The organism is Pseudomonas sp. Y3 TE3536 (genome assembly GCF_053629175.1).
In genome coordinates this window covers 4640550-4698220 of record NZ_JBRJHU010000001.1, presented here as the reverse complement: position 1 = coordinate 4698220, position 57671 = coordinate 4640550, and the positions used below count along the sequence as shown (strand labels likewise).

49 protein-coding genes (2 of these 49 cut by a window edge) are annotated in these 57671 nt (G+C 63.8%); 15 read left to right on the top strand and 34 right to left on the bottom strand.

What is annotated here, in order from left to right:
• From AB7M33_RS21245 to AB7M33_RS21230, 4 genes are all read right to left on the bottom strand, one after another.
• Window positions 1-527, bottom strand: the 5' portion of a protein-coding gene (locus AB7M33_RS21245) for a PqiB family protein (protein ID WP_027596415.1). Its footprint begins 1114 nt before the window's first position; the window shows 527 of its 1641 coding nt (coding positions 1-527); its start codon is at window positions 525-527; the stop codon falls past the left edge of the window.
• The gene (locus tag AB7M33_RS21240; protein ID WP_454243543.1) at window positions 511-1155 is read right to left on the bottom strand and encodes a paraquat-inducible protein A; all 645 of its coding nucleotides are present in this window, start codon (window positions 1153-1155) and stop codon (window positions 511-513) included. The genes AB7M33_RS21245 and AB7M33_RS21240 overlap by 17 nt, the downstream gene beginning before the upstream one ends.
• Complete coding sequence (locus tag AB7M33_RS21235) at window positions 1152-1748, bottom strand: paraquat-inducible protein A (RefSeq protein WP_027596413.1); 597 nt, start codon at window positions 1746-1748, stop codon at window positions 1152-1154. The genes AB7M33_RS21240 and AB7M33_RS21235 overlap by 4 nt, the downstream gene beginning before the upstream one ends.
• A gap of 74 nt (window positions 1749-1822) precedes the next feature.
• Window positions 1823-2047 (bottom strand): hypothetical protein, encoded by a 225-nt coding sequence (locus AB7M33_RS21230; RefSeq protein ID WP_027596412.1) that lies wholly within the window; start codon window positions 2045-2047, stop codon window positions 1823-1825.
• Between the two features lie 232 nt (window positions 2048-2279).
• On the opposite strand from AB7M33_RS21230, the gene AB7M33_RS21225 reads away from it, so the two are divergent.
• A complete protein-coding gene (locus AB7M33_RS21225) occupies window positions 2280-2585 on the top strand; it encodes a hypothetical protein (protein ID WP_265968296.1) in 306 nt (101 codons plus the stop codon).
• Between the two features lie 36 nt (window positions 2586-2621).
• Here the strand turns inward: AB7M33_RS21225 and AB7M33_RS21220 are convergent, their stop codons facing one another.
• The 8 genes from AB7M33_RS21220 to AB7M33_RS21185 form a co-directional block, all read right to left on the bottom strand.
• Complete coding sequence (locus tag AB7M33_RS21220) at window positions 2622-4172, bottom strand: sensor histidine kinase (protein ID WP_454243542.1); 1551 nt, start codon at window positions 4170-4172, stop codon at window positions 2622-2624.
• 522 nt (window positions 4173-4694) lie between these two features.
• A complete protein-coding gene (locus tag AB7M33_RS21215; RefSeq protein ID WP_454243541.1) occupies window positions 4695-6632 on the bottom strand; it encodes a response regulator in 1938 nt (645 codons plus the stop codon).
• Window positions 6622-7488, bottom strand: a complete 867-nt coding sequence (locus tag AB7M33_RS21210; protein WP_265968291.1) for a sensor histidine kinase — start codon at window positions 7486-7488, stop codon at window positions 6622-6624. The genes AB7M33_RS21215 and AB7M33_RS21210 overlap by 11 nt, the downstream gene beginning before the upstream one ends.
• Window positions 7481-8497: an ATP-binding protein gene (locus AB7M33_RS21205; protein WP_454243540.1), complete on the bottom strand. Its 1017-nt coding sequence runs from the start codon at window positions 8495-8497 to the stop codon at window positions 7481-7483. Before AB7M33_RS21205 ends, AB7M33_RS21210 begins: the two co-directional genes overlap by 8 nt.
• The gene (locus AB7M33_RS21200; RefSeq protein WP_099429624.1) at window positions 8488-8892 is read right to left on the bottom strand and encodes an anti-sigma regulatory factor; all 405 of its coding nucleotides are present in this window, start codon (window positions 8890-8892) and stop codon (window positions 8488-8490) included. Before AB7M33_RS21200 ends, AB7M33_RS21205 begins: the two co-directional genes overlap by 10 nt.
• On the bottom strand, window positions 8889-9251 hold the full coding sequence (locus AB7M33_RS21195; RefSeq protein ID WP_027596405.1) for an STAS domain-containing protein: 363 nt from the start codon (window positions 9249-9251) through the stop codon (window positions 8889-8891). The genes AB7M33_RS21200 and AB7M33_RS21195 overlap by 4 nt, the downstream gene beginning before the upstream one ends.
• A 4-nt stretch (window positions 9252-9255) precedes the next feature.
• On the bottom strand, window positions 9256-10107 hold the full coding sequence (locus tag AB7M33_RS21190) for an STAS domain-containing protein (RefSeq protein ID WP_238211573.1): 852 nt from the start codon (window positions 10105-10107) through the stop codon (window positions 9256-9258).
• A 175-nt stretch (window positions 10108-10282) separates the two neighbouring features.
• Window positions 10283-10747, bottom strand: a complete 465-nt coding sequence (locus tag AB7M33_RS21185) for an Lrp/AsnC family transcriptional regulator (protein WP_081717555.1) — start codon at window positions 10745-10747, stop codon at window positions 10283-10285.
• Between the two features lie 118 nt (window positions 10748-10865).
• Here AB7M33_RS21185 and AB7M33_RS21180 point away from each other — a divergent pair, with 118 nt between their 5' ends.
• The gene (locus AB7M33_RS21180) at window positions 10866-11456 is read left to right on the top strand and encodes a hypothetical protein (RefSeq protein ID WP_446731403.1); all 591 of its coding nucleotides are present in this window, start codon (window positions 10866-10868) and stop codon (window positions 11454-11456) included.
• Here AB7M33_RS21180 and AB7M33_RS21175 read toward each other — a convergent pair.
• The 7 genes from AB7M33_RS21175 to AB7M33_RS21145 form a co-directional block, all read right to left on the bottom strand.
• Window positions 11442-11984: an AAA family ATPase gene (locus AB7M33_RS21175; protein WP_454243539.1), complete on the bottom strand. Its 543-nt coding sequence runs from the start codon at window positions 11982-11984 to the stop codon at window positions 11442-11444. The two genes, AB7M33_RS21180 and AB7M33_RS21175, sit on opposite strands and share 15 nt — an antisense overlap.
• Before the next feature lie 318 nt (window positions 11985-12302).
• Complete coding sequence (locus tag AB7M33_RS21170) at window positions 12303-13949, bottom strand: fatty acid--CoA ligase (RefSeq protein WP_454243538.1); 1647 nt, start codon at window positions 13947-13949, stop codon at window positions 12303-12305.
• A 45-nt stretch (window positions 13950-13994) separates the two neighbouring features.
• Window positions 13995-16520: an efflux RND transporter permease subunit gene (locus AB7M33_RS21165; protein ID WP_454243537.1), complete on the bottom strand. Its 2526-nt coding sequence runs from the start codon at window positions 16518-16520 to the stop codon at window positions 13995-13997.
• A gap of 29 nt (window positions 16521-16549) precedes the next feature.
• Complete coding sequence (locus tag AB7M33_RS21160) at window positions 16550-17626, bottom strand: WD40/YVTN/BNR-like repeat-containing protein (RefSeq protein ID WP_454243536.1); 1077 nt, start codon at window positions 17624-17626, stop codon at window positions 16550-16552.
• 64 nt (window positions 17627-17690) lie between these two features.
• The gene (locus AB7M33_RS21155; protein WP_027596398.1) at window positions 17691-19049 is read right to left on the bottom strand and encodes a DUF1329 domain-containing protein; all 1359 of its coding nucleotides are present in this window, start codon (window positions 19047-19049) and stop codon (window positions 17691-17693) included.
• A 32-nt stretch (window positions 19050-19081) separates the two neighbouring features.
• A complete protein-coding gene (locus AB7M33_RS21150) occupies window positions 19082-20947 on the bottom strand; it encodes a DUF1302 domain-containing protein (protein ID WP_027596397.1) in 1866 nt (621 codons plus the stop codon).
• Window positions 20948-20978: 31 nt separating this feature from the next.
• A complete protein-coding gene (locus AB7M33_RS21145) occupies window positions 20979-21545 on the bottom strand; it encodes an RBBP9/YdeN family alpha/beta hydrolase (RefSeq protein WP_454243535.1) in 567 nt (188 codons plus the stop codon).
• Between the two features lie 258 nt (window positions 21546-21803).
• Here AB7M33_RS21145 and AB7M33_RS21140 point away from each other — a divergent pair, with 258 nt between their 5' ends.
• Window positions 21804-22859: an AraC family transcriptional regulator gene (locus AB7M33_RS21140; RefSeq protein WP_454243534.1), complete on the top strand. Its 1056-nt coding sequence runs from the start codon at window positions 21804-21806 to the stop codon at window positions 22857-22859.
• 10 nt (window positions 22860-22869) lie between these two features.
• Here AB7M33_RS21140 and AB7M33_RS21135 read toward each other — a convergent pair whose 3' ends face one another.
• The 11 genes from AB7M33_RS21135 to AB7M33_RS21085 all read right to left on the bottom strand — a co-directional run bounded on the left by AB7M33_RS21135 (window position 22870) and on the right by AB7M33_RS21085 (window position 32932).
• Window positions 22870-23880: a YeiH family protein gene (locus AB7M33_RS21135; RefSeq protein WP_027596394.1), complete on the bottom strand. Its 1011-nt coding sequence runs from the start codon at window positions 23878-23880 to the stop codon at window positions 22870-22872.
• Window positions 23877-24203 (bottom strand): Rieske (2Fe-2S) protein, encoded by a 327-nt coding sequence (locus AB7M33_RS21130; RefSeq protein ID WP_265968281.1) that lies wholly within the window; start codon window positions 24201-24203, stop codon window positions 23877-23879. The genes AB7M33_RS21135 and AB7M33_RS21130 overlap by 4 nt, the downstream gene beginning before the upstream one ends.
• A complete protein-coding gene (locus tag AB7M33_RS21125) occupies window positions 24200-24862 on the bottom strand; it encodes a DsbA family oxidoreductase (protein ID WP_454243533.1) in 663 nt (220 codons plus the stop codon). Before AB7M33_RS21125 ends, AB7M33_RS21130 begins: the two co-directional genes overlap by 4 nt.
• Complete coding sequence (locus AB7M33_RS21120) at window positions 24859-26193, bottom strand: MFS transporter (RefSeq protein WP_454243532.1); 1335 nt, start codon at window positions 26191-26193, stop codon at window positions 24859-24861. Before AB7M33_RS21120 ends, AB7M33_RS21125 begins: the two co-directional genes overlap by 4 nt.
• A 296-nt stretch (window positions 26194-26489) precedes the next feature.
• Window positions 26490-27542, bottom strand: a complete 1053-nt coding sequence (locus AB7M33_RS21115) for a BKACE family enzyme (RefSeq protein WP_027596390.1) — start codon at window positions 27540-27542, stop codon at window positions 26490-26492.
• Between the two features lie 29 nt (window positions 27543-27571).
• Entirely contained in the window at window positions 27572-28420 is an 849-nt protein-coding gene (locus AB7M33_RS21110) for a TauD/TfdA dioxygenase family protein (RefSeq protein ID WP_238211540.1), read from the bottom strand.
• A 10-nt stretch (window positions 28421-28430) separates the two neighbouring features.
• The gene (locus AB7M33_RS21105) at window positions 28431-29411 is read right to left on the bottom strand and encodes a quinone oxidoreductase family protein (RefSeq protein WP_099429635.1); all 981 of its coding nucleotides are present in this window, start codon (window positions 29409-29411) and stop codon (window positions 28431-28433) included.
• Window positions 29412-29611: 200 nt separating this feature from the next.
• Complete coding sequence (locus AB7M33_RS21100) at window positions 29612-30790, bottom strand: acyl-CoA dehydrogenase family protein (protein ID WP_454243531.1); 1179 nt, start codon at window positions 30788-30790, stop codon at window positions 29612-29614.
• Window positions 30791-30817: 27 nt separating this feature from the next.
• Window positions 30818-31528, bottom strand: coding sequence for a histidine phosphatase family protein (locus AB7M33_RS21095; protein ID WP_454243530.1), 711 nt, complete (start codon window positions 31526-31528; stop codon window positions 30818-30820).
• Entirely contained in the window at window positions 31521-31886 is a 366-nt protein-coding gene (locus AB7M33_RS21090) for a DUF6285 domain-containing protein (RefSeq protein WP_454243529.1), read from the bottom strand. Before AB7M33_RS21090 ends, AB7M33_RS21095 begins: the two co-directional genes overlap by 8 nt.
• Window positions 31883-32932: a phosphotransferase family protein gene (locus tag AB7M33_RS21085; RefSeq protein WP_454243528.1), complete on the bottom strand. Its 1050-nt coding sequence runs from the start codon at window positions 32930-32932 to the stop codon at window positions 31883-31885. The genes AB7M33_RS21090 and AB7M33_RS21085 overlap by 4 nt, the downstream gene beginning before the upstream one ends.
• 452 nt (window positions 32933-33384) lie before the next feature.
• On the opposite strand from AB7M33_RS21085, the gene AB7M33_RS21080 reads away from it, so the two are divergent.
• From AB7M33_RS21080 to AB7M33_RS21025, 12 genes are all read left to right on the top strand, one after another.
• The gene (locus AB7M33_RS21080; RefSeq protein ID WP_454243527.1) at window positions 33385-36042 is read left to right on the top strand and encodes a LuxR C-terminal-related transcriptional regulator; all 2658 of its coding nucleotides are present in this window, start codon (window positions 33385-33387) and stop codon (window positions 36040-36042) included.
• 112 nt (window positions 36043-36154) lie between these two features.
• A complete protein-coding gene (locus tag AB7M33_RS21075; RefSeq protein WP_454243526.1) occupies window positions 36155-37942 on the top strand; it encodes an acyl-CoA dehydrogenase C-terminal domain-containing protein in 1788 nt (595 codons plus the stop codon).
• A gap of 113 nt (window positions 37943-38055) precedes the next feature.
• On the top strand, window positions 38056-40149 hold the full coding sequence (locus AB7M33_RS21070) for a 3-hydroxyacyl-CoA dehydrogenase NAD-binding domain-containing protein (protein ID WP_454243525.1): 2094 nt from the start codon (window positions 38056-38058) through the stop codon (window positions 40147-40149).
• A gap of 34 nt (window positions 40150-40183) precedes the next feature.
• Complete coding sequence (locus tag AB7M33_RS21065; protein ID WP_274887883.1) at window positions 40184-41368, top strand: acetyl-CoA C-acyltransferase; 1185 nt, start codon at window positions 40184-40186, stop codon at window positions 41366-41368.
• 66 nt (window positions 41369-41434) lie between these two features.
• Window positions 41435-42208, top strand: coding sequence for an SDR family NAD(P)-dependent oxidoreductase (locus AB7M33_RS21060; RefSeq protein WP_454243524.1), 774 nt, complete (start codon window positions 41435-41437; stop codon window positions 42206-42208).
• A gap of 12 nt (window positions 42209-42220) precedes the next feature.
• Window positions 42221-43810 carry a propionate catabolism operon regulatory protein PrpR gene (gene prpR, locus AB7M33_RS21055; RefSeq protein WP_454243523.1) on the top strand — a complete coding sequence of 530 codons (1590 nt, stop codon included), beginning with the start codon at window positions 42221-42223 and terminating at the stop codon, window positions 43808-43810.
• Window positions 43811-43893: 83 nt separating this feature from the next.
• On the top strand, window positions 43894-45396 hold the full coding sequence (gene pdxR, locus AB7M33_RS21050) for a MocR-like pyridoxine biosynthesis transcription factor PdxR (RefSeq protein WP_454243522.1): 1503 nt from the start codon (window positions 43894-43896) through the stop codon (window positions 45394-45396).
• A 113-nt stretch (window positions 45397-45509) separates the two neighbouring features.
• Window positions 45510-46571, top strand: coding sequence for a sugar phosphate isomerase/epimerase family protein (locus AB7M33_RS21045; RefSeq protein WP_027596376.1), 1062 nt, complete (start codon window positions 45510-45512; stop codon window positions 46569-46571).
• 33 nt (window positions 46572-46604) lie between these two features.
• Entirely contained in the window at window positions 46605-47870 is a 1266-nt protein-coding gene (locus tag AB7M33_RS21040) for an MFS transporter (protein ID WP_454243521.1), read from the top strand.
• 157 nt (window positions 47871-48027) lie between these two features.
• Entirely contained in the window at window positions 48028-48927 is a 900-nt protein-coding gene (locus AB7M33_RS21035; RefSeq protein ID WP_454243520.1) for an RHS repeat-associated core domain-containing protein, read from the top strand.
• A 133-nt stretch (window positions 48928-49060) separates the two neighbouring features.
• On the top strand, window positions 49061-50914 hold the full coding sequence (locus tag AB7M33_RS21030) for an ABC transporter ATP-binding protein (protein WP_099453798.1): 1854 nt from the start codon (window positions 49061-49063) through the stop codon (window positions 50912-50914).
• A gap of 119 nt (window positions 50915-51033) precedes the next feature.
• Window positions 51034-51498, top strand: a complete 465-nt coding sequence (locus tag AB7M33_RS21025; protein WP_050580787.1) for a MarR family winged helix-turn-helix transcriptional regulator — start codon at window positions 51034-51036, stop codon at window positions 51496-51498.
• A gap of 18 nt (window positions 51499-51516) precedes the next feature.
• On the opposite strand, the gene AB7M33_RS21020 is transcribed toward AB7M33_RS21025, so the two are convergent.
• The 4 genes from AB7M33_RS21020 to AB7M33_RS21005 all read right to left on the bottom strand — a co-directional run.
• Complete coding sequence (locus AB7M33_RS21020; protein ID WP_265968263.1) at window positions 51517-51783, bottom strand: DUF3077 domain-containing protein; 267 nt, start codon at window positions 51781-51783, stop codon at window positions 51517-51519.
• A 231-nt stretch (window positions 51784-52014) separates the two neighbouring features.
• Window positions 52015-52260 (bottom strand): hypothetical protein, encoded by a 246-nt coding sequence (locus AB7M33_RS21015; protein WP_099429651.1) that lies wholly within the window; start codon window positions 52258-52260, stop codon window positions 52015-52017.
• A gap of 544 nt (window positions 52261-52804) precedes the next feature.
• Window positions 52805-53014: a cold shock domain-containing protein gene (locus AB7M33_RS21010; protein WP_454243519.1), complete on the bottom strand. Its 210-nt coding sequence runs from the start codon at window positions 53012-53014 to the stop codon at window positions 52805-52807.
• Between the two features lie 143 nt (window positions 53015-53157).
• On the bottom strand, window positions 53158-57671 hold the 3' portion of the coding sequence (locus tag AB7M33_RS21005; RefSeq protein ID WP_454243518.1) for an RHS repeat-associated core domain-containing protein. The gene runs 4117 nt beyond the window's last position; the window shows 4514 of its 8631 coding nt (coding positions 4118-8631); its start codon lies beyond the right edge, outside the window; the stop codon is at window positions 53158-53160.

The window sequence follows — 57671 nt, the reverse complement described above, 5'->3', positions numbered from 1 at the left end:
GAGCCGAGGTCATTGGCGCTGAGCACGAAGCGCTTGCCCTTCTCGCCATAGGTTATGGCCGGCGGCGATTCCAGGCCGACGAAGGTCTTCGCGGGCTTTTTCGACTCGCCGGCATCGGCGCCGATGAAACTGCCCGACAGCAAGGTGTCGACCCCGGATATGCCACCGGCGCCAATGCGCGGGCGCACCACCCAGTAGCGGGCGCTTTCGGTGGCAAACGACTCCGCCTCTTTCGACAGCTCCACCTTGGCCACCACGCTCTTGTGGTCTGCCGCCAGCTCCACCGAGGTGACTTCACCAATCACCACGCTGCGGTAGCGCACCTGGGTCTTGTGCGCCACCAGCCCCTCGCCGCTGCGAAAGGAAATCGAGATCACCGGCCCCTGTTCCATCCAATTGCGCACCACCAGCGAGGCGCCCACCAGCAGTGCCAAAATCGGCACGATCCACACCAGCGAGACACTGAAGCGGCGTGTGCGTACCTGCGCCTGGCCGGGCCCAGCAGGGTTCTCAGTCTCCAGCGCCATCGTGGTGCTCCCCGTGGTGTGGTTGGTCGTCCCAGATCAGGCGTGGGTCGAAGCTCATGGCCGAGAGCATGGTCAGTACCACCACCAGGCCGAAGAACAGGATGCCAGGCCGCGGCTCGATGGTGCCCAGCCCGCGCAGTTGCACCAGCGCAGCCACCAACGCCACCACCATGACGTCGAGCATCGACCAGTAGCCGATCAGCTCGACAAAGCGAAACAGTTGCGAACGCTGGCGGCGCGCCCACTGGCTGCGGCGCTGGGCAGTGAACAGCAGCAGGCCAAGGGACACGAACTTGATGCCCGGCACGCCGATACTGGCGATAAAGATGATCAGGGCGATGTCCCAGGCGCCCGCCTCCCAGAACTCCAGCACCCCGCCAACGATGGTGCTGTCGCTGCCCTGGCCGAGCATCTCGGTGCGCATCACCGGCAGCGCATTGGCCGGCACGTAGAAGATCAGCGCGGCAAACAGAAATGCCCAGCCCCGGGCGATCGGGTTGGCCTTGCGCCGGTGCAGTGGCGCGCCACAGCGGTCGCACTGGTGCAGGCCTAGGCGCAGGTCGCAGGCCTGGCCGCAGCCGTGGCACAGGCACAGGTGCAGTTGGTCGGCCAGCGCCGGGGCGCTCATACCTGCACCCACAAGTCGCGAATATCGCGGCCGGCAATGAAGATCATCAACACGCTCAACGCCGCCAGCGCGATCAGCCCAATCCCCGGGATCACCTCGAGTAGCCCCGCCAGCTTGATCACCGCCACCATGGCACCCAGCAAGCACACCTCCAGCATGCTCCAGGGCCGCAACCCCTCCAGCGCCCGCATGCAGGCGGCAAAGCCCGGCGCGCGGCGCCTGCCCAGGGCAAACCCTAGCACCCAGCACAACAGGGCAATCTGCAACACCGGGGCGAAGATGATCGACAGCGCCAATACCAGGGCGATGAAGGTGATGCTGCCGTGGCTGAGGATCTGCACCGAATCCCACAAGGTGGCCGAATTGCTCAAGCCGCTCATGCTGATGGTCATCACCGGGTAGGCGTTGGCGAAGACCAGCAGTACCCCGCCGGTGATGCACAACGCCAGACGCTGCTGCACATTCAGTGGGTTGTGGCGATAAAGCACGCCGCCGCAGCGCTGGCAGCAGGCACTTTGATGACGGTGCAATGGCGTGCGCCGGTACACGGCGTCGCAGTACTCGCAAATGATCACATCATCCGCCTGGGCCATGCGTGCCCCCCGAATTGGCGCTTACCTGGCAGATAGCGTAGACAACGGGTCGGCAATCTGCTCAAGCACCTTGCTCAGGCGAAATTTGCTTGCTGGGGATCTTGGCAGCTATTACGCGCCGCACATTCGAACTCGGCTTCGGCGCGCGTCGAAAAGCTCAGGCTGAGGCGGACTTTTTCTTGCGTATCGTAAAGGTCATAGCCCTCCCCCAAGGCACTGGGAAAACCAATGCGCCGAGGGAAGATCTCTTTATGGCGAGGTACCGCGGGAACCACAACGAAGCGCATGTGCATAATCAGCCCTCTCCGGCAGTTCTTTAGTATTAGTCTGCATATGGGAAAGACTCAAGCTGGCTCATGCAAAGAATGTGGTTAAACATAAAAAGCTCAGGATTATTGGAGCCATAAATACCGGGCCGGCGGTTGTTCAGGCGTTTTGTCAGAATCCCCAACAATAAATGCACCGCCCAAGATTGCCCCGAAGTCACAACTGAACACAGACCTTCCTGTGTGTGAACAGAGGTATGCAGTCATGGCGAACAATCAAGACTGGGGTGCAAACCAAGGCGGCAACGCCAATACCGGTGCCGGCGATGCCGGTCAGAAAGGCGGCCAAGGTGCCGGGGGCGACATGCCCGACAAACAGAAAGGCGGCCAGCAACCAGGACAGAAACCTGAAGACAAGATGAACAAGGACTGGGACCGCTCAACTGACACGGGGCGCCAAGGTGGGCAGCCCGGCACTGACCAAGCCAACCGCCAAGACCCCGCCGACAAGGGCCGCATGGGTGGCCAGGCCGACCAAGGGGATGATCAGCAACGGGATGAAGACCGCTGATGCCTTTGGTCCCGGGGTTGTACTACTGCCCTGGGGCTAAAGTTTGAAACGCACATGGATCGTGCTTTTTGCTTGCGCACGGTCAACCGTAATCGCCTGGTTGCCATAACCCGAATAGCTTTTAACCAAGCGCATACCCAGGCCGGTACCCGTTGGTTTTGGGTAGGACTCCGGAAAACCATCGCCCTCGTCGGTGACGGTGATCAGCGCATGATCCCCTTGGCCACTCACGCTGACTTCCACCGTGCCTTTGCCATACTTCAAGGCGTTGGTGATGAGTTCGGAAATCACCAAACCCAGTGGCGCCATCCGTTCGGCGGGTAGGATGAACGTGTCCGCGTTGAGCAAGATTCTGCGCTCGGCCAAGGCTTTGCCCAGATCACCCAATAACGCCGCAAGGTAATCACAGGCCCGCACGGCTTGGGCCTCAGCGTTCTGGTAAAGCCGCTCATGCACGCTGGCGATGGTCAATACCCGAGTCGCCGCCGTCTCAAGCTGCAGCTTTACCGCTTCATCCTCGGCCATGTTCGCCTGCAGCAACAGCAACGTGTTGACCAGGTGCAAGCTGTTTTTGACCCGGTGATGGATTTCTTCCAGGTACAGGTCGCTTTTGCTCAGCTTGATGTTCTGCGCGTCGATCAACGACAGCAGCTGGGCTTCATGATGACGTCGCTCGGTGATGTCGCGTGAAACAGCGATCATCTTTTGAAAGTCCCCTTGCTCGCCAAAAATCGGCGCAACCGTCACGTCCCACCACTTAGGCTCCTGTTGCTGGGTTGGGCAAAAAGCCTCGAACCGGGTCGACTCGCCGCCTGTGACTTTACTGATCGCTTCCAGCACCAGGTTTCGGGATTCGTCAGGCCAGAGCTGCGACCACGCCACACCGCGAACCTGGGCCAGGTCGCCAATGTGCATCAGGCACATGCCGGCATCGTTCATGAATTCTATGTCGCCGCTCGCGGACAGGATCTTCACGCAATCGGGGCTGGCGTTGAGCACGCTCTCCGAATAAGGGTCGGACGAATGCATCTCCGAGGTTGCAGAAATCCGCTCGACCGCCATGGAGATGACGTTGGAGATGCCCTCCAGGAACACCAGGTCGCTTTCGATGAAGTCTTCACCATTGCTGCTGTCGGCTTCGAGTACGCCGAACGGGGCGGATGGCCCGCGAATGGGTACGTTGATCGCACGCTCGATGCCGTACTTTTTAAGCAATGAAGGGGTTCTGAAGCGTTGCTCCTGCCCCAGGTGGTTCGACAGCACTGGCCGGTAGGTGGAAATGGCATAGCCTGCGGGGCTGGCAATGTCCCCGCCCACCGTGGCATGCCCGATGTCGGCCTCATCCCAACCCACGCCATGGGACAGCAAAAACTCGTCGCTGTCCGCCACCGGCGTGAGCACCTTGGCGAATGGCGTCTCCATGCCCTTGGCCACGACATCGCACGCCAGCGTCAGCAGCGCATCCAGGTTAGACGACTTCAGTGACATGACGCCGTACTCGACGACCAGTTCATGCTGCCGCCGGAGCCTGGCATGCGACTTCTGCAACGCGGCGCGAATGGTTTCGTCGGGAGATTGATGCTGCATGGGGACTATTTCCAGAAACGAGATAAAGATGCACGCTGAAGCGCTTTCGCCAGTGCGTCAGCACTGTGGTTTACACCGCGCATTGCCCTGATGCAACAACGAAATCAGTCTAACCCCGCCGCTCATGCGCGCCGAACACATGGCAGGTCATCTGCTCAACTCACCAAGATGGCCTGATGGTGTTCGATAGAGGGTATGGATACCTCCTCTCGCCGGGCGGCAAGCCACGCCCGCATGCGCTCGGTATCGAAAATCTGCCCCTCCTCCATCATCACTAGAATGAGTGATTGAGACATTCTGTAACACCCGCATTGCGAGCAGCGTCGCTCTTCCCAACCGAGCGGGCATTCGACGGAATCAGCATGTCCAGCGCAAATCAGACAACTCATGAAGCCCCCTTATGCTCTTTTTGGCGTGGGAAGTTGTGTACAGGTCGACAGGATGGGTCGCATAACGGTTAGACATGAGATTTTCATGCCAACTTTACATTCCCTTTAGGTAATGACCGCGCATCCCGTTCTGCTAGCCAAGGCTAAGCCGCACCTTGTCGAGCAGGTCACCGATCTGGAACGGTTTGATCAACAGGTCCATCCCCGTGTCCAGAAACGCCTGCCGATCCAGCGCCGTCTCGGCGTAACCGGTCATGAACAAGACCGGCAGCCCCGGGCGGTAAGTACGCGCCATGTCGGCCAGTTCGCGCCCACTCATGCCCGGCAGCCCGACATCGGTCAGCAACAACTCGATGTCGGCGTCTTCGCGCAGGTGGTCCAGCGCTTGCTCGATGGTTTCGGCCAGGGTGCAGCGATAACCCGCGTCGGCCAGCACTTCTGCCACCGACAGGCGCACAGAGGCCATGTCTTCTACCACCAGCACATGCTCGCCAGCGCCGCGCTGGTCCAATTGTGGCACCTGTGCCTCACAGGTGACCTGGTGGCTGCTGGCCGGCAACATCAACGTCACCTCGGTCCCCTGCCCTGGCACGCTGCAGATCGACACATGCCCACCCGACTGGCGGGCGAAGCCATAGATGGTCGATAGCCCAAGTCCGGTCCCTTGGCCGACCGGCTTGGTGGTGAAGAACGGGTCGAACACCCGCTCCAGCACCTCCGGTTCGATGCCGCCGCCATCATCGCGCACGCTCACCGCCACATAGGGGCCGTCCTGCAGGTAAGGGTTGCCATGCGACCAGCTCGCCGCGGTGTTGACCCAGATATGCCCGCCTTTGGCCAGGGCATCGCGGGCGTTGATCACCAGGTTGAGCACCGCGCTCTCTAGCTGGATCGGGTCGACCAGGGCGATGGTCGGCTCGCTGGATAGCTCCAGTACCAGCACGATCCGTTCGCCGATGGTGCGGGTGATCAGCTCTTCCAGCGAGCGCACGCGCTCGTTGATGTCCACCGGGCGGGTGTCCAATGGCTGCTGGCGCGCAAATGCCAGCAGCCGGTGGGTCAGCGAAGCGGCGCTCATGGCTGAACTGAGCGCGGCGTCCGCGTAACTCGGGATCTTTTCCAGACGGTTCTGCGCCACCCGTTTGCGGATCAGCTCCAGGCTGGTGATGATGCCGGTCAGCAGGTTGTTGAAATCGTGGGCGATCCCCCCTGTCAGGCTGCCCAAGGCGTCCATCTTTTGTAACTGCAGCAGTTGCGCCTCGGTCTGCGCCCGCTGCGCCATTTCTCGCGCCAGCTGGGTGTTGGCGTCATCCAGGCGTGCCAGGTGCGAGCGTTCGCGGTGGCGGTGTTCGGTGACGTCCTCGACGAACACCAGGCAGAACCCTGGCGCTCGGTAGGGCGAAAGCTGCCACTCGGTGTCCCGTGGCTGGCCGTGCACGCTCATGCCCAGCGTGCCACGCCAGCGCTGGCCAGCGGCCAGGTGCTGGCGCAAGGCGGCGATGGCGGTTTGCTGACCGTCGACAAAGCACTCCTGCAGCGCCTTGGGGTTACGGTTGTCTTGGGTCAGCTGGGCGAATGCATGGTTGCACTCATGCACCTTGAGCTCGGCATCGAGCACGGCGATGGGTGCCGAGACATTGGTGAAGATTTCCCGAAAGTTGGCCTCGCTTGCACGCAGCGCCCGCTCGGTATCGCGCACCCGCATCAGGGTCCGCAGGGTCGCCACCAGCACATCCGGGTCCACTGGATGCACCAGGTAAGCGTCGGCACCGGCATCGAGCCCGGTAATGATGTCGCCGGTCTGGATCGAAGCCGCCGACACGTGAATCACCGGCAGCAGTGCAGTCTCAGGGTCCGCGCGCAGCAACCGGACGATATCGAAACCGCTCATGTCCGGCAGGTTGACGTCGAGGATCAGCCCGTCTATCTGCTCGCTGCCGATCATGGCCAGCCCCTCGCCACCGGTGCCCGCCTCCAGCACCTGGTAGCCATGCAGGGCCAGGCGCCGACGCAGCGCATAACGCGTGGCGACGTTGTCGTCGACAATCAGCAGGCGAATGTCAGGGTTCATCAACGCTCTCCTGGGCCAGCGCCAGCGGGATGACGACAAAGAACGACGACCCTTCGCCCGGCACACTGTCCACCCCTACTTCACCGCCCAGCAAGGCCGCGAAGCGCTTGCACAGTGACAAGCCGAGGCCAGTGCCGCGCAGGCGTTTCTGCAGCGGCGAGTCGATTTGGGCGAAGTCTTCGAACAGCCCGCCCAGCAGCTCAGGTGCGATGCCGATGCCCGTGTCGGTCACAGCAAAACGAATCTGGTCGTTGCCCTGCAAGTGCGCCGACACCCGCACTTCGCCACGGGTGGTGAACTTCAGCGCGTTGGAGATGAAGTTGCGCAGGATCTGCGCCAGCTTCTTGTCATCGGTATACATCTTCGGCAGCCCGTGTGGCTCTTCGAAGATGAGGTCTACCGAGCCCATGTCGACGATCGGGCGGAACATCCCGCGCAAGGCAGCGAACAGGTCGAGCATGTCGAACCAGGCCGGCGAGATGGTGATGCGACCGGCTTCGATCTTGGCCAGGTCGAGCAAGTCGTCGACCATGTCGCTGAGTTCGCGCGTGGCGTTGCTGACGAACGCCACCTGCAATTGCTGCTCCTTGCTCAGCGGCCCATCCACTTCGTCGGCCAGCAGGCTGGTGATGCTCAGGATTGAGCCCAGGGGTGTGCGGAACTCGTGGCTCATGTAGGAAAGGAAGCGGCTTTTCAGGTCCGATGCCTGGCGCAACTGTTCGGCCTGGGTATCGAGCTCGGCGTAAAGCGCCAGCACACCCTGGTTGGTTTCTTCCAGCTCTGCGCGCAGGGCTTGGTTTTCGGCCTGCAGGTGTGCCACGCAGGCAGCCTGCTCGGCCTGGTTGTCGTCAGGCATGCACCGTCTCCAAATCGAGGACCAGCACGGTCACATCGTCCCGCCCACGGCAGAAGTCGCGATGCAATACCGCCGCGATCACGGCCGGGTGGCGGAGCACGAGGCCCGGGTAGGCTTGAAGGTTCCAACGGGACTGCAGGCCGTCACTGAACATGATCAACAGGTTTCCCTTCACGTGAGCGTAGTCGAACACTTGCCCTTTGCGGTATTGCCCGCCGACGATGCCGGGGTGCGAGGCCAGGCCCCGCGGGCGTTCGCCGCCGACCAGGGTGGCGCCGATGTTGCCGATACCGATGAACGCGACACTGTCACGCGCGCCCTCGTACTGGGCAATCGCGACGGCCCCGCCGCGCGTGCCGGCCATGGCCTGGTGCAGCTCGCCCAGCAGCTGCTGGGGCGCGCTGAAGGGGCTCTGGGCAAAGGCCTGTGCGCCCGCCTTGGCGGCGCGTTCCGCTTCTTCGCCATGGCCTAGGCCGTCGATCAACAAGGCACTCACGCGCTGCTCGCCGAGGGTCACGTGCCATGTATCGCCACAGGCTGGGTCGTCATGCAATGAATGCTGGCTGACGCCCAGGCGAATGTCCTTGGGCGTGCCGTCTTTTTTATAGACCCGCGCCAGTACCACCGCGCCTTGTGCGTCGGTGTGCACATCGAACACCTGTGCCAGGCGGCTCACAGCGCCCAGGCCGATACCTTGGGTGCCCCCGGTGGAATAGCCATCGACCAGGCAGTTGGCCAGGTCGAAGCCCTGGCCGCGGTCTACCGCCAGCAACTCGATGCCAGGCTGTTCGCCATGGGCAAGCACGCGCAGGTGCAGCTCGCCGCGTGCGGCGTGCTTGAGCACATTGCTGGCAAGTTCGGTGGCGACGAGGGCTGCCCGGCCTGCATCGGCGGCGTCGAAGCCCTGCTGTTCGGCAAGTTTCTGCACCACGCGTCGGGCGTGACCGACCTGGCTGGCATCGTCGAGGCGCAGCACCTGGGTCAGGCTTGCGCTCAGGCTCATATCCATCGGGTGATCATTACCCGGGTACCTTGCCCGGGCGCGGTGTCCAGCTCGAATTCGTCGACCAGGCGTCGTGCGCCGGTCAGGCCAAGGCCCAGGCCGCCGCCCGAGGTCCAGCCATCGGTCAGGGCCAGTTTGATGTCGGCAATACCCGGCCCTTCGTCACGGAACACCAGGCGTACGCCGACACGGCCGGCCTCTTCGATGACCTCCCAGTCCATGTCGCCGCCCCCGCCGTACACCACGGTGTTACGGGCAAGCTCACTGACGGCGGTGACCAGTTTGGTCAAGTCGACCAGGCGCATGCCGCAATCGCTGGCGATCTTGCGCGTCAATTGGCGGGCCAGTACCACGTCCTGCTCGATACGTACCGGCTGGCTGCCACGCTCGCGGGTGCTCATGAGTGGCCTACCCGCTTACGCAACAGGTGCATGCCGCGATCGACATTGAGCGCGGTGCTGACACCCGGCAGGGTCAGCCCTAGCTCCACCAGGGTGATCGCCACCGCCGGCTGCATGCCGACCAGCACAGTCTCGGCATCCATGATGCGCGACAGCCCCGAGATAGTGGCAATCATGCGGCCGATGAACGAGTCGACCATGTCCAGTGCCGAGATGTCGATCAGCACGCCACGGGCCGAGGTGTGTTCGATGCGATCGGTCAGGTCGTCCTGCAGGCGCAGCGCCAGTTGGTCATGCATATCGACCTGGATGGTCACCAGCAGGAACTCGCCCATTTGCAATATGGGGATTCGCTCCATGGGCTCAGCCCCGCTCGCCAGCAGCGGTACCCAGGCGCGCCAGCGCCAGCTTCAGGGCATCGGCGAGGTTGGACTTGGTGGTCAGCGTGCCCAGGTCCAGGCCCAGGTGCACGATGGTTTGCGCAATTTGCGGGCGCACGCCGCTGATAATGCAGTCGGCGCCCATGAGGCGGATGGCGGTCACGGTCTTGAGCAGGTGCTGGGCCACCAGGGTATCGACTGTTGGCACGCCCGTGATGTCGATAATGGCGATCTCGGAGCCTGTGTCGACGATGCGTTGCAACAGCGACTCCATCACGGTCTGGCTGCGATGGGAGTCCAGGGTGCCAATCAGTGGCAACGCCAGGACGCCTTCCCACAACTTGACCACGGGGGTCGACAGCTCCAGCAGCTCTTCCTGCTGACGCTTGATCACGGCTTCGCGATTCTTTTGGTAGGTGCGAATGGTGTGCAGGCCAAAGGCATCGAACAGCGACGAAATCTCCCACAGCTGCTCGGCCAGCAGCGCGGGCTGCTCGCGGTAATGGGCTTGCAGCAAGTTGAACAGCGGGCCCTTCAGCGCAAAGATGAAGAACGCCGTTTGATGGGACTCTTGGCCCACCTGGGCGCGGCTGGCAGACAGCTTCTCGAGGAAGCGGCGTGTCTCTTCCCAGCCTTCGGCAGCGATGTTGGTGCCGCTTTCATTGCGCAAGCCGTCGACCACCAACTGGAGGAATTCACGGGTTTCCTGGCGCAGGTCCTGTTCGCGGATGTTCCGCGTCGCCCCGTTGGCTTCGAGTGCGGCGTGCCACTCACTCAGCAACTGCGCCTGATTGCTGACAATCGCTTCCAACGTACTGTTTTGCAGTGCTGCCATGTCGAGTTAGCTCCGTAAAATGCGTGGCCGGTGCCCCATAATTCGTACCGGCTCCGAGAAGTGACATTTGCCGAGGGAAATAGTTGTGGCGACTGGCAATTAATTGCATTGCGCCATCGCACGTGCCGCTAACTCTAGGCCAAGAATGCCTGGCGCGTTGCGAATCGAAGCCCGCCTACACCGGCAACTCGGTGGTGAGCTTGATTTTCTCCATGGGCACTTCGGTCTTGACGTTTTGCACCACACTCAGGCTGGTCAAGTGAGCGATCTGGAAGCGGCGATAGGCCTCAAGGTCCGCTGCTACCACTCGTAGCAGCAAGTCGCAGTCGCCCGCCATGACGTGGCACTCCACCACTTCGGGCAGCAGCCGCACGGCCTCGACGAACTCATCGGTGGTGTCCTGGTCCTGGCGCTTGAGCCACACCCGCACGAACAAGGTCAGGCCCAGCGCCACTTTGGCCGGGTCCACCAGCGCCACATAGCGCTCGATAACGCCGGCTTCTTCCAGCAGGCGCACCCGCCGCAGGCACGGTGAGGGCGACAACCCCACCTGTTTGGCCAGTTCCTGGTTCTGTAGGCGGCCGTCGCGTTGCAGCGCCCGCAGGATACGTCGATCGATGGCGTCGAGCTTGATTGGCATCGAAGACCTTTGATTGGAATATTTCGGCAGCAGATGCCAAATAATCACGCCAGTAGAGCCACTACGCAACCCGATTTCAGCGATTCATTGGAATAATTTGCCCCCACTGGAGGTGACCATGAATGCCCTTGAATCCGTAGTTGAAGATCCCCCTGCAACGCCAGAACGCGAATGCCCCGCTGCCGCGTCCACCGAGCCACCACCGCAATCGAGCCCGCGCACCGGCGCCACTTCTTCGAGGGGGTGTCAGTGGGTGGCCTGGGTCAGCTTCATCACGCTCGGCGCGTTGATCGGGCCGCTGCTGGGTGACCTGCACCCCTACGGCTTGGACACGGCATTAGCCGCCGTCTTGCTGGTACTGCTCAAGGGCCTGTGGAAAGGGGTGCACGCCGCCCTGCCCTGGCTATTCAGCCTCGTGACTGCAGGGCTGTTCTACCTGCTGATTCCCGGTGGCGGGTACGTGCTGGCGGGCACGCTGGCCGGTCTGGTCAGCGCGTACCTGTGGGCCAAGCCATTCACCCGGGTGCTGAACGCCGCCCCTGGCTGCGTGCTGGTTGCCGTGATCACGCCCGCCTTCGTTTCTGGCCACCCCGCAGACCTCATCGCCCTGGCACTTACCGCTTATGCCGCTTCACGGTTTTCAATCTTGCCAGTGATGCTGTTCGCCCTCGCCGTGACCGCTGCGATGCGTACGCTACTGCCCGCCTGACGCCAGCACGCCGGCAGCCGGCAAGCTGTCGAGAAATGCGCCAATCTGTTTGCTGCCACGCACGTGCACGACAGGCACCTGCGGCCCTTTCGCCAGGCGCTGCGCCTCGATGCCTGGGCGGTAGCCGCGATCGAAGTTCCACACGAAGTTCAGGAAAGTCAGGAACGCCCGGTCAAGTTTCTCTGTGCAACCGGCGGGTAGGTCTGGACGGGGCCGGTTCATGACGCTGCGCAGGATCACCCGGGTGAAACAGGTAAGCCGGGGCGTATCGAGCCAGATGACCAGGTCGGCACGGGGCAGGCGCAGGTCGAATGTGCGCCGGGCGTAGTTGCCTTCACACACCCAGCTGTCCCCTGCTGTCGCCTTGCCGACCCGCTGGCGGAACTGCTCGGCGTCCGGTTCGACCCAGCCGGGCTCCCAGAACAGGGTATCCAGGTGAACCACCGGCACGCCGAGCCGCTTGCCCACGGCACGAGCAAGGGTGGATTTACCACTGCCGGCATTTCCCAGAATCACAATCCGTTGCATGGCGGCTTCCTGTCGCGAAAAAGCCGGCAATTGTGCAGGTTCTGGAGGGGCAGTCCAATCCCTACACAAAAATAGACTTCATTGGCTTAGCCGGCTTCCAACAACAAATCATTCATTGATTTAGCAGGGACCTGGGGGAGCAACTGTCTGCGCAATTTCTAAAAATTAACGCACGTGGGAGCGGGCTTGCCCCGCGAACACCGGCGAAGCCGGTGCCATGCACCGCGTAGCCCCATTCGCGGGACAAGCCCGCTCCCACGTCAAAATTGCGCAAGACAGTTGCTCCCACAGGATTGGGGCTTGCTACAGATTGTTCCCCTACACCCCCATATGCATCTCGCGAATCAGCTTCTTGTTGATCTTGCCGATGCTGGTCTTGGGGATGTCGGTGACGAAGTGCACCTGCCGGGGGATCGCCCACTTGTTGATCTGGCCCCGGTCGACGAACTGCTTGAGGTGCGCCTCGAGCATCGGCTGGTCAAGGCTGTCACCGGGCGCGCGGACCACCAGGGCAATCGGCCGCTCACCCCACTGTTCATCGGGAATGCCGACCACCGCCACGGCGCTGACCGCCTGGTGCTGGCTGATCAGGTTTTCCAGGGTCAGCGAGCTGATCCATTCACCGCCGGTCTTGATCACGTCCTTGATGCGGTCCTTGATCTCCAGCACGCCGTGGCGGTCGATCGAGCCCATGTCACCGGTGTGCAGCCAGCCGTCCTGCCACAGCTCGGCGCCTTTCTGCGGTTCGTGCAGGTAGCCCTGGGTCAACCAGGGCGAGCGCACCACGATTTCCCCCAGCGACTCACCGTCGTGTGGCATGTCGTTGCCTTGCGCATCGACGATACGCAAGTCGACCATCGCCACCGGGGCGCCGGTCCTGATGCGCTGCGCGACCTGCTCGCCCATGGGCAAGGCCAGGTCTTCTTCGCGCAGGTGGGTCAGGGTCAGCAGCGGGCAGGTCTCCGACATGCCGTAGCCACTGTAGATCAGCATGCCCCGCTCGCTGGCCTGACGGGCCAGGCCGTGGGTCAGCGCGCTGCCACCGAGCAGAATCTTCCAGCGGCTGAAATCGGTGTGCCGGCCTTGCTCGCAGTCCAGCATCATCTGCAATAGGGTCGGCACACAGTGCGAGAACGTCACCCCCTCGTCGCGGTACAACCGGACCAGCGTGTTCGGCTCGTAGCGCCCCGGGTACACCTGCTTGACCCCCAGCACCGTGGCCACGTACGGCACACCCCAGGCGTGCACATGGAACATCGGCGTGATCGGCATGTACACGTCGCTCGAACGCAACAGCGGCTGGCCGTCGTAGGCGGCAAAGGTGCCCAGTTCGTTGAGGGTGTGCAGCACCAACTGACGGTGGGAGAAATACACCCCCTTGGGGTTGCCCGTGGTGCCGGTGGTGTAGAACAACGTGGCCACCGAGTGCTCGTCGAAGTCGTCGAACTCGGCCTGGCAACTGGCACTGGCCAGCAGCGCCTCGTACTCGCCCAGCACTGGCAGCGTGGTGGCCGTGGCCTGTTCGTCGGTCAGTTGCAAGTAACCTCGCACCGTGCCCAGCTGGCCCTGAATCTGCTCCAGCAGCGGCACGAAATCGTCGTGCACCAGCACCAGGTCGTCTTGCGCATGGTTCATGGTGTAGGCGACCTGCTCCGGCGATAGCCGCACGTTCACTGTGTGCAGCACGGCGCCCAGCATCGGCACGGCAAAAAAACACTCCAGCGAGCGGTGGCTGTCCCAGTCCAGTAGCGCCACCGTGTCGCCCGCCTGCACCCCGGCAGCACGCAACACATTGGCCAGGCGCCGAACCCGCTGGTCGAGCTCACGGTAGGTGTAGCGCAGCCTGTCGGCGTAGACGATCTCCTGCTCAGGATGCTGCCGTACCCCCGACATCAGCAGGCGCTTGATCAGCAAGGGGTAGGCATAGGCACCGGCTGCCGGCGGCATTATTTTTGTCTTGGCCATGAAGGTAGATTCCAGTTTCCGTGTTCGTTTCAACTAATAGGGCGCTCAAGCGCTCATCCGTGTGTGCGCCCGGGGTTCGCTCACCTGCTCACCCGGCGGCGCGGTAGGCGCGCAGGGTTGGGGCGCAGCGGCGACAAAGCGTTTGTCCGGCAGCAGGAAGTACGACAGCGCGGGGATCAGCACCAGGGCGCCGAGCATGTTCCACAGGAACATGAAGGTCAGCAGGATGCCCATGTCGGCCTGGAACTTGATCGGCGACCACGCCCAGCCGACCACCCCCGCCGCCAGCGTAATGCCGACCAGCCCCACCACCCGGCCGGTGAAGGCCACGGCGTTCTGGTAGGCCTCGCCCAGCGAACGACCTTGGCGTTGGTAATGCAGCTGCACGCTGAGCAGGTACAAGGCGTAATCCACACCAATGCCGACGCCCAGGGCGATAACCGGCAACGTGGCCACTTTCACGCCAATGCCCATCACCACCATCAAGGCCTCGCACAGCACCGAGGTCAGCACCAGCGGCAACAGCGCCACCAGCGTCGCCCGCCAGCTGCGGAAGGTGATCAGGCAGAACAGCGTCACCGCCAGGTAGACGAACAGCAACATGGTGCGGTTGGCTTCACGGACCACAATGTTGGTTGCCGCCTCGATGCCAGCACTGCCGGCCGCGAGCATGAACTGGCGGTCGGGGCTGCTGTTATCGCGGGCAAAGCGGTCGGCGATGGCCACCACGTCGTCCAGGGTCTGGGCCTTGTGGTCTTTGAGGTAGGCGATCACCGGCATCATCGAGCAGTCGGTGTTGAACAGCTCCGGCGCATTGACCGACGCTTGCTGGGCGGCGTAGTTGAGCATGTCCTGGTTGCGTTGCAGGCTGCTCATCTTCGGGTTGCCCTCGAATGAGCCCGCCGTGATCTGGCGCACGGCATTCACCAGCGACACCGTGGTCTGCACGCCCGGGTACTGCTGCAGCTCCCAGGCCAGGCGGTCGGCGAGCATCAGCGTCTGGTAGCTGAGGCAGCCTTCCGGCGGGGTCTTGATCATCACCGCGAACAGGTCGCTGGACAGCGCGTAATGCTGGGTGATGTAAGCGTTGTCGCGGTTGTAGCGGGAATCGGCGCGCAACTCTGGCGCCCCGCTGTCGAGGTCACCGATCTTCAACTGCAGGCTCACCCAGAACCCACCCACGCCCATCAGCGTGGCCACCAGCACGGCGCCCGTGGCCCACTTGCGCGTGGTGAAACGGTCGAGCGCATCCCACAGTTTGCCGAAGCCGCGGTGCTCGGCAGCGCGCTGGTCGATGCGCAGCGCCCGTGCGGCGGCCTTGCGGCCCACGCCGACGTAGGACAACGCCACCGGTATCAACAGCAACGAGGTGAAGATCAGCACCGCGACACCAATACTGGCGGTGATTGCCAGGTCCTTGATCACCGGGATGTCGATCAACATCAGCACGGCAAAGCCCACGGCGTCGGCCAGCAACGCAGTGACCCCGGCCACGAACAGGCGGCGGAAGGTGTAACGCGCGGCGACCTGCCGGTGCGTGCCACGGCCAATGTCCTGCATGATGCCGTTCATCTTCTGCGCCGCATGGGACACGCCGATGGCGAAAATCAGGAACGGCACCAGGATCGAATAAGGGTCGATGGCATAGCCCAGCCAGCCGACGATACCCAGTTGCCACACCACCGCCGTGAGCGAACAGAACACCACCAGCAAGGTACTGCGCACACAGCGGGTGTACAGGAAGATGATCACCAGCGACGTGAGCACCGCCAGGGCGAAGAACATCATCACCTGGACCAGCCCGTCGCTCAGGTCGCCCATCAGCTTGGCAAACCCGATGACCCGCACCTTGTACTTGCCATGGCCTTCTTCGCCGGCCTTGCGCGCCGTGCTGTCCCCGGCGTACTCATACTTGTCGCGCAGCTGCTGCTCGAGCATCTGCGAGAACTGCCGGTAATCGATGCCGCGGCCGGTGGCCAGGTCGTGGTCGAGCAGTGGCACCACCAGCATGCTCGATTTGAAATCGGTCGCCACCAGGCTACCGACAATGCCGGCGCGGTTGATGTTCTGGCGCAGTTGATCGATGTCGGCGGGCTTGCCCTGGTAATCGTCGGGCATCACCGGGCCACCCTGGAAGCCTTCTTCGGTGACTTCGGTCCAGCGCACCCCTGGGCTCCACAACGACTTCATCCAGGCGCGGTCCACGCCCTGGGCCAGAAACAGCTCGTCGTTGATCTGCTTGAGCACGTCCAGGTACTCAGGGTCGTAGATATCGCCCTGGGTGTTCTCCACCACCACCCGCACCGCGTTGCCCAGGCCGCGCAGCGACTTGCGGTTGTCGAGGTAGTTCTGGATGTAGGGCTGGCTCTGCGGGATCATTTTTTCGAAGCTGGGCCGCAGCTCAAGCCGGGTCAGCGCCAGGTACCCCAACACCCCCGTGACCAGCACCATAAACAGCATGAACAGCGGGCGGTAGTTGAAGACCATGCGCTCCAGCACGTTGCCGGAACGCGGGTCGAAATCCCTCAGGTCGCGGATGACCGGCAGGGTGTCTTGCTTGATGTTGGCCATCACTGGGTTCTCTTGGAATGCTTGGAGGCTTATCGGGCGGGCAGCACGCGTACACCGCGCTCGCCTACCAGCACGGTGGCATTTGCGCCGGTCTGCAGGGCGCCGGCCACCGGCGCCAGCGGCACCTGCGGTTGCACGGCAAAGCTCAGGCCGCCGTCGCGGCTGCGCAGCACCTGCCCGCCCTGGCTGAACAGCCAGTAGTCACCGTGGCTGTCGAGGCTGGCAGCGGTGATGCTCTGGGTCACCCCGGTGTCCACCTTGGCCCAGCTATGGCCGCCATCGAGGCTGCGTGCCACATGGCCGCGCAGGCCATAGGCGAGCACCTCGCCAGGCTTGCCGAACACGCCAAACCAGGTACCTGGGTAAGGGCTGGGCAAGGCGACGAAGCGCTGCTGGCCGGCATCCCACTTCAGCAGCAGGCCCTGTTCGCCAACCAGGTACAGCGCATCGCCGACGGCCCGGATCGCATTCAGGTGAAAACCTTGCGGGTTGTCGGTGCGGTCTTGCATCGGCACCCAGGTGCTGCCGCCGTCGTCAGTGCGCAGGATCAGGTTGAACACCCCCACCGCGTAGCCGTGGCGGGCGTCGGCGAACCACACGCCGAGCAACGGCTTGTCGGCGCCCTCCTGCTCCAGGCGCTGGCCCTCGGCGACGAACTGCGCCCATTGCGCGTCCTCGGGATGGGCCTTGGCCAAGGCCTGGTAATGGGCCGCCACCAAAGCGCCAATCTGCCGGCCATCGAGCTGCACCGCCCAGTTGGCGCCGCCGTCACGGCTGTGCAGGATCACCCCATCGTTGCCCACCGCCCAACCTTCCAGGGCTGTGGGGAACGCCAGGGCATTAAGGTCGGCACTGACCGGCACGCTGGCCTGGTGCCAATCCTGGCCCTGGTTGTCGGAATACACGATGTGGCCACGCGGCCCTACCGCGACCAGCCGCTCACCGGCCAGTGCTACATCGCGCAGCGCACTGTGCACCACCAACGCACTGGCTTTGGCCGGCAAGTCCAATACATCGACATAGGCCGCCTGGGCCCCACCGCAAGCGCCGCCCAAGGTGAGCGCGACGGCCAGCGCCCACGGCGTAAACGTGTTCAAAGTAGCCATGCCACATCCTCTGCAAACCCTGCCGGCGGCCACCTGTGGCCAGCCGGCAGGCTGATCGTCGGGGTCAGCGAATACCGGCGCCGGCCAGGGCTTCCGGCGACCACTGCGCCTTGGACAGAGGGGCGATGTACTCGATACCGCCGTGCGGGCCGATCAGGCCATTGACGTTGTAGCTGCCACCCACCAGGTCGTAGACCACATGCGGGTTGTTGTTGGGGATCTGCACGTCGTAGCTCTGCGTGAAGAAGCTGAACGAGCCGCGATACAACTGGCCACGGGCGTCGTACTGGTCGGAGGCCAGGGCGAACCAGCTGTCCTCGTCGAGGTAGAAGCGGCGCTTGGCATAGATGTGCCGCGCATTGCCCTTGAGCGTGCCTTCCACTACCCACACGCGGTGCTTCTCCCAACGCACCTGGTCAGGCGCCAGGTGGTTCGGCGTGGTCAGGGTTTTCGGGTCGTGGATGTAGGTCAGCCGGTAGGTGTTGTACGGCACGTACATCTCGCGCTTGCCTACCAGGTGCCAGTCGTAGCGGTCCAAGGCGCCGTTGAACACGTACACGTCATCGAACGTACCCGAGCCGGCGGTGCCCGGGTTGGGGGTGTCGTAGGCCAGGTTCGGCGCCAGCTTCACTCGGCGCTGCCCCGGCAGGTACTGCCAGGCGCGACGTTCTTGCACCAGCGGGTTGGCGGCATCCTTGAGCATCATCGACTCACCGGCACGGCGCGCCGGGCCTTCGAAGTACAGCTTGGTCTGGAAGTAAATGTCCTTGGCTTCGATGACCTTGTTCAGGTCTTCGTAGATCGGGTAGGCGTTGTAGGCCAGGCCCGTGGTCGCCAGGGCCGCGACACCGGCAGCGTCGACGTTCCAGGAGTCGTACTTGGCCTTCTGCGCCACGCCTTGGTAGCGCAGCAGGTGGTTCCACATGGCCTCGGCACCCGATTGCGGCACCGGGAACGGCACGCCGGGCAGGACATTTTCGATGGCCAAGCCGTCCTGCAGGGACTTGGCATTAGCAGCGTTCTTCAGGGTGTTGTCGAGCAGTGCCTTGGGCAACGCGGCAGTGCGGTGGCTGGGGTAGACGTCGATGTGGAAGGTAGGGAAGCGTTTGGCCAGCTCCACGGTGGTGGCGGTCAGCGCGTCCTTGTACTGGTCGACGTTTTTGCCGTCGATTACCAGCAGCGGCTTTTCAGTGGCAAAGGGGTCGGGGCGCAGGGTATCGCCTTGCTTGAAGCCAGCGGGCGGGGTGTTCAGGCCGCCCTGGTAGGCCGGGATCGAACCGTCGGCGTTGCCCGCCTTGTCAGCACCTACCGCGGTCAGGTCCTTGCCCAGCCGGGCGACATCCTGGGCCGGGGCGGCCGCTTGGGCGCCCCCGGCGATAACGACCGCAAGCGAGGCCGACAGCAGGCTATTGAGATACTTCATCAGGTTTCTCCGCTTGTTGTTGTAATGGAGTTTCAGAAGGTGGTCTTGAACGAGGCAGTGACCATGCCGCGGTCCTTGAGCAGCGGCGCCAGGCCGGCCTGCGACGTGATCTGCCCGGGGATGCACTGGTAGCGCCCGTTGGTGCCTGGGGTGTTGTTGTCGGTACCGCTCGAGCAGGTATCGAACTTGCCGAAGGAGTCGACGTACTTCAGGTCGAACTTGTATTTTTGGTAGACATCGGCGGCGATCCCCACCGAGTAGCTGCCAGAGTCCTCGTTACCGCCCAGCTGGATGGCCGAGTTGCCCTTGAGGCCGACGTTGTAGGACAGCGGCATCGACACATCGACCCCCGGCAGCGCCTGGAACCAGGTCGGGGTGAAGTTGACCGCCAGGGTGTAGGCGTTGGTGGTGACCTTGTCGACGCCGTGGTAGGTGGAGTCGCCCTTGAAGGTCTGCTCACCCTTGTCGACGCTGACCAGGTGGGTCATCGCGCCCTCCACGGCCAACGACGATGCATTCCATAGCGGCGTGGCGCCAAACGACACCAGGCCATTGAGCACCACATGGAAGGTCTTGCCGCGGGCCAGCCCGGTTTCACCGTGGCCTGGCACCTCGCCGATCAGGTTGGTGCCGCCGGCGGTGCCGGCCAAGGCCTCGTACAGCGGCCCGTTGATGGTGCTGAAGTTGCTGATCAGCGGCATGTTCTCGCGGTAGTTGACGTCCAACCCCACGCTGACGGGGCCGACGCTCTTCGCCAGGCTGATGCCGTAGATGTCGATATCGTCGGCGTATGCGGCCATGTAGCTGCTGCCGGCCAGGCTGCCGGTGTGCAGGTTGGGGGCGTTGATCAGCACGGCCGGGGTCGGGTCGGAGGTGTTGCGGTAGTAGAAGCCCAAGGTGCCGTCGAGCCATTCCGGGCTCCACTTGGCCATCAAGCCGAAGTCACCCGTGTTGTGAGGGCGAATGTCATGCCCGCGCGGCGCGCCGTAGAAGGCACCGGCACCGCCGACGGCATTGGGCACCGGCAACCAGAAAATCTCACCGCCGTCGCCCAGCATGTCATAGGCACCCATGTAGGTACCGCCTTCGGGCAGGCGCGAGTTCTCGAACTCGAGGAAGTACTGCGCCGCCAGGGTCAGTTCAGGGTTGACCGTGTAGCTCAGCGACAACTGCTTGCGCGGCAGGAACAGTTCTTTGGTTTCGGTACCCGGCACGTTGTACAGCTTGGCCAGGTCCAGGGCCGACTGGCCATAGTTGATGCCGTTGGCGGCGTTGAACAGGGTCTCGCCCCAGTACACCGAGTGCCAGCCCAGCTTGCCGCTCAGCATCGACTCGTCGCCGATTTCGGTGTTGTAGAACACGAAGGCATCCAGAAACTCGCCCGACGGCCCGTTGTAGTAACGGTCGCTGTAACGGCTCAGGCCATGGTGGCGTGCCGGGCCACCGGCCAGTACGGTACCCGCCGGCAAGCCACCGGCCGGGCGTGCCAGCACCAGGTTGCCAGCGTTACCCGCTTGGCCGGGGAACGGGTTGGAATTGGACCCCACGTCGTCATAGGCATGGTCGTACCAGCTGGCCGCACTGACGCGCATGCCCATGGTGTTCTGATAGACCACATCCAGCTCAGTGAGCAGGTCGAGGCGCTGGGTGACCGCGCTGCCGACACTGAAGTTCTTGTCACCGTCATTGAGGTTGGCGGTGCGGGCGATCTTGGCGTTTTCGCCTTCGACCCGCTGGCCGTAGCTGAGCTTGGCGGTGTTGTCGAAGCGCACGCTCCAGTCGGGGTTGGCGATGTCCAGCTGGAATGCCTGGGCAGCCGGCGCACCGGCGACCAGCAGCAAGGTAGCCATCACGTTACGGCGGGGAAGGCAGAAGAGAACGTTTTTATTGTTGTTCATGCGATGTCTCTGCGTGGGGGTTAGGCGCGGCTCAGCGATCGAGTTGCTGTATCAGGGCCTCGGCTTGGGGCCACGGGCCGTAGCCCGAGGCAGGGTTGAGGTGGCCAACGGCACCAAGCTCGACCAGCGCGCTGCCCCACTGCGTGGCCAGGCCGGCGACTGCGCTCAGGCTGGCCAGGTGGTCGTTGCTGCTGGCGGCTACCAGGCTGGGGAACGGCAGCGGGCCGCCTGGCAATGGCGCCCAACCCTGGGCGCGCAGGGAATCCGGGGTGGGATAGCCTTGCGGCCAATCGCTGTGCAGGTCTGGCGGTGCGGCCAGCAAGGCGCCCTTGATCGGCCGCTGATAGCGCGCCGCCCAATGCGCCACCATCAGCACGCCGGCGCTGTGCGCGACCAGGATCACCGGGCCCTCGATTTGCGCCAGCTCACGCTCGATCGCTTCGACCCGTGCCGTGCAGCTGAGCTTGTCGGTTTCCAGTGGCGGCACCGCACGCACCTTGGCCAGGCGCGCCTGCAACAGGGTCTGCCAGTGTTCAGGTACATGGTCGCGCAGACCGGGAACGATCAGCACGGTGGCGGCGGTTTGCAGTTTTTCCATGTCAGGGCCCTTGCTCTGTTCACTCGGTCGATTGCCGACTGCTTGAGGGCCAGAGTAATGAGTCGGTCCGGCACACGCTTTACATTGCGCGTCACGGATTTTTCAGTTGATGACACGGCCGACGCGGCCGCCCGCAGCCCCCTCGCCACGGGCGACCAACGGCAGGAAAATGGCTTTGCATCTGATGACACAGGCGCTATAAGTGACTACCCGCCAGCGCAGCGGGATGCCCATCAAGAACACGTGGAAAACAACAATATGACCGTGCTCGCCCGAGCGGCTTCGCTCACCAATTACCTGGAAGTTTCCCGCCACCTGGGCCTTAACGGCCATGGCCTGCTGGCCCAGGCTGGCCTCAGTGCGTCCTTGCTCGAAGCGCCTGACCAGCGCATCCCGGTGGCTGCCGCCATCAGCGTACTTGAAGAATCGGCGCGGCTGAGCGGCTGCGAAGCCTTCGGCCTGCGCATGGCCGAACTGCGCCAGTTGTCGGATTTTGGTGAGGTCAGCCTGCTGATCAGCCACCAGCATTCGCTGCGCGATGCGCTGCAGGTGATCGTGCAGTACCGCCATGTGCTCAACAATGCGCTGGCGATCCACATCGAAGAAACCGGCAAGACGGTGATCATCCGCCAGGAGGTCATCACCGAGCAGCCGATACACAGCCGCCAGGCCATCGAGCTGGCCATCGGTGTGATGCACCGCTTCTGCTCAGCGCTGCTGGGCGCCCACTGGCACCCGATCAGCGTCAACTTCACCCATGCCGCCCCTGCCGACGTGGCCATTCACCGGCGTATTTTTGGCTGCAAGCTGGAGTTCAACAGCGACTTCAACGGCATCGTCTGCTCGGCCTCCGACCTGGACACGGCCAACCCGCAGGCCAACGAAGCCATGGCGCGGCTCGCCCAGCGCTACGTCTGTACGCTGCAGGATGACGGCAACCCCTCCCTGGTGCACGAGGTGCGCAAGTCGATCTTTTTGCTGATGCCCATGGGCCGCGCCACCATCGGACACATCGCCCAGACCCAAGGCATGAACGTGCGCACCTTGCAGCGCCGGCTGGAAGAAGAAGGCGCCACCTTCAGCGAGCTGGTCAATGGCGTGCGCCGCGACCTGGTGCTGCGCTACCTGGAAAGCCCCGGCTATTCGCTGGGGCGTATCGCCGACATGCTCGGCTATTCCATGCACAGTTCGTTCACCCGCTGGTTCATCAGCCAGTTCGGCCAGCCACCGGCCACCTGGCGTACTCAGCATGACCTGCCCACGCCACTCAAACGCGCCCGCAGCGCGGCCCAGGGGCCCGTCACCACGCGCTGAGCGCGTGGTGTTACAAGCCGAAGCGCAACAGCACCAGCACCAGCGCCACCAAAAACACCGTCTCGCCGACCATCAGCAAAATCGGCTTGATGCCCACGGCGGCCAGCTCCTTGAGCTGGGTCTTCATGCCCAGGGCACTGATCGACACCACCAGGCACCAGCGCGACAGCTCGTTGACCCCACCCTGCACGGCCAACGGCACCCAACCGGTGCTGTTGATGCAGGCCAGCGCCAGAAACCCCACCGCGAACCAGGGCAGCAATGGCGGGCGCTTGCCTGCGGTGTCGGTACCCTGGCGGCGCGAGATCATGGCCGCGACAACAATCACCGGCACCAGCATGGCGACGCGCATCAGCTTGACCACCGTGGCGGTGTCGCCGGTTTCGGGCGACATGCTGTAGCCCGCCCCCACTACCTGGGCGACATCATGGATCGTCGCGCCAAGAAAGACCCCGGCAGCCTGTGGCGACAGGCCGAGCGCGTTGGCGATCATTGGGTAGAGGATCATCGCCAAGGTCGACAACGCCGACACACCGATCACAGTGAACAGCGTCGCCCGCTCTTTTTGCGGGTGGCTGGGCAGCGCAGCGGCCAGCGCCAACGCCGCCGAGGCGCCGCAGATCGCCGTGGCGCCACCGGTGAGCATGCCGAACAGGCGCTGGAACCCCAGGGCCTTGGCCGCCACCATCGACACGCCGATGGTCACCACCACCAGGATCACCACCAGTGCGACGGCCTTCCAGCCCAGGCCTGCCATCTGCTCCAGGGTGATGCGCATGCCCAGCAATGCCACGCCCAGGCGCAACACCGTGCGTGCGGTGAATTCGATGCCGGCTTTGCATTTGCCATCGCTGGCCAAAAAATTCAGTGCCAGGCCTAGTAGCAGGGCGAACAGCATGACCGGCGCGCCATAATGCTCCGCCAGAAAGCTTGCCGCCCCAGCGGCAATCAGGCTGACGCTAAGCCCCGGCGCCAACTCCCGCGCGCGGTGGTTGACCTGGGCAAGCGCAAGGGTGCTCATGACACCACCTCCTGGCCGGTGATGACGATAAAGACCTGGTTGCCCTCCACCTCCACCGGGTAGCTGGCCACTTTGAGTGCCTTGGAATTGAGCAGGTAGCCGCTGGCAAGGTCAAAGCGCAGGCCATGGGCGCGGCACTGGATCACGGCGCCGTCCAGTTGCCCGGCGCACAACGATGAACCCTGGTGCGGGCAGCTGTCGTCGATGGCCAGCAAACGCCCGTCGACATTGAACAGCGCCAGGCTTTTGCCCCCATGTTCGAACAGCACACGCTCGCCGACGCCGGGCACGCGCTGGGCCGGTACCTCGATACGCCCGTTCACACCTGCACCCCCGCCGAACGCGACAGCGCCAGGTGCATGGCGTCGAGCAGTTGTTCTGCCGGTTGGGCACCGAACACGCGCAGGTGGTCGTCGAAGACGAAACACGGCACGCCCCTGCTGGCGATGTCGGCGTTGGCACTGATGAACGGCCGGCCATCAGCGCTCAGGCTCCCGGCCAGCGCGGCAGGCGTAAAGCCGCACTGTTCGGCGATGCGCAACAGGGTGTCGCGATCGCCCAAGTCTTCGCCCTCGCGGAAATACGCGGCAAACAGCCGCTCCAGCAGCGCCTCGACCTGTTGCTCGCTGCCCAGTTCGACCGCATGCAGCAGCAGGCGATGGGCGTCGGCAGTATTGGGCATGCACGCGATGCGGCTGAAGTCGATCAGCTCGCCCACGGCACGCGCAGCCTCCTGCACTTGCCCCTGGCGTTGCCGCACCGCCTCGTCGCTGCCCAGGCGGCGGCGGTAGAAGTCGGCGAACGGCTGGCCGGTGGCGGGCAGGTCGGGCAACAGCTGCACGCCGTGCCAGGCCAGGGTGACCTCGACCTCGGGCCGGGCTTCGCGCAAGTGCGCCAGCGCGGTTTGCAGTTGCCGCTTGCCGATCAGGCACCACGGGCAGATGAAATCGAAATACACGTCAATCGACAGCGAATGCTTCACGTACGGGCCTCCAGTACAGGCTCGACAGGCGCTTGCGGGCTATTGCCACAGGCCAGGCGCGCCATGTCAGGGTGGTAGTGGCGCTTGGCGTAGAAGAACACCGCCGCGGCGGCGATGCTGATCAACGGCACCAGTTGAAAGGCGGCTTGCAGGCCGATCAGGTCGGACACCTTGCCGGTGATCAACGGGCCTGTGGCCAGGCCGAGCAGGTTGTTGCTCAGGGTCAGGGTCGCGAATGCCGTGCCATGCACCGTGTAGTGGGTCAGGTTGGCGACCATGGCACTGGACGGGCCATTGGTGCCTGCGGCAATCATCATGCCCAGGCAGATCAGGACCAGTTGCGGCAGGCCCGCCGGCATGGCGAAGGCCACTGACAGCAGTACACAGCTGCCCAGGCAGTAGGCGATGGCCAGGCTGATCTTGCGATCAGGGCGATCGCGCCCCATGCGGTCGCACAACATGCCGCACAGCACGATGCCGACGCCGCTGCACAGCACGATGATTGCTGCCACGGCGCCCGCCCGGTCGGTGCTCATGGCGTAGTAGCGGTTCAGGTAGCTGGGGATCCAGACGATCACCGTGCCGCCGACGAACAGCTGCAAGCCGCTGCCGACATAGGCGCTGATCACCGAGCGGCTTGAATAGAGGGTGCGCAGCGGGCGCAATGCCTTCAAGGCGGCCTTGTCGGTGGCGCTTGCCTGATTTTTCGGGGCAATGCGCGCCTCGCGTACGATCAGCGGGTAGAGCAGCGCCAGGGCCAGGCCGAAAAACGCCATGCCGGCGAACGCCCAGCGCCAACCCAGGTGCTGGGCCATCACCCCGCCCAAGGCCATGCCCAGCACCGAGCCGAACATGCCACCGGCCATGAACGCCCCGGCCAAGGTGGCACGCATCTCACGCGGGAACACCGCCACCACCACGGCAATACCGACGCTGCCATAGGCAGCTTCGCCGACACCGACCAGAAAGCGCGCGATGAACATCTGCTGGTAGTTTTCGGCAACTGCGCAGCCTAGCGTGGCCAGGCTCCACATCACCGCCATAAAGGTCAGGCTCTTGATGCGGCCGATGCGGTCGGCGAGCAATGACAGCGGAAAGGTCAACAGCCCGACCATCAGGGCGACGATGCCGCTGAGCAGGCCGAGCTGGCTGTCGCTGAGCTGCCATTCCTGCTTCAACAGGGGGAACACGGCGTTGAGCACCTGCCGCGACATGTAGTCGGAGATCAACAGGCCGAAGGTCAGGGCAAAGACGATCCAGGCATAGCGCCGGGGGATGCCCAGTGATGTATCCGTGCCTGGGTCCGTCGCACCGGTGTGATAGGTGGCCATGCTGCCTCCTCGGGTATCTGGCTTGGGTTGTTTTTGTTGTTATGAACAAATGCCAAAGTCTGTGCTGCGGGTACTGGCCTCATCGCCTCGCGTCAGACGCGCGCCCCTTGTAGGAGCAGCCTTGCGCTGCGAAGAGGCCGGTGAAAGAACTGCAAATTTTCGCAGTAATCACGGGCCTCTTCGCAGCACAAGGCTGCTCCTACAGGCTGCGAAGAGGCAGAACCGCAGATCTTCGCAGTAATCACGGGCCTCTTCGCAGCACAAGGCTGCTCCTACAAGGGAGTGAGGCCGGTGCCTTAGGCGCGCTGTGGCACGCCCTTCTGGCCCGGCCGGCGGTTCGGCGCCATGCCGTTGGCCAGCAAGGTTTCCTCGACGGATGCGTACTGCTCGCCGATCCGGTAGATCGCCCGGGCTTCCTTGCCATTGGCCACTTCACGCCCCAGCTCATGCGCCACGCGCACGGTCTGCTGGATCTGCTGCACCGAGGTGAACGGCTTGCCGTGCTGGTCGATGATGGTGTCTTCGATACCACAGCGCGGGTGCAAGCCCATGGCCAGGGCCATGGTGTTGAACGGCAGCACGTTCTTGAGCAGCGACTCTGCGGTCAGGGTGCAGCCATCCGGCGCACGGTGCACAAAATTGAAGAAGTTGAACGGGTTCGGGCCATCGAAACCGCCACCAATGCCGATCCAGGTCAGGTTCAGCGGGCCTTTGTAAACGCCTTTGCGCACCAGGCGCTCGAGGGTTTCCAGGGCATGCATGCCGGTCAGCTGGAAATGCGGCTGGATATTGCTGGCCTGCAGCCGACGCAGGTGCTCCTCGACCCAGGCCGGCCCGGCGGGCACGGTCATTTCACTATAGGCGGCCTGGATCCCAGGGTTGGCCAGCGATGTACCTTCCAGATATTCGGGGTACAGCAGCTCCATGATGTTCATCTGGGTGGTGTTGATCGCCACCGTCACCTGGTCAGGCTTTGGGGTCAGCTCGGCCAGCATGTGGCGGGTGTCGTCGCTCAGCCACTTGGCCGCTTCACCCTCGCCTTCCGGCGCGAACGAAATCGAGCCGCCGACCTGGATGATCATGTCCGGCACCGCCTCACGCACCCCGGCGATCAGCTCGTTGAACTTGGACAAGCGCTTGGAGCCGGTGCCATCGAGTTCACGCACATGCAGGTGCAGTACAGTGGCGCCGGCTTCGTAGCAATCGACTGCCTTTTGCACCTGCTCGTCCATGGTCACCGGAATGTCCTGGGGGAAATCGTCGGGCATCCACTCGGGGCCATAGGGGGCCACGGTGATGACTACCTTTTCCATGTTTTCCGGGTGCAGCGAGTCGTCGAAGAATTGCATGTCTGATCCTCAGTCTTGTTCTTGTCTGTTCAGAAAGTGCTGTCGCCCATGATCCCGGCCCGCTCCATCTTGCGGTGGCAGGCCGGGTAGTCCATGACGGCGTAGTGCTGCGTGCTGCGGTTGTCCCAGATGGCGATGCTGTTGGGTGACCAGCGCCAGCGCACCTGGTACTCGGGGATGTACACCTGGCTCACCAGGTAGCGCAGCAGGTCGGCGGCGCCGGGGTTGGCGTCCTGGCCGAAGCGCACGCGCTCGGGGGTGTGGTAGTTGGTGAAGTGGGTGGCGAAGGCATTGACGAACAGCACCTTCTCGCCGGTTTCCGGGTGGGTGCGCACCACCGGGTGCTCGGCATCGGGGTAGCGGGCCTTGAGCGCCAGGCGCTTGTCGGTCGGCATGGCGGCGCCGAAGCTGGCCTCGATGCTGTGGCGGGCGCGCAAGCCCTCGATGCGGGCCTTGATCTCGGCCGGCAGGTTGTCGTAGGCCAGCACCATGTTCGCCCACATGGTGTCGCCGCCCACCGGCGGGCATTCCACGCAGCGCAGCACGCAGCCCATTGGCGGGGCTTCGCGCCAGGTGGCGTCGGTGTGCCAGGCGTTTTCGTAACGGTCGGCCGGCTGGTCGGGGCGTTTGTAGATTTGCACCAGGCCCGGGTGCTCCGGGTCGCTGCCAGCGACGGGGTGATCCTCCAGTTCACCGAAGCGACGGGCGAACGCCACGTGCTCGGCGCGGCTAATGGCCTGGTCGCGCAAAAACAGCACCCGGTGCTTGAGCAGCTGGGCGCGAATCTCGGCGAACAGGCCGTCATCGTGAATGGCATCGGCCAGCCTGACGCCGACCAGTTCGGCACCGATGGCGCAGGTCAGTTGTTCGACTTGCATGGCAGTGCCCTCAGATGACGAAGATCGACGAGCCGGTGGTCTTGCGCGACTCCAGGTCACGGTGCGCCTGCACCGCATCCTGCAAGGCGTAGTGCTGGTTGATCTCGATGCGGATGCGGCCGCTGCTGACATGGTCGAACAGCTCGCTGGCCAGGCGGGTCTTCTCTGCCGGGTCGGCGATGTAGTCGGCCAAGGCCGGCCGGGTCATGAACAACGAGCCTTTGATCGCCAGCAACTGCGGGTCGAACGGTTCGATCTTGCCGGACGCGGTGCCCACGCACACCATCAGGCCACGGCGCTTGAGCGAGTCCAGCGAGCCCATGAAGGTGTTGCGCCCGACACTGTCGAACACCACGTTGACGCCTACGCCATCGGTCAGCTCGCGCACGCGCTGGGCGACATCTTCGTGGCTGTAGTTGATGGTGTGGTCGCAGCCATGGGCGCGGGCCACTGCCGCCTTGGCGTCAGTGGAGACGGTGCCGATCACGGTCAGGCCGAGCAGCTTGGCCCACTGCGAAACGATCAGGCCGACGCCACCCGCCGCCGCGTGCAGCAGGATGCTGTCACCAGGCTTGAAGTCGTACAGGCGGCGCATCAGGTACGAGGCCGTCAGGCCGCGCATGGTCATGGCGGCCGCCGTCTCGAAGGAGATGGTTTCCGGCAGTTTGATCAACGGCGCGGCGGGGATCAGGCGCTCGGTGCTGTAGGCGCCGAGGGTGTTGAGGAAGCCGGTGTAGGTCACTCGGTCGCCGACCACCACATGGCTGACGCCCTCACCTACTGCCTGCACCACACCCGACGCTTCCACGCCCATGCCGTTGGCCAGCGGGATCGGGTAGGTGCCATTGCGAAAATAAGTGTCGGCGTAGTTCAGGCCAACCGCCACATGGCGCAAGCGCACCTGCCCAGGGCCGGGCTCGCCGACGTCGACGTCTTCGTAACGCAGGACCTCAGGCCCTCCGGTTTCGTAGAAACGTACCGCTTTGGCCATGCCAATCTCCCTTCTTGTCATTGTTGTTGAGCACACAAAGTGCGTCTTGAAAGGCAATTTAGGCCGTTGCGCCAAGCGCCGCTTATCATCGGACGACAACGGTTTTACAGTTGATGACAGCGCGCCTGGCGCAGTGGCTCAGAACGCCGAAAGGCCGCCGTCGACGGCGATGGCCTTCTGGCCTTGATAGCTGTCGAACTTCATTTGGCGGCCCCCGTGGCCGCGCGGGCGAGGATCTTTTTCGCCAGGCTCATGCGGTGCACTTCGTTGGGGCCGTCATAGATGCGGAAGCTGCGGGCATCGCGGAAGATCCGCTCGACGATCGACTCGCCGGTAACACCCTGCCCGCCCAGCACCTGCACACTGCGGTCGATCACCCGCCAGATCGCCTCCGAGCTGAGCACCTTGGCCATGCTCGACTCGACGTTACCCCGCTCGCCCTGGTCTAACACCCAGGCGCAATGCCAGATCGCCAGGCGCGTGGCATGCAGGTCTATCTCGTTGTCGGCGAGCATGAAGCCCACCCCCTGATGCTCGCCCAGCGGCTTGCCGAACGAGACCCGGCGGTTGGCGTAAGCACAGGCCTCGTCATGGGCGCGGCGGGCCTGGCCCAGCCAGCGCATGCAGTGGGTCAGGCGCGCTGGCGCCAGGCGCACCTGGGCGTAACGGAAGCCTTTGCCCACTTCGCCGAGCACATCGCTGGCCGGCACCCGCAGGTTTTCGAAACGCAACACCGCATGGCCGCCGGCGAAGCAGCTGTCCAGCGAGTCCATCATGCGCTCCAAGATGAAGCCCGGGCGGTCGGTGTCGGTCAGGAACATCGTCGCGCTGCCGTCTTCCATGCGCGCCATGATGATCGCCAGCTGCGCGCCTTCGGCCCCGGTGATGAACCATTTCTGGCCATTGATGATGTAGTCGTCACCGTCACGCACGGCCAAGGTGGTCAGCATCGAGGGGTCGGAGCCGGCGCCCGGGCTGGGTTCGGTCATGGCGAAGCACGAGCGGATATGGCCCTGCACCAGTGGCCGCAGCCAGCGGTCTTTTTGCGCCGGCGTGGCCACCTGCTCCAACAGGTGGATATTGCCCTCGTCCGGGGCGTGGATGTTCAGGGCCACCGGGCCGAGTGGCGAATAGCCCGCTTCTTCGAAAATGATCGCCTTCTCGACATGGCTCAAGCCCAGGCCACCCATTTCACGCGCGGCATGCGGGGTCAGCAGGCCGTGCTCGCGGGCCCGATCGAGCAGCGCCTGGCGCAGTTCGGGCGAGGGGCCGTGGGCGGTCTGGCGGCGGTCGTGCTCCAGGGGGATGACGCTTTCGGCAATGAACTGCCGGGTCTTGGTTTGCAGGGCGAGCAGCTCGGCTGAAAGGGCGAAATGCATGGTGGGGTTCCTTGTAGAGGGAAAGGCTCAGGCGTGCAGGCGGCGCGGGTCGATGGCGGCATGCAGGTGCTCCATCACGGTTTTGTCGATCGAGGCCTTGCCGGGGTCGTATGGGGTGTAGTTGAGGGTGCGGATGAACGCGTACTGTGCTTGCGTGCCGGCCATGTCGATATCGACGATGTTCAGGCAAGCAGGGTCTTGTTCGAAGGCGGCCAGCCCGCCCAGCCCCGCGCCGCTGGCCCAGGCCAGTAGGATGCGGTTGACGGCGTCGTGGCTGACCAGCAGCAACGATGTCCAGCCGGGCTCGGCCAGCAATTGCTGGAAGCTGTCCAGCACCCGTTGCTGGAACGCCACCCAAGGTTCGCCGCGCAAAAAGGCGGCGCCGGGGCAGTCGGCCAGGTGATAGGCCTGGGCCACTTCGCGGTGCAGGCAGCCTGGGGGTATTTCCCGCAGGCGGCCGGCCCGCACCTCGCGCAAGGCGGCGCGCTGCTCCACCGCCAAGGTGCGCGGGCCCAGCAGTTGGTCGAGGGTCTGGCGGGTGCGCGGGTAGTCCGAACACAGCGCCCGGTCGAACCGGGTGTGCGCCAGCACCTGGCCCAACGCCTGGGCCTGGGCTACGCCTTGCGCCGACAGCGGCACATGGCGCGGGTCGAGGGGCCGGCCATCGGCGTCGAAGTAATCGACATGGCCATGCCGAACCAAGTAGCAGCGGCGACGCTGGGCGGGCTGGTCAGTCATGGGCCAGCACCTTCGGGTTGCTGATGCTCAACTGCGCCCGGTTGATCGCCCGCAGCGCCGCCAGTAAACGTGTTGGGTCCTGATCGTAGGCGCCTTGGCGAATGCGCCGCGCCAGCAACGCACGGGCCTGTTCAAGCCCCGTCGCTGCCTGGCCGTGCTGCGTCAGCAAGGCTGCCAGGGCCTGGCGCTCGACCTCGGCACAGTCCGCCGCCTGCGCCAGTTCGCGGCTGGCGATCAACATGGCGCTGGCAACCATCCGGCCTTGATAGTGCAACCCTTTCGGCAACGCCGGCAGTAGATGGGTGAGCAGGGTGTCGCGCGCCGTCACAAGCAGGTCGCGGGCATCGGGCTGGTTCATGCGTGGCCTCCACGGGTGAGCAAGAGGATTTCCTGTTCGAGTTCGCTGACCATCCGCCCGGTCAGCGCCAGCTCCAGCGAGCGTTGCTGGCCAGACACATGGCGTTCGGCCTGCTGCAGGGCGATTACCGCCCAGCGCAGGTGGGCCATGACCTGCCAGAAGCGCAGCGCCTGGCTGTCCAGTTCCAGCGCCGACACGCTGCGGTATCCGACGAGCAAGTCCTGCAGATGGCCGATGCCGCCCGCCTCCAGGTCCGGCCGGCCGAAGCGCCAGCAGCGCGCGGTGAACCAGCCCAGGTCTTCACGCGGGTCACCCCAACCAGCGAACTCCCAATCCAGTACGCCGGTCAGTGCACCGGCCTCGACCATGTAGTTGCCGGTGCGGTAGTCGCGGTGCAGCAGGCACGTGGGCAAGGGCGCAGGCTTGTTCAGCTCACTCCAGCGCAAGCCCCACTCCAGCACCGGGTGGCTGCCTGGCAAGGCATCCAGAAACTGGCGGTACTGGTCGACGCTGGCTTGCACCGTGTCGGGTGCAGCGGCGGGCAGAAACGCCAGCGCCTGCTGCGGCGGGCGTACCTGATGCAGGCGCGCCAGGTTGGCGCCCAACTGCCGGCACAGTGCCGGGTTGCCCTGGGGCGCGTCTTGTGCGGACGTCAGGCGGTGGCCACTGGCAGTGCCGGCCAGCGCCTGCATGATGAAAAAGTCGCGGCCGATGACCTGCGGGTCCTGGCACAGCCAAAGGGGCTTGGGTACGTTGACACCGGCTTGGTGGGCCACGTCGAGCACCGCGAACTCCTGCTCGCGGGTCATGCTGGCGGCTACTGCGGAAGCGGCGTCGGTGCGCAGTACCCAACGCTGTGGTTGGCCTGCGACTTCGGCCTCGAGCAGCCAGTTTTCCTGGATGGCACCGCCTGACAATCGCTCGCTGCGGGTGAGGGTCACGGGGTGTCTGTCGAGTTGGTTTTGTAGGTAGGTAGAGAGCTTTGAATGGGCGTCTGGGATGTCGATGCGAGCGCTGGGGGGGAGCGCGGGATGGGTGATGGGCATGGTGGGTCCAATTGGCTGGTCGTTCGTGGACTAGCCGATTGCAAGATGATTGCCAGGTCGTTTTTTGGTTTTATTATTTGTTATTAATCAATGGTTTATTGCGATTCCTGGGATTGATTCGATGGCAGATTTGAACGGGCGGTTTCAAATTTGAACGGGTTTTTCAGGGCTGATGTGTTCGCCACAACATTTGCAGCGCCTGGGAGATCGAGCGCCGCCCGCGCGGCGCTTCGCAGCACAAGGCTGCTCCCACATCTGTTTCGGGCCAGTGAGGCCTGTGAGATTTGCGCGCGACCGCCTTAGGAATAATTGGCCCGAGAAAAATGTAGGAGCAGCCTTGTGCTGCGAAGCGCCGCGCGGGCGGCGCTCGATCTCCCAGGCGCCAAAAATGTTGTGACAAACACCCACCACCCCCTACGATACCTGGCTGACCCGACGGAGCACTGCTCGCCATGCACCTTCCCGCGCTCAAACCCAACCAGCTGCGCCCACCCGCCGAACCACCCAGGGCCTTACAGCGCACCCGGTTGCTCGACCACCTGGCCAGCGCGCTGGACGACGGCGCTGTCATCCTCCTGCAAGCGCCCTTGGGCTACGGCAAAAGCACCCTGCTCGCCCAGTTCGCCCGCCGCCTCACCTGCCCCTTTGCATGGCTGCGCCTGACCCGCGCCGAAAACCAGCCCCTGGCCCTGCTGCTGCACCTGCACGCCGCCCTTCAGTTGCCGGCGTCACACCGCGAGCTCCCCCAGGCCGAACAGCTGTGGAGCCACATCCTCGCCGACCTCGAAGCCCGCCAGGCCCCGGTAACGTTACTGCTCGACGACCTGCACCTGCTCAACGCCGCCCAGGCCTGGCAGTACCTCGACACCCTGCTGCACGACCCGCCGCCAGCACTGCGCCTGCTCGCCGCCAGCGAAGGCCCGCCGGCGTTACCCCTGGCCCACCTGCGCCGCGACGGCCGGCTGGCCGTGCTAAGCGCGCGTGAACTGGCCCTGGACAGCGAAGAGACCGGCCAGCTGGCACTGGCCCGTGACGTCCGCCTGGGCAGCGACGCGCTGTACCAACTGCGCGCCGGCAGCGAGGGCTGGCCCAGCGGCGTGCTGTTCTGGTTCGAGGCCTACCGCGAAGCGCTGCAGAGCACCGGCCAGCCGCCCGGCGACCTGCGCCCGATCACGCGTCAGGCCTACGCCCATGCCCGGCAGTTTCTGGAAGAAGAACGCCTGCAGCGCTTGCCCACCGCCTTGCGCGGCTTTCTTGAACACACCGCCGTGGCCCAGGTGTTCGATGCGGGGCTGGCCGGTGAATTGGCCACCGATACCGATGTGACGGCGGCGCTGCGCCAATTGCAGCGGCTGGACCTGATCATCGAAATGCCCCAGGCCAGCCACGCCGAATACCGCTACCACCCTGCCCTGCGCAACAGCCTTTACCAACGCCTCGAACAACGCGACCCGCAGCGCCTGCGGCAACTGCACCGACAAGCCGCGAACTGGCTGCTGGCGCAGCGCCGCTTCACCGAGGCGATCTACCAGTACGGCCGGGCCAGGGACCTGGACGCCGTGCTCGGCATCGTCGACCGGCATGGCTTCGAGCTGTTGCGCGAAGGCAAGGTCAACACCCTGGTCGATGTGCTCGACGAGGTGGCCGGCCATGCCGGCAACGACAGCTTCACCCTGGCCGTGACCGAAGCCTCCACGGTGATGGTCACCAACGACATCGCCCAGGCCTGCCAATGCCTGCGCCAGCTGTATGCCCTGCAGCGCCGCCACGCTGTACCGCGCCACCCCGAGCGGGTGCAGCAGACGGTGATGTTCCTGCGTAGCCGCCTGGCCTACCTGGGCGGCAACTTGGCGCACGGCTTGGCCTTGGCTGCGCGTGCATTGCAGCAATTTGGGCAGCATAACGCCGCGCGCTCGGTGCTGTATTTCGACCGGGCCAACTGCCTGGCGGCCTTGGGTGAACTGCAACCGGCCCACGCCGAAGCCAGCCGCGCCCTGGTCGAACTGCAAGGCTTCGGGCTGAGCGGCTATACCAACTTGCTGCAACTGCTGCTGGGCCAGATCGAACTGGCCCAAGGCGCCAGCGAAGCGGCCTGGGAACGCCTGCAAGGCATGGCCGAGCAGCCCGCTGCCGGCAGTTCGGGGCGTTTCTATGAGCTGTTCCGCCACTTGGGCAAAGGCCTGGCCCTGCTGCAAGCCAACCAGCTGAGCCAGGCGCGCCACGCCCTGGCCCAGGCCGAAGTACTGGCGCTGGGCTTCCCGCACAGCGCCGCGCTGCCCTGGGTGTTCCACCACCAGGCCTGCTTGCACTGGGCGCTGGGCGAGACCGCCCAGGCCAAGGCGCGCTGGCAAGAAGTGCGCCGGCTGGCCTTGCAGTTCCGCTTGTTCACCCTGTACCGCCAGGCCGGCGCCTGGCTGGCGCGCCTGGCGCTGCGTGACAACGACACCGACTACCTGCCCGGCTGGCTTGACCAGTGGCACTGGTGCAGCCGCCAGTATGACCAGCAGTTGCTGCCTGAAGAGTGGCTGGCCTATGCCTGGGTGCAGCGCCACCTGGGGCAGCGCGACAAGGCGCGGCAGATCCAGGCGACACTGCACACCCAGGCCGAGGCGAACACCAACCGCCGCCTGTTGCTCGACACCCTGTTGCTCGACGCAGCCCTGCACCAGGACCGGGGCGCCCACGACCAGGCCCTGCACAGCCTCGAACAGGCCTTGCAACTGGCGTGTGAATACGGCTTCGGGCAACTGTTGCAATACGAAGGCGAAGCGTGCCTTGAACCCTTGCGCACATTGCTGCTGCCACAGGTTCGCGAGCGCCTGGCCCTGGCGGCCCCGCCACCGTCACGCGAGCGCCTCAATGCCCTGTTCCGCCCCCTGCTGGCAGGGCGAGACAGCACCGACAGCGCGTTGATCGTGCCGCTGTCGCGTCGTGAACTGGAGGTGCTGCAACGCATGGCACGCGGGCAGAGCAACGGGCAGATTGCCGAGGCGATGTTCATCAGCCTGAGCACGGTCAAGACCCACATCAACAACCTGTTCCGCAAACTCGACGTGGCCGACCGCGACAGCGCCTTGTGCTCAGCGCGCGAATTGCAATTGCTGAACTGATCTCCACCCGCACGCCACGCCGATTCCACCCCCCATTCCACCGGGGGGGTGGACGCGCCGCGCGGGGCCTGCCTGCTACAACATGCCGAATCCACCCAGCCAGGAGTCCGGCATGCCCAGCTACACCGCCCCGTTGCGCGATATCACCTTCGTTGCCCAGGAGCTGCTCGACCTGAGCGGCCACTATCAACAACTGTCTGGCTGCGAAGCCCCCGACGCGGACACCTTCGCCGCCATCGTCGAGGAAGGCGCCAAGTTCGCCGAGCAGGAACTGGCACCGCTCAACGCCGTGGGCGACCAGCACGGGTGCCAATGGCAGGATGGCAAGGTCAGTACCCCGCCGGGCTTCGCCGAGGCCTTCAAGCGCTTCGCCGCCAACGGCTGGCTGGGCCTGGACAAAGACCCAGCCTACGGCGGCCAGGGTTTGCCGCCCTCGCTGGGCTTCGTCAACCACGAGATGATCTGCAGCGCCAACCACGCCTGGGGCATGTACGGCAACCTCACCGGCGGCGCCATCAGCACCCTCAGCGAGCATGCCGACGAGGCCCTGCGCCAGCGTTTTCTGCCGCCAATGATCGCCGGCCGCTGGAGCGGCACCATGTGCCTGACCGAGGCCCATTGCGGCTCGGACCTCGGCCTGCTGCGCACCAGCGCTCGGCCCCAGGCCGACGGCAGCTACCGCATCAACGGCAGCAAGATCTTCATCTCGGCCGGTGAGCACGACCTGACAGAAAACATCGTGCACCTGGTGCTGGCACGCATCGAAGGCGCACCGGCCGGGGTCAAGGGCATTTCGCTGTTTGCCGTGCCAAAGGTCCAGGTCGATGCCGATGGCAGCCTGGGCGCCCCCAACGGCGTCAGCTGCGGGTCTATCGAACACAAGATGGGCATCCACGGCAACGCCACCTGCGTGCTCAACTTCGACGGCGCCACAGGCTACCTGCTGGGCGAAGCCAACCGTGGCCTGAACGCCATGTTCACCTACATCAACGAATCGCGCCTGGCAGTTTCTCAGCAGGCCCAGGCCCACGCCGAAGCCTCGTTCCAGGGGGCCTTGGCCTATGCCCGCGACCGCGTGCAGATGCGTGCCACACCGCGCCTGCGCGCCGACCAGCCCGCCGACCCGATCATCGGCCATGCCGATGTCCGGCGCATGCTGCTGACCCAAAAGGCCTATGCCGAAGGCGGTCGCATGCTCGCCTACACCTGCGCCAAGGGCGTCGACTTGCTGCACCACGGCGCCACCCCAGGTGTGCGCCAGGCCGCGGCACGCCGGCTGGCCTTGCTCACCCCAATTGCCAAGGGCTTTTTGACCGAAACCGGCAACGAAGCTGCGCAGTTGGGCATCCAGGTCTTCGGCGGCCACGGTTTCATCCGCGAATGGGGCATGGAGCAGATCGCCCGCGATGTGCGCATCACCGCGATCTACGAAGGCACCAACACCATCCAGGGTATCGACCTGCTGACCCGCAAAGTGCTGGCCGATGGCGGTGAAGCCCTGGACGAACTGCTCGGCGAAATCGAAGCCTTCATTCAAAAAACCTCGGCCTCGGCCGACCTCGCCCAGGCCTTGCAACAGCGCGTCAGCGCCTGGCGCGACGTCAGCGAATGGCTGCGCGACGCCAGCAGCACCGACGCCAACCTGATCGGCGCCAGCGCCTTCGACTACCTGATGCTCTGCGGCTACACCCTGATCGGCTACCTGTGGCTGCGCGCCGCCTGCGTCGCTGAACAGGCACTGGCGGCCGGCAGCGACGACGTCGCGTTCTACCAGGGCAAGCGCGAGACCGCGCGTTTCTACCTGCAGCGCCTGCTGCCGCGGGCCAGCCTGCACGAGACGCTGATCCGCACGGGCAGTGACAACCTGATGAACATCAGCGACGCCGCCTTCGCCCGCTGACCCTGCCTGGCAGGCTCCGCTGCCGAGTTCCCCAGGGCAGCGGTTTTTTCGGCGGTGGCCAACGCTCCGGGCCGCCGCCTCGTTTTTTTCAGGACACCAACAGGAAGGTTCCCATGCCGCTGATCGACTATCGCCGCGATAACCAACTGGCCTTGATCGGCCTGTGCCACGCCCCCGTCAATGCCCTGGGCCACGACCTGCGCCAGGCACTGCTACAGGCCTGCACCCAGGCCGCCAGCGACCCCGAGGTCAAGGCAGTCATCCTGCATGGGCGCTCACTGCCGTTCAGTGCCGGCGCCGACATCAGCGAGTTCGGCAGCCCACGCACCTGGCAGGCACCCGCCCTGCCCGAATTGCTAGAAACGCTGACCACCCTTGCCAAGCCACTGATCGCCGCCATCGATGGCGTGGCGCTGGGCGGCGGGCTGGAACTGGCCCTGGCCTGCAGCCATCGCGTTGCCAGCGCCACTGCCCGCCTGGGCCTGCCGGAAGTACGCCTGGGCCTGCTGCCCGGTGCCGGCGGTACCCAGCGCCTGCCACGGCTGATCGGCGTGGCGCCCGCGCTCGAGCTGATGCTCGGCGGCGAACCGATCGATGCCCGCCGAGGCCTGGCACTGGGGCTGGTAGACCGCCTGGTCGAACCCGGCCAGGACCTGCTCGACCAAGCCTGTGCCTTTGCCCGCGAGCAGCTCGCCCACCCCGCCCCGCCAAGGGTTACACCCGCGCTCCCAGCCGAGGGCCTGTTCGCCACGCACGAGGCTCAGCTGGCTGCCCGAAAACCTGGCCAACGGGCGCCACTGCGGGTACTGGCAGCCGTGCGCGCGGCCTGCGAACTGCCGTTGGCCGAAGGCCTGGCCCGCGAACAGGCGCTGTTCCGCGAAGCGCTGCAAGACCCCCAGGCCACTGCACTGCGCCATCTGTTTTTTGCTGAGCGCGAGGCGCTGCGCATTCCCGGTATCGACGCGGCCACCGCGCTGCGCCACATCGCCCAGGTTGCCGTGATCGGCGCCGGTACCATGGGCGCCGGCATCGCCATGAACTTCATCAACGCCGGCCTCCCCGTGCGCTTGCTGGAGCTCAAGCCCGAGGCCCTGGACCGCGGCTTGGCGCAGATCCGCAAACACTACGAAAGCGCCATCAAGCGCGGCAAGCTCACCGCCGAGCAACTCGAACAGCGCATGAGCCTGCTGCAAGGCACCCTCGATTACGCCGACCTGGCTGACGCTGACCTGGTGATCGAAGCAGTGTTCGAAGACCTGTCGATCAAACAGTCGGTGTTCCGCACCCTCGACCGGGTGTGCAAGCCCGGCGCGATTCTGGCCAGCAACACCTCGACCCTGGATGTCGACCGCATCGCCGCCTGCACCCGCCGCCCGCAGGACGTGGTCGGCCTGCACTTCTTCAGCCCGGCCCATGTCATGCGCCTGCTCGAAGTGGTGCGCGGCCGGGCCACGGCGCCAGACGTGCTGGCCACCACGCTGAAAATCGCCAAGCGCATCGGCAAACTGCCGGTGGTGTCTGGCGTGTGCTTCGGCTTCATCGGCAACCGCATGCTCGAACCTTATGCCCGCGAGGCCCACCGCCTGGTCCTCGAAGGCGCCTCGCCGGCCCAGGTGGACAAGGTGCTGACCGACCTCGGCCTGGCCATGGGCGTCTTCGCCATGTACGACCTGGCCGGCATCGACGTCGGTTACCTGGTGCGCCAGGCGCGGCGCAGCGAGATCGCCCACGACCCGAGCTACTTCCGCCTGGCCGACGAACTCTACACGCTGGGCCGCCACGGGCAGAAAAGCGGGCGCGGCTTCTACCGCTACGAGGGCCGCGAACGCATCGAAGACCCCGAGGTGGTGCAGCTCGCGGCGCAACTGGCCGCCAAGCTGGGCATCACCCGTCGCACCATCAGCGACGCGGAAATCCACGACCGCTGCCTGTTCATGCTGATTAACGAAGGCCTGCAACTGCTCGACGAAGGCATCGCCCTGCGCAGTGGTGACATCGACCTGGTGTGGGTCAACGGCTACGGCTTCCCGGGCTGGCGTGGTGGACCGCTGCATTACGCCCGCGACATCGGCCTGGACACCGTGCTGGCTGGCATCGAGCAATTGCGCGATCGCCTGGGTGCCTACGGCCACCTGTGGTTGCAGCCAGCCCCCTTGCTGCGGCGCCTGGCGAGCAGCACCGGCAAGCTGCGCGCGCAACACCGTTGAGCTGCCCTCTTCTGGCCATCAAGGAACCCCGTTCATGAAAGACGCCGTCATTCTCTCCACCGCCCGCACCCCGATCGGCAAGGCCTTTCGCGGTGCCCTCAACAACCTGCGCTCGCCCAGCCTGGCCGCCCATGCCATCCAGGCGGCCGTTGCACGGGCCGGCATCGCTGCCGACGAAATCGAAGACCTGGTGATGGGCACCGCCATGCCCGCTGGCACCGCCGGCTGGAACCTGGGCCGCATGAGCGCGCTGGCGGCCGGGCTGCCCGTGTCGGTCAGCGGCCAGACCCTCGACCGCCAGTGCGCCTCAGGGCTGATGGCGATCGCCACCGCCGCCAAGCAGATCATCGTCGATGGCATGCACGTCACCGTTGGCGCCGGCCACGAAAACATCAGCGCGGTACAAGTGCGCAACCTCGAATGGGCGCTGGGCGAGCAGGACGACGCGGTTATCCAGCAGGTGCCGCACGCCTACATGCCGATGCTGCACACCGCCGAGCACGTCGCCCGGCGCTACGGCATCAGCCGTGACGCGCAAGATGCCTATGCACTGCAATCGCAGCTGCGCACTGCCGCCGCCCAGCAGGCTGGGTTGTTCGAGGCCGAGATCGTGCCGGTGACTGCGCAGCAAAGGGTCAAGGACAAGCACACCGGCGAGATCAGCTACCGCCAGGTAACCCTGGCGCAGGACGAGGGCAACCGCCCGCAGACCCGCCTGGACGACCTGGCGCGCTTGCAGCCGGTGCTTGACGGTGGCTGCATCACCGCCGGCAACGCCAGCCAGCTGTCCGACGGCGCCAGTGCTTGCGTGCTGATGGACGCGCGCCTGGCCGAGCAGCGCAACCTCAGGCCGCTGGGCCTGTACCGGGGCATCGCCGTGGCCGGCCTGGCGCCGGAAGAGATGGGCATCGGCCCGGTGTACGCGGTGCCGCGCCTGCTCAGGCAGCATGGGCTGAACGTCGACGATATCGGCCTGTGGGAGCTGAACGAAGCCTTCGCCTGCCAGGTGTTGTATTGCCGCGACACCTTGGGCATAGACCCTGAGCGCCTGAACGTCAACGGTGGCGCCATCGCCATTGGCCACCCCTATGGCATGAGCGGCGCGCGGATGGTCGGGCATGCGCTGCTCGAAGGTAAACGGCGCCGGGTGCGCTATGTGGTGGTGACCATGTGCGTGGGCGGTGGCATGGGGGCGGCGGGCCTGTTTGAAGTGCTGTGAACACAACCGGACCGCAAGGGCTCCCACACCGCCCCTGCCCACTCACTGAATGATGAGGAACGCTCCATGCTAGCAACCCCTTTTTCCCTGGCCGGCAAGACCGTTTTGGTAACCGGCGCCTCCAGCGGCCTGGGTGCCCACTTCGCACGCTTGGCCCAGGCCGCTGGCGCCCGTGTGGTGCTGGCGGCGCGGCGGGTCGAGCGCTTGCAGGCGCTGGTCGAGCAACTTGAAAACCAAGGCGGCGAAGCGTTGGCCGTGGCGCTCGACGTCACTCAACGCGACAGTGTCGAACAGGCCTTCGACCAGGCCGAGGCCCGCTTCGGTGTGGTCGATGTGGTCATCAACAACGCCGGCATCGGCGACCCTGGGCGCTTTCTCGAACTGAGCGGGCAGGACTGGCAGCGCATGCTCACGACCAACCTCGATGGCGTGTTCCATGTCGCCCAATGTGCTGGCCAGCGCCTGGTCAAGGCCGGCCGCGCGGGGAGCATCGTCAACATCGCCTCGATCCTGGGCCTGCGCGTAGGGGCCGGGCTGAGCCACTACTGCACGGCCAAGGCCGGTGTGGTGCAATTGACCAAGGCCATGGCACTGGAGCTGGCCCGCTACCGGATCCGCGTCAATGCCATCGCCCCCGGTTACTTCAAGACCGAGATGAACGAGGCCTACTTCGACAGCGAGGCCGGCCAGGGTTACATCAAAGACCACGTGCCGATGCGCCGCCTGGGCCAATTGAGCGAGCTCGACGGCCCCTTGCTGTTGCTGGCCAGTGACGCCGGTGCGTTCATGACCGGCAGCGTCCTCGCCGTGGATGGCGGGCACTTGGTCAACCCGTTGTAACAAGGAGCCTGCATGCCCACCGCCGCTTACCGGCCCCGCGTGGTCGCGCTGGTCACCCACTTGCGCTGCCCTGGAGCACCCAGCCCCATGGCCCGGCTGATCGAGCAGGTCAGCGCCGACTACCGGCAGCAGGCCCATGTCGAGGTGATTGAAACCACCCTCGGCAAGCTGCTGCCGCTGGCCCGCGAGCTGGAGAGGCGCCAGCAGGCTGACGTCATCCTGTGTTCCGGGGCAGCCGCCGACTACTTGCGCCAGCACCTGTCGACCTCGGTGCAGGCCCTGCACCTGGGCGAGCACGACCTGATCCGCGCCCTCGCCCTGGCCCACACGCGCACCCGGCGCGTCGGCGTGCTCAGCTTTGGCCAGCCCCACCCCGGGCTGGCGGCGATGCAAGCGTTGCTCAACCTCAAGGTGCACGAGCACACCTACACCCGCCTGGAACAGGCCCGGGCGCAGGTCGCGCAGCTGGTCGCAGACGGTGTCCAGGTCATCATCGGGTCGCCGACGGTGTGCCAGCTGGCCGACGCGGCCGGTGCCCAGGGCGTGCTGGCCCTGGACAGCGACAGCCTGCGCCATGCGTTCGACAACCTGCGCGTACAGCCCCGGCGCAGCCGCAAGCCGCCTGCCGCGCAGCCGTTCATGACGCGCTATCGTTTCGATCAGTTGCTGGGCGATGCCCCGGCGTTCCGCGCGACCGTGCAACTGGCGCAGCGCTACGCCGCGACCGACGCGACGGTACTGATCACCGGTGAAAGCGGCACGGGCAAGGAGTTGCTCGCACAAAGCCTGCACCACGCCAGCGCCCGCCAGCAGGGGCCGTTCGTGGCGATCAACTGCGCGGCCCTGCCGGAGTCGCTGCTCGAGAGCGAGCTGTTTGGCTTTGAAGACGGCGCGTTCACCGGCTCGCGCAAGGGGGGCAAACCCGGCCTGATCGAGCTGGCGCACGGTGGCACATTGTTCCTCGACGAAGTCGGCGACATGCCCGCGCCGCTGCAAACCCGTTTACTGCGTGTGTTGCAGGAGCGCGAGGTGCTGCGCCTGGGTGGCTGCGCGCCAACACCGGTGGACATACGCGTGATTGCCGCCACCCATTGCGACTTGCCAGCACGCATCGCCAACGGGCAGTTTCGCGCCGACCTGTTCTACCGCCTGAACATCCTGCGCCTTGCCGTGCCGCCCCTGCGCGATCGGCTCCAAGACATCCTGCCCCTGTTCGAGGCGCTGCTCGCACGGCACGGTGCAACACCGCTCGCCACACCGCAATTGCAACCCCTGCTGCCCCTGCTGCTGCGCCACCGCTGGCCAGGGAACATCCGCGAGCTCGACAACATCGCCGAGCGCGCCGCGCTGTGTGCCCAGGCCTTGGTGGGCGCCGATGGCATCGGCCTGGCCACGCTCTTCCCGGAATTTTTCGAGCATGTGCAGGCCCCCGCCCAGCCGCTGCCCGCTGGCGACAACCTGCGCAGCCTGGGCAAGGCCGCCGAGGCGGCACACGCCCGGCGCATGCTGGACAGCTGCGACGGCAACATGGACCAGGCTGCGCGTTGCCTGGGTGTCAGCCGCAGCACCTTGTGGCGGCGTCTGCGCGCATCCTGCGGATGACTTATCGCGAGGCGCCCGATACCCTTGGCCTCTGGTGGCCTGACGGTTTCGGGCCCAATCCTTTTCGCGCAGACGAGCATGTCATGAAAACCGCCGCAGGTTTGCTGCTGTCGGCCATCGAGCTGGACCGAGCCAGTGCCATCCCCCTGTACCGCCAGCTGTACCTGCAGATTCGCAAGCAGATACTCAATGGCAGGATCCAAGGTGGCGTGCGCCTGCCCTCAACCCGCACCTTGAGCAACGAGTTGGGGTTGTCGCGGATCACCATTCTCAATGCGTTCGATCAGCTGATTGCCGAGGGCTTCCTGGCCTCGCGCACCGGCGCCGGCACCTATGTCGGCACGGAATGGGAAAGCCGCGGCAGCGAGCCCGAGCAGCCCCAGCCGCCGCGCCTGTCCGACCTGAGCCAGTCGATGCTGTCGCTGCGCAGCGATCATTTTCGCGGCGTCTCGTACACCGACTGGGACCCGGCCACCCCGACCTCGTTCCTGCCCAGCCACAGCACCTACGAAGCCTTCCCCCAGGCTATATGGCGGCGGCTGATGAACCAGCACCTGCTGAAGCCCACCAAGGCGATGCTGGGCTACGGTGAGCTGCAAGGTTTGCAGGCCTTGCGCAGCGCCATTGCCGAGTATGTGTTCGATGCCCGTGGCATCGACTGCGATGCCGGGCAGGTGGTGATCGTGTCTGGCGCCCAGCAAGCGTTCAACTTGCTGGGCATGTTGCTGCTCAACCCCCAGGACAGTGTATGGATGGAAGACCCGGGGCATATCGCCGCGCGCATTGCCCTGCAGGCGCAAGGGGCGAGGGTGACCGCGTTGCGTGTCGATGAACACGGGATCGACGTGGAGCAAGGCCTGCGCGAATGCCCTGAGGCCCGGTTGGTGTTCTGCACCCCCTCGCGCCAGCACCCGTTGGGCGTCACCTTGAGTTACGCGCGGCGCCAGGCCCTGATCGACTGGGCCGCGCAACAACAAAGCTGGATCATCGAAGACGATTGCGACAGCGAGTTCCGCTACAGTGGCCGTCTGCTGCCCGCCCTGTATGCCCTGGACCAGATGGCCCGGGTGATCTATGTCGGCACCTTCAGCAAAGTGCTGTTTCCGTCACTCCGGCTGGGCTACGTGATCCTGCCGCCGGCGCTGGTCGAACCCTTCTGCACCCTGCGTGCGGTCATGGACCGCAGCCCGCCCACACTGCTGCAGGCCACCACCGCTGACTTCATGGCGCAAGGCCATTTCATTGGCCACATCCGCCGCATGCGCGCGTTGTACAAGGCACGCCAGCAGGCCTTGATCGCACAGCTCGAACAGCACATGGGCGGCTTCTTCACCCTCACCCCGGCCGATGCGGGCATGCACCTGATCGCCTGGCTGCCCCCTGCGCTCAACGATGCTGACATCGCCCGGCAACTGGCTGAGCACGGCATCCACACCTACCCCTTGAGCGACTACAGCATCCAGCATGCGCAACCGCCTGCGCTGCTGATCGGCTTTGCCGGCACGCCGGAAAACCAGGCCGCGGCACGCGTCCAGGCACTGGCCCAGGCCTTGCGCACACAGGGGTACCTGCCCGCAAACACCTGAGGCCAGGCAAGTGGTCCTATCGATTGGCGGATAATGGATCTATCGAACGTTCCTCACTGGCGCGATAAAGGTTGCGCCGGTAGACCCCGGCGTCTGAACCAGGAACGACGCTAATGAACAATAAGATCCAGGAACGTTTCAACGCCTTGCTGAGCCACAACGTGGTGGAACAGGCGCCAGCCCCCGTGCTGACCCAGGCACTGGCCCAGCGCTTGCTCGAACGCCTCGGGCAACTGCGCCTTTTTGCCCATGCCTACCCGCTGCTGACCAACCTCACCCACGGCCGGGTCACCCCCGCCGACCTGCTCGACTTCGCCTATCGCCACGAACTGCAAGGCCTGAGCCTGCACGTGCTCGACGGCGAGCAGAACAGCCTGAGCCAGATGACACCCGCCCAGCTTCAGGCATTTGCCGACAAGGCCAAGGCGCTGGGGCTGGACGTGCATGTGGAAATCAGCAGCACGCTGAAAAAAGACGTCGACCAGGTAATCGCCATCGCCAAGGCCCTGGGGGTGCGCAACATCCGCGTCTACTCGCGTTACGAGGGCACACTGTCGCGGGTCATGGACATCATCGAGAGCGACCTGCACTACCTGGCGCAGCAGGCCGACGCCCACGACCTGTACTTTGACTTCGAGCAACACGAAGAGCTCAAGAGCGACGAGATCGCCCAGTTGCTCAAGCGCCTCGACCACCCTCGCCTGCATGCCCTGTTCGACTTTGGCAACATGATCAATGCCTGCGAACAGCCCCTGCAGGCCCTGCGCAACCTGGCGCCGCACATCCGCCAAAGCCACCTTAAGGGTGTGCGCATCGTGGCCGAACACAACGGCTTCGGCCATTACGGCGTGCTGCAAGGCAGCGCCGATGACGACCTGCCCAGTGCCCGCATGCTGTTCGAGCTACTGATGCTGGGCGACACCGCCCCGCAGGTGATCGCCTTTATCCTCGAGCAGGAAAACCACTACGTGGCCCCGGCCTTCCGCCAACAGCAAGAAGCGGCCGACCCCTTCATCGCGTATCGGGAAATGAGCGACACCCCCCTGCCGGCCGGCTTCACCCTGGAACGCATGCTGGCTGACGAACACCGTTGGGCGAACAACCAGGTGGCCTACGTGCGCGGCCTGCTGAACGAGTTTCGCACCCTGGCCGAGCTGACCTTGGCCAACGCTTGAACCTGGCGACCCGACTACCTGCGGAGAACAACAATGACAGCCCAGAACAAAGCCAAATGGCTCCGATTCCTGATCCTCGTCCTTGGCGGCGGTACCGTCTACAAGCTGGCGAACCTCAAGGATGCCTTCTACGTCCCCATGCAGGAATTCATGGGCCTGAGCCACACTGAAATCGGCCTGCTACTTAGCGCCAACGCGATCATCGCCACCGCACTGTTCGTGGTCGGCGGCATGCTCGCCGACCGCTTCGAGACGCGCAGGCTGATCCCCCTGGGCCTGATCGGCACCGGCTGCCTGGGTGTGTACCTGGCCACCTTCCCGCCGTTCAGCAGCTTGCTGATCGTGTTCAGCCTGCTGGCCGTGTGTGCCGACTGCCTGTTCTGGCCATCGCTGCTCAAGGCCATCCGCAACCTGGGTAACGACCAGGAACAAGGGCGCCTGTTCGGCCTGCTCGAAGGCGGGCGGGGCGTGGTCGATACGCTGGTCGCGTTTGCCGCACTGGGGGTGTTCGTGGCCATGGGCTCGGGCGAAAGCGGCTTGAAGTCAGCGATCCTGTTCTACTCGGTCATCGACCTGCTGGCCGGCACCCTCACCTGGTTCCTGCTCAAGGGCGACAGCGCGCCGTCGCTGGCCAAGCCGAAAAATGGCCTGGCCAACCTGATGGAGGCGATCAAGGTGCCGGGTATCTGGCTGGTCAGCCTGAATGTGTTCATGGTCTACATCGTTTATTGCGGCCTGACCTACTTCATTCCCTACCTCAAGGAGATGTACGGCTTGCCCGTGGCGCTGGTGGGTGCCTATGGCATCATCAACCAGTATTTCCTCAAGATTCTGGGCGGGCCTGCCGGTGGGTTCATTGCCGACAAGCAGTTCAAAAGCACCAGCCGCTACCTGAAGTGGGCCTTTCTGGCACTGTTGCCGCTGATGGCGGTGATCATGCTGATTCCGAAAAGCCCGACCTTCATCTATGCCGGCATGGCTGCCACCCTGTCCTTTGCGTTGATCGTGTTCTCCATGCGCGGCGTGTTCTGGGCGCCGATGGGCGAAGTCGGTATTCCCCAGCACATCACCGGTTCCGCCTTCGGTATCGGCTGCCTGATCGGTTACGCGCCGGGCATGTTTGCCTACGTCGTCTACGGTGCAATCCTCGACCACTTCCCCGGCCAGCAGGGGTACAACTGGGTCTTCACCTTGATGAGTATCCTGGCCGTTGCAGGGTTCATGGTGTCCAGCCTGCTGTACCGGGCCGTTAAAAAGAATGCCCTTGCTGCAGGCGGGATGAGTACCGCGCAAGCTTGATTGCACAGGTGGATGGGCCAGCTACGCAGGCGTGGCTGGCCTTGGACGGGTGGGGTGGACCTATCATTTTTGATAGTGGTGCACAAAATCTCGGCAAGTGACACTGACTCGCCTGGGGCTGCCACTTTCACTGGCGGCCCAGTACGAGGTATGTCCAGTGACTAAAGCCACCGCGAGCAAACGTTTCTATTTCTACCAGCGTGCCAAGGTCGCTACCGTGAAGGAAACGGAGCGGAATCGAACCCTGTTCAGCGGTGGCGACGGACCACTGGCGGAGCTGCTAAGTAATGACGCAGATCAGGCTCAATTATTAGCAACCGAAAGCACTGGATCGGTCATCCGTGCAAAGCACACCGACCTTAGCGAGCCTCTGGTCTACACAGCGTATGGGCATTCTTCGTCCTTGCCTTCGGAACTAACATCAGCTGGCTTCAATGGTGAGTTTTTCGACGCTCTCGAGTTTTACCTATTGGGCGCTGGATATCGCTTGTACTACCCTCCGCTGATGCGCCTATTTTCTCCCGACAATCTAAGCCCATTTGCGCAGGGCGGCATCAATAGCTATGCGTATTGTGGCGGTGATCCTGTGAACTTTACAGATCCTTCTGGGCATACGAGAGGAAGCAGCATTTTCGGCATCTCTTTACCGAATTTTTCAAGGCGCCGCAGCACGGATTCCACTGCTCAACTTTTACGTTATGAATCAAGTCTTCAATTTGATTCCGCCGACGTGATTGAGAACACACGAGTCATTCAGCTTAATAAATTTGAAAACCAAATTAATGATTTAAATCTGAAACTAGCCAAAAACACAACAAAACTGAATAAAGCTGATACAAAAGTTCAACATTACGATCGCAAGCTAGAAGATCGCACCCTTCACAACTGGGGCTGGAATAACCGCAAGCGTGACGATGCAATAGCACGACGACGAGACTATCGTGCGGAAAACGTAAAACTCCAGAAGGAGCTTGATCGATTGAAGACATTTTCCAATCTTCTCCAAACGAACACTGACGTCCGGCGAAACAGTGATCTAAGTATTAAGACTGTTTAATATCCCACAAGTAACAACAAAACTTTGATCGGCACGGAGCGGCGCTGCCGTCCGGGTGACTGAAGGTGGCTGCCATGTCGGTCTGGCGCCTGACGCCAGCACGGGGTACAACTGGACCTTTTAGGAGGCCACCATGCTCCGTGTGTTTGAACGACGGCTAGACCCCTTCCCACCCGACGAGGCCCCGCCGCCACCGGTCGGCCTACTGCGTTTTCTGTGGGCCTGCACGCGCGGCGCGCGTGGTTACGTACTGGCGCTGGCGCTGCTCAGCGCCGGTGTGTCGATCTACGAAGCCTGGCTGTTTTCCTTTCTCGGCCAGGTTGTCGACCTGCTCTCGACCTGGCAAACGGGCGGCGCTGAAGCGGCGCAGGAAAGCCGCGTGCTGTGGGGCATTGGCATCGTACTGCTGACCAGCATCGGGCTGGTGGCGCTGCGCACGATGGTGCAGCACCAGGTACTGGCAATCAATTTGCCACTGCGGCTGCGCTGGGACTTCCATCGGCTGATGCTGCGGCAAAGCCTTTCTTTCTTTTCTGACGAGTTTTCCGGCCGTGTCACCACCAAGGTGATGCAGACCGCACTGGCCGTGCGCGAAGTGCTGTTCACCCTGATCGAAATCGCCCCCGGCATTGGCGTGTATTTCATCGCCATCATTGCGCTGGCGGGCGGTTTTGCCTTGAAGCTGATGCTGCCGTTCATTGCCTGGGTCGCGCTGTTTGGGCTGGCCTTGCTGTACTTCGTGCCGCGCCTGGGCAAAGTCGGCCAGGAACAGGCCCATGCGCGCTCATCGATGACCGGGCGCATCTCAGACGCCTACACCAACATCACCACCGTGAAGCTGTTTTCGCATTCCAAACGCGAAGCGCACTTTGCGCGGGCGGCGATGGAGGACTTCAAACAGACCGGTTTTCGCCAGATGCGCCTGGTCAGCCAGTTCGAAATCGTCAATCAGGCATTGGTGGTCGGGTTGATCATCGGCGCTGGCGGCTATGCCCTGTGGCTGTGGCACCAAGGCGAAGTCGGCACCGGTGCGGTGGCAGCGATTACCGCCATGGCCTTGCGCATCAACGGCATGTCGCACTGGATCATGTGGCAGATGACCTCACTGTTCGAGAACATCGGCACCGTGCAGGACGGCATGGCCACCTTGACCCGCGGCCCCAAAGTACAGGACGCGCCGAATGCCGGGGTGTTGGTGACGTCGGGCGGCGCGGTGAGCTTCGACAATGTCAGCTTCAACTACAACGGTGAGCGGCAGGTGCTCGATGGCCTGAGCCTGAACATTCGCGCCGGTGAGAAAGTCGGCCTGGTGGGGCGGTCCGGTGCGGGCAAGTCGACGCTGATCAACCTGCTGCTGCGCTTTTACGACGTGGACCACGGCGCCATTCGCATCGATGGGCAAAACATTGCCCAGGTGACCCAGGACAGCCTGCGCAGCGCCATCGGCATGGTCACGCAAGACACCTCGCTGCTGCACCGCTCGATTCGCGACAACATCGCCTACGGCCGCCCCGACGCGACCGACGCGCAAATCCGCGAGGCCGCCGCCAATGCCCAGGCCGACGGGTTCATCAACCAGCTGAGCGACCGCCAAGGCCACAGCGGCTACGACACGCTGGTGGGTGAGCGCGGCATCAAGCTGTCCGGTGGCCAACGTCAGCGCATTGCCATCGCCCGGGTGATGCTCAAGAACGCCCCGATCCTGCTGCTCGACGAGGCGACCAGTGCGCTGGACTCCGAAGTCGAAGTCGCCATCCAGGAAAGCCTCAATGAGATGATGCACGGCAAGACCGTCATTGCCATCGCCCATCGGCTGTCCACAATCGCTGCCATGGACCGGCTGATCGTGATGGATGAAGGGCGCATCATCGAACAAGGCACCCACGCCGAACTGCTGGCCCGCAACGGCACCTATGCACGGCTTTGGCAGCACCAGAGTGGCGGTTTCTTGGGTGAAGACCAAGGCGTAGCGGAGGCCATGGAGTGAGCCTGCGGGGTGGCAGCCGGTTGCGGCTGCCGCCTGCCCTGCGCTATTTGCATCGGGTTAGCATCGGTTATACTTCTTAATCATTTTTTACCCTTACCGTCGCTGACACACGAGATCGCATGAACACATCCCCTGCACTGCAACCGGGCGCCGACAGCAGCGAGGCCACTGCGCCGACCGACCTGAATGATCTGGTTGGCTACGCCTTGCGCCGCGTGCAGATGAAGGTGTTTCAGCACCTTGTCGAGTGCCTGACGCCCTACGACCTGCGGCCTGCACAGTTTTCTGCGTTGGCCATCATCGCGCAAAACCCAGGCCCTACGCAGGCCGAGCTGGCCAAGGCGTTGAACATCGAGCCGCCCCAAGTGGTGCCGCTGCTCAACAAGCTTGAAGAAGCGGGCCTGGCCCTGCGCGTGCGCAGCAAGGCAGACAAGCGCTCTTATGGCCTGTACCTGAGCAAAGCGGGTGAGAAGCTGCTGAAAACGCTGTATGGGGTAGCTGAAGAGAGTGACCGTGCCGCTACGGCCAATCTGGATGATGACGAGCGGCGGCAGTTGCTTGCCCTGCTGCGCAAGGTCTACTAGGCCCTGTACGACTGCGCCTTAACGCATCCCCAGTTCGGCATCATCCATCAGCGCCTTAGCCAAGGCGCTTAGATAATGTGAGGCCCAGATCAGTTGCGGGTTGTCGTCCATTACGCCGGCGATGGTCAGGTCTCGCACAACGCCCATCAGTTCTGAGGCTTGCTCACGGGCGTCTTGGCAAGGGATGCCGGGCTCGATGCAGAACAGCGGCTGGGTCTTTTTTTCGCCCTGGTAGAACTTGGTCTTGCCGACCGTGGTTTTGGTTTTTGTCGTATCCGTGGTCATTGTTCACTCTCTTCGAAGTTTTACAGCCGGGCCTCTTCGCAGTGCAAGCCCACTCCCCCTGCCTCACCCTCCGGTCATGCGCGTTTCAGTGTAGGAGCAGCCTTGTGCTGCGAAGAGGCCGGTGGCAGCCCTGAAGATTCCCGGTTTGGTCACCGGCCTCTTCGCAGCACAAGGCTGCTCCTACACTGGAAGGCGTAAGCCGGGAGGATCAAACAACGCGTTAGCTGTACTTTAGTGCTGAGTCCGTGGCTGATGCGCCGGCATCTGCACCTGGATCAACGCCGATTCAAGCAGCACACGCAGTGCCTCCAGCTCATGCATCGTCGCCATCATCAAGATCGACACGGGTGATTTGGGCTGTAGGAGAATGGCCTGATTTGCCACGGACTGTGCGCACAGGGCGTAGTCCGCTGCCTGGATGAGGGTGTCTTCGAGGGAATGGTGGTTGTGGGGTGGATCGGGGACAAGTTTTAACATGATGATTCTTCCGTTAACGATGCCGCCACCTGCCTGCTGTCAAACAGTAGGGTGGCAGCTGTACGTGGGTTGACAGACCGGCGGAAAAATCGCAAAAGTTCCGGCGCACGCAAGCGTGCCCGCACGTACAGCCGCCATAGAGGCTGACCGCATGCAATTTTTAACCGTCACAGCCTGTCAAAGCTGTGTCGTTGATGTGCAACGACAGGCCGAGACTAGAGCGGTACCCGAAGGGCCGCAACGGAAAAAAGGCGGCAGGAGTATGTTTAGGAAATGCCCTACAAGGAAGGGGTTAAATCTGATTCTCTCTCACAGGTCATCGACGAACCAAGTGGTGCCGCGGCTCAACAAACTTAAAGAAGCACGGCTGGGCCTGCGCGTGCGCAGCAAGACAAACGCTCCTATCGTCTGCACCTAAGCAAGTCGGAGTGGCGTAGGAAAGCGATCGTGCGGCCACAGCCAATCTTGATGAATGCGGCTATGAACTGAATATAAAGTTACCGCGCTCCATTCTTGCAACGGGGCGCGGTAACGCGCGCCAGCACTACTTGCGCTTCACGTTAATGGCGTAAGGCACGTCCCCCACCATCTTGATATCGAACGTGACCTCGATGCCATCCTTCAGGCCCTTACCCTTTGCCTCGTTGAACGGCAGGTATACCCTTCTACCGCCATGTTTTTTGTCGATGTGTCCGTACTCCTCATCTTCATCGTATTCCACCACTTTGCCTGTCATTCCCCATTCTTCGATCATGATTTGTCTCCTCAATGTCACTGCCTGTGATTGCTTTTTTCCCCACTCCCGAACGCGGGTGTGGGAAAATCTAATGCGCCGAACACGGTCCCGATATTGGCATTTTCATCAGTTACTCCATGGCCAGGTCTGGGACCCGCTCACTACCAGAACGTCGGCCGGTGCCCTACCGGTGGCAGCCTGTGTTGTTTCACGGCGGCCAAAATCGGAACGGTGACCAGCTGCTTAATTGAATAACTGCCCGAGTTCCTCACACTGGGCGTAGGACGTTGCGCTAACTGTCCTGAATTAGGCTCCAATGCGGCCAGTCGACTCGCCTCCAGGTCAATGCTGGACCCGACTGTTCCTCTCAGGACGTTGCCGTCGAGCATCGTGCCGACAAAGTTGGCTGCGTACGAAACGCCGCGCGACATGCGCACTTGTATGAGGGGCTGGAAATGTCTACTGACCTGCAGTTGTTCGCCAATTTTCCCTAACCAACCCGAATTCGCAAAGTTGGTCATTGAGGAGGAGTCATCAAATCCACCAAGATGGTTTCTGACGCTCCGCCAAATGCCACGCAGACTGCCTATTGGGCGACTAACTCTATCGAGTGCTGCCCCCGTAGGACGACTAAGGCTCCCTAGCACATCATCCGCAACCCGGCTTATCGGACCCGCACCCACCGGTGTCACGCGCCCCGTACGTCCGACGCGCGCCAACCCCTTAACAACCATGTCCTTCATGCTTTTGGCGCCGTTCCACGCGACTTTAAGGCCACTGCCGAGCGCTTTAGCACCCTTCCACAAGAGTTGCAGCCCTTTAAAGCCAAGCTTGAACAGCCCGACGAAACCCAGGGTACTCAACACCCCCGTCGCGACCGAGGCGATACTCAGCGCTCTGGACAATTCAGGATTGGACTCCTCCGTGAACACCGCTGCCACTTCGAAAGCGAACGAAAGCACGCTCATCACCATGACGAACGCCAGCAAGGGCGCCGCCAGCCCCCCCGTGACAACGGTCAGTACCGCGCCCACCACGGCCACCAACGCCGAAAACAGCAGGCCACGCCAGCGGCCACCGACTTGCGTCTTCTCAGTGTCTGCCACCGCCTTATCGTAAGTAGCCCGTTGGTGGTCCTGGCCCCAGCGGCTGAGCATGATCGCCCCACTGGGGTCGTGCAGGTTGACCGGGTCCGGGCAGTGGGCATAGTCGTTGAGCCCACCCTCACCGAACGGGCTTAGCCAGTCCGGCTGGGCATAACGGCGCAGCGCTGGGTCATAACTGCGGTAGCCATTACCGGCATGATAGTGCCCAGTGAGTGGGTCGCGGCGCATGCCGTTGTAGCCGTTGACAAGCCCCTCCAGTGCCGTGCCCTCACCAAACGGCAGCAGCGGTGCCAGTTCCAGCGAGCCGTTCTTGACTTGCCCGGCAACGCCCACCTGCGGGTCGTCAATCAGCCAGCGCACCTCGTTTCCATCGTACTGGGCCAGCCCGCTGGACAGGCTGGTGGTTCTGCTGACTTTGTCATCCTTGTCATAGTGGATCTCGCCGATCAATTCATCGCCGTCGTAACGCAGCTCACAGGTGCTCTCGTCGCACTTGAGGTACTGCGCCGCCAAACGCTGACTACCGTCGTACTCGTAGCGGGCTAGGACATTGCCGTCGCTGTCGCAGACCTTGTCGAGCTGGCCGGCGCCGTTGTAGCTGAAGCGGTGTTGCCCGGCGGCATCGGTCAGGTAGCCGTTGGTGTTCCAAGTCAACTCACGCTTGTCCTGGCCGCGGCTGATCCCCGTCAGCCGGGTCGGATCGCTGGTCGTGCCATAGGCCAGTTCCTCGGTCTGTGTTTTGCCATCGAAGCCGGTGGTGACGCAGCGGGTCAGGTTACTCAGCGCATCCCAGGTAAATTCCTGGGCTTTGACTGCATTGTCCTGAGCGTCCTTCGGGCAATGCTCGGCCGCGAGTGCCTCGCAGTCATATCGCTGCAGACGGTCAAGCATGTCGTAGGTGAAGCGCTCAATGCGTACCTGCCTCCCGTGCTCGTAGCTCGTCTTGCTGGCCAAACGACCGTCGCCACGCCAAGTCAGGCACTGCTTGAAGCACTCGCTGCCGTTGCGCAGGAAACGCCGAGTGACTTCCTGGCCGAAGCTGTCATGCTCGCTGAGCACCTGCCACTGCCCACCGGCCTTGAGCGCCTGGGCCTGGCGCGACTGCAGACGCCCCAGTGCGTCGTAGCGATGCACCACCTCCTCGTGGTCCTGGCAGGTGCGCAGCACCCGGCCCTGCTCGTCGGTGAACACGCGCTGCCAGTGACCGTCGGCGCGCAGCGTGGCCAGCGGCCGGCCACGCAGGCTCAGCCAGCGGTGGCCCTGACGCTTGGCACGCGGTGAGGTTTGCTTGACCCACTGCCGACCGGGCAGGGCCGTGCTCCCTTGGACCTGCGCCCAGCCGACCTCCATCTTGGCGTCACCGACGGGGGAGGCCAAGGTCTGTGTGCCGTCGTGCTCGGTAAAGCTGGAGAGAGCCTGGTCTTTCGCCTTGAAGCTCTGACCCTCGGCACTTCGAAGGGTGGTGAGCAGAGTCTTGTCGGGTAACGTCACGGTATCGTCCGTGATGCTGTACGCGCGGCTGCCTACCGTGCGCGAGGTCAAGGTGCTGGCGTTCTTCACCTTCTGCGTCGCCACCACCTGGCCGTTCACCTTGAGTTCCGTGGCGTGGTTGCTCAGGCCATGGTAACTGTGCTCTACGGTGGAGTTATCGGGCCGGGTGATCCTGGTCACCCGGCCCAGGGCGTCGCGCTCCAGGCTGTACTGACAGGTCTCCTTATCCACGGTGCGCTCATAGCCGATGACATCGCCTGAGTTGTCGAAGCGCTTGAGCACCTGCAGATAGGCTTTGCCTGCACTGTCGGTCACACGCTCGACCTGATCGAAGGTGCCGTCCTTTCGGTAGGTGTAATCGGAGGTGCGTTTAAGCACGCATTGCTCATCGATGCCTTCTTCAACCAGGCGTTGGCTCGACAGGTCCTGCGTCGCATACGGTTCAAACGCGAACGGATCGAACGCCGCGCCTCCTTCGTCGTCAACCTTTTCCTCGCTTTGGGCTTGCAGCAGGCTACGTATACCTGGCCCATCCAGGCCCCCTTGCTCCCTGACCCACGCTTGTGGTCCCACGGCGATCGGCATCGGAGTCATCGCCACCACGGCCTGCCCACCCGGCAAATAGTCCCACTCGCAACTGGCCAGCAACTTCCGCGCTATCGGCCCTTGCAGGCTGTATTGATCCAGCGGCACAAAGTGCTGACTGCCGGCTCTGCGCCACTCATGCCGCCAGACCCGTCGCAAGCCGTCCAGGTAGCTGCGGGCGACGTTGTTGTTTGCATAGGTATGCGTTGCCTGCTTGCCGTCATCCGAATACGTGGTGTCGGTCCGCTCGTCGGGTATCTGGCCCTTGACCTTGCTCATGTACAGGCCGTTGCTGCCCTTCTTGAGCGCGTAGCGCGTCTCTTGGGTCACCCGCCCCAGTGCATCGTACTGCCAGTGCACCTCCTCCCCCTGCTTCACCTGCTCCAGAAGACGCCGGCAATGCCGCGAGCGCACCTCCTTGCTGAACTGTTTGCTACCGGCCTCGGTGGTGCAGGTGACGCGCACCACGATGCCTTTATTGTTCGGGTTGTCCTCAAAGGACTGCAGGTTCTCCAGTTTGAATTGCTTCTCGCCCAGGTGGGTAGTCTGGGTGTCCTTGACCGACCATTTATCGACAGTGCTTCCTTCCTTCCTGCTAACCAGCGAGATCTCAGTACTGCGCTGGCGCCACAGCAGCTTGGCGGGCGAGTTAGCCAACGTCCAAGTGGCTTTGGCGTTGAGCCAGTCGCCTACAAGCGTGCCCTTGACCCCCTCGACTTCTACCACCTCGGCAAGCTCCAGCAAGTCCCTGCTGCCCCGCGTCACTTTGCGATATCCGAACAAGCGCAGGCCTTTTAGATTGCCGAAGAGGTCACACTGGTACTCAGCCATGACAGGGGCAGAGGCATGCTCCGGGATGAAAGGGCACTGCAAAGTCGGCAGCCCTTCGAGCCCCGGCACACTTTTCAGCTCACCGGACAGCCCGCGCTCATCAAATTCCACCGTGAACGGATTGTCCCCTGGCTTGGTGTAGTAACAGCGGTAAAGCGAATCCTCACCAGTCTTGTGCAGGCGCTGCACGTTGCCTGCCATGTCCTCTTCCTGCGTCGCCACCGCCACCGTGCGCCCCAACGCTTCTCGCTCGGAGTGGGGTGCGCTTGCCACCAGCCGAGTGATGCAGGCGGCGATTTTCGGTCGGTGGTGATCGTCGGTTTTACTGAAGAACCATTCGAGCAGTTCGCGCTGCCTTTCGACCAGCTCTGCCCCATCCTTTACCTTAATGTCTTCGCTTCCGGCACCGGCTTCGATGGCATAGAGCAATTTGGCATACTCATCGCCCGCCCCCGTGTAGCGGTAGCCCTTGGTTACCCTTTGTTTGCTGCTTTTATTTTCGTTTTGCCGGGTAGCGAAGGCCAGCCAATGACCATGCTTCGAGGCAACCGCGCGCAACAGTTCGAAACGCTCTACGTAGCCGCTATGCTTGACGTTACCTTGCACCAGCAAGTGTTGCTCCCTTGCCCCATGCGGGCCGTATTCGTACTCGACGGTAACGA

Excerpts from the sequence above, each read along its gene's own strand:
- AB7M33_RS21240 (WP_454243543.1), bottom strand. The coding sequence starts at position 1,155 with ATGAGCGCCCCGGCGCTGGCCGACCAACTGCACCTGTGCCTGTGCCAC.
- AB7M33_RS21235 (WP_027596413.1), bottom strand. The coding sequence starts at position 1,748 with ATGGCCCAGGCGGATGATGTGATCATTTGCGAGTACTGCGACGCCGTG.
- AB7M33_RS21225 (WP_265968296.1), top strand. The coding sequence starts at position 2,280 with ATGGCGAACAATCAAGACTGGGGTGCAAACCAAGGCGGCAACGCCAAT.
- AB7M33_RS21220 (WP_454243542.1), bottom strand. The coding sequence starts at position 4,172 with ATGCAGCATCAATCTCCCGACGAAACCATTCGCGCCGCGTTGCAGAAG.
- AB7M33_RS21215 (WP_454243541.1), bottom strand. The coding sequence starts at position 6,632 with ATGAACCCTGACATTCGCCTGCTGATTGTCGACGACAACGTCGCCACG.
- AB7M33_RS21210 (WP_265968291.1), bottom strand. The coding sequence starts at position 7,488 with ATGCCTGACGACAACCAGGCCGAGCAGGCTGCCTGCGTGGCACACCTG.
- AB7M33_RS21205 (WP_454243540.1), bottom strand. The coding sequence starts at position 8,497 with ATGGATATGAGCCTGAGCGCAAGCCTGACCCAGGTGCTGCGCCTCGAC.
- AB7M33_RS21200 (WP_099429624.1), bottom strand. The coding sequence starts at position 8,892 with ATGAGCACCCGCGAGCGTGGCAGCCAGCCGGTACGTATCGAGCAGGAC.
- AB7M33_RS21195 (WP_027596405.1), bottom strand. The coding sequence starts at position 9,251 with ATGGAGCGAATCCCCATATTGCAAATGGGCGAGTTCCTGCTGGTGACC.
- AB7M33_RS21190 (WP_238211573.1), bottom strand. The coding sequence starts at position 10,107 with ATGGCAGCACTGCAAAACAGTACGTTGGAAGCGATTGTCAGCAATCAG.
- AB7M33_RS21185 (WP_081717555.1), bottom strand. The coding sequence starts at position 10,747 with ATGCCAATCAAGCTCGACGCCATCGATCGACGTATCCTGCGGGCGCTG.
- AB7M33_RS21180 (WP_446731403.1), top strand. The coding sequence starts at position 10,866 with ATGAATGCCCTTGAATCCGTAGTTGAAGATCCCCCTGCAACGCCAGAA.
- AB7M33_RS21175 (WP_454243539.1), bottom strand. The coding sequence starts at position 11,984 with ATGCAACGGATTGTGATTCTGGGAAATGCCGGCAGTGGTAAATCCACC.
- AB7M33_RS21170 (WP_454243538.1), bottom strand. The coding sequence starts at position 13,949 with ATGGCCAAGACAAAAATAATGCCGCCGGCAGCCGGTGCCTATGCCTAC.
- AB7M33_RS21165 (WP_454243537.1), bottom strand. The coding sequence starts at position 16,520 with ATGGCCAACATCAAGCAAGACACCCTGCCGGTCATCCGCGACCTGAGG.
- AB7M33_RS21160 (WP_454243536.1), bottom strand. The coding sequence starts at position 17,626 with ATGGCTACTTTGAACACGTTTACGCCGTGGGCGCTGGCCGTCGCGCTC.
- AB7M33_RS21155 (WP_027596398.1), bottom strand. The coding sequence starts at position 19,049 with ATGAAGTATCTCAATAGCCTGCTGTCGGCCTCGCTTGCGGTCGTTATC.
- AB7M33_RS21150 (WP_027596397.1), bottom strand. The coding sequence starts at position 20,947 with ATGAACAACAATAAAAACGTTCTCTTCTGCCTTCCCCGCCGTAACGTG.
- AB7M33_RS21145 (WP_454243535.1), bottom strand. The coding sequence starts at position 21,545 with ATGGAAAAACTGCAAACCGCCGCCACCGTGCTGATCGTTCCCGGTCTG.
- AB7M33_RS21140 (WP_454243534.1), top strand. The coding sequence starts at position 21,804 with ATGACCGTGCTCGCCCGAGCGGCTTCGCTCACCAATTACCTGGAAGTT.
- AB7M33_RS21135 (WP_027596394.1), bottom strand. The coding sequence starts at position 23,880 with ATGAGCACCCTTGCGCTTGCCCAGGTCAACCACCGCGCGCGGGAGTTG.
- AB7M33_RS21120 (WP_454243532.1), bottom strand. The coding sequence starts at position 26,193 with ATGGCCACCTATCACACCGGTGCGACGGACCCAGGCACGGATACATCA.
- AB7M33_RS21115 (WP_027596390.1), bottom strand. The coding sequence starts at position 27,542 with ATGCAATTCTTCGACGACTCGCTGCACCCGGAAAACATGGAAAAGGTA.
- AB7M33_RS21110 (WP_238211540.1), bottom strand. The coding sequence starts at position 28,420 with ATGCAAGTCGAACAACTGACCTGCGCCATCGGTGCCGAACTGGTCGGC.
- AB7M33_RS21105 (WP_099429635.1), bottom strand. The coding sequence starts at position 29,411 with ATGGCCAAAGCGGTACGTTTCTACGAAACCGGAGGGCCTGAGGTCCTG.
- AB7M33_RS21100 (WP_454243531.1), bottom strand. The coding sequence starts at position 30,790 with ATGCATTTCGCCCTTTCAGCCGAGCTGCTCGCCCTGCAAACCAAGACC.
- AB7M33_RS21095 (WP_454243530.1), bottom strand. The coding sequence starts at position 31,528 with ATGACTGACCAGCCCGCCCAGCGTCGCCGCTGCTACTTGGTTCGGCAT.
- AB7M33_RS21090 (WP_454243529.1), bottom strand. The coding sequence starts at position 31,886 with ATGAACCAGCCCGATGCCCGCGACCTGCTTGTGACGGCGCGCGACACC.
- AB7M33_RS21085 (WP_454243528.1), bottom strand. The coding sequence starts at position 32,932 with ATGCCCATCACCCATCCCGCGCTCCCCCCCAGCGCTCGCATCGACATC.
- AB7M33_RS21080 (WP_454243527.1), top strand. The coding sequence starts at position 33,385 with ATGCACCTTCCCGCGCTCAAACCCAACCAGCTGCGCCCACCCGCCGAA.
- AB7M33_RS21075 (WP_454243526.1), top strand. The coding sequence starts at position 36,155 with ATGCCCAGCTACACCGCCCCGTTGCGCGATATCACCTTCGTTGCCCAG.
- AB7M33_RS21070 (WP_454243525.1), top strand. The coding sequence starts at position 38,056 with ATGCCGCTGATCGACTATCGCCGCGATAACCAACTGGCCTTGATCGGC.
- AB7M33_RS21065 (WP_274887883.1), top strand. The coding sequence starts at position 40,184 with ATGAAAGACGCCGTCATTCTCTCCACCGCCCGCACCCCGATCGGCAAG.
- AB7M33_RS21060 (WP_454243524.1), top strand. The coding sequence starts at position 41,435 with ATGCTAGCAACCCCTTTTTCCCTGGCCGGCAAGACCGTTTTGGTAACC.
- prpR (WP_454243523.1), top strand. The coding sequence starts at position 42,221 with ATGCCCACCGCCGCTTACCGGCCCCGCGTGGTCGCGCTGGTCACCCAC.
- pdxR (WP_454243522.1), top strand. The coding sequence starts at position 43,894 with ATGAAAACCGCCGCAGGTTTGCTGCTGTCGGCCATCGAGCTGGACCGA.
- AB7M33_RS21045 (WP_027596376.1), top strand. The coding sequence starts at position 45,510 with ATGAACAATAAGATCCAGGAACGTTTCAACGCCTTGCTGAGCCACAAC.
- AB7M33_RS21040 (WP_454243521.1), top strand. The coding sequence starts at position 46,605 with ATGACAGCCCAGAACAAAGCCAAATGGCTCCGATTCCTGATCCTCGTC.
- AB7M33_RS21030 (WP_099453798.1), top strand. The coding sequence starts at position 49,061 with ATGCTCCGTGTGTTTGAACGACGGCTAGACCCCTTCCCACCCGACGAG.
- AB7M33_RS21025 (WP_050580787.1), top strand. The coding sequence starts at position 51,034 with ATGAACACATCCCCTGCACTGCAACCGGGCGCCGACAGCAGCGAGGCC.
- AB7M33_RS21020 (WP_265968263.1), bottom strand. The coding sequence starts at position 51,783 with ATGACCACGGATACGACAAAAACCAAAACCACGGTCGGCAAGACCAAG.
- AB7M33_RS21015 (WP_099429651.1), bottom strand. The coding sequence starts at position 52,260 with ATGTTAAAACTTGTCCCCGATCCACCCCACAACCACCATTCCCTCGAA.
- AB7M33_RS21010 (WP_454243519.1), bottom strand. The coding sequence starts at position 53,014 with ATGATCGAAGAATGGGGAATGACAGGCAAAGTGGTGGAATACGATGAA.